The 57671-nt window shown below is 73.4% G+C and carries 41 protein-coding genes and 3 pseudogenes (2 of these 44 cut by a window edge); 13 read left to right on the top strand and 31 right to left on the bottom strand.

The genetic code is table 11. The annotated features are described in order from the left end of the window. From SACTE_RS34250 to SACTE_RS11050, 16 genes and pseudogenes are all read right to left on the bottom strand, one after another. Window positions 1-624, bottom strand: partial view of a hypothetical protein gene (locus tag SACTE_RS34250; protein ID WP_141708042.1) — the 5' portion only. It extends 126 nt beyond the left edge of the window; the window shows 624 of its 750 coding nt (coding positions 1-624); it begins with the start codon at window positions 622-624; the stop codon falls past the left edge of the window. Window positions 625-784: 160 nt separating this feature from the next. Beyond that, window positions 785-1168: a hypothetical protein gene (locus SACTE_RS11115; RefSeq protein ID WP_014046132.1), complete on the bottom strand. Its 384-nt coding sequence runs from the start codon at window positions 1166-1168 to the stop codon at window positions 785-787. Window positions 1169-1419: 251 nt separating this feature from the next. Then, window positions 1420-1812 (bottom strand): hypothetical protein, encoded by a 393-nt coding sequence (locus SACTE_RS34445; RefSeq protein WP_157839240.1) that lies wholly within the window; start codon window positions 1810-1812, stop codon window positions 1420-1422. 34 nt (window positions 1813-1846) lie between these two features. After that, window positions 1847-2161: pseudogene (locus SACTE_RS34970) on the bottom strand (DUF6507 family protein); the annotation flags it as partial. Window positions 2162-2317: 156 nt separating this feature from the next. Beyond that, a pseudogene (locus SACTE_RS11105) lies at window positions 2318-2481 on the bottom strand (RidA family protein); the annotation flags it as partial. Window positions 2482-2666: 185 nt separating this feature from the next. After that, the gene (locus SACTE_RS11100) at window positions 2667-3458 is read right to left on the bottom strand and encodes an immunity 49 family protein (RefSeq protein WP_019993980.1); all 792 of its coding nucleotides are present in this window, start codon (window positions 3456-3458) and stop codon (window positions 2667-2669) included. A gap of 72 nt (window positions 3459-3530) precedes the next feature. Beyond that, on the bottom strand, window positions 3531-6269 hold the full coding sequence (locus tag SACTE_RS11095; RefSeq protein ID WP_014046129.1) for a hypothetical protein: 2739 nt from the start codon (window positions 6267-6269) through the stop codon (window positions 3531-3533). Then, window positions 6266-6694, bottom strand: coding sequence for a DUF6507 family protein (locus SACTE_RS11090; RefSeq protein WP_014046128.1), 429 nt, complete (start codon window positions 6692-6694; stop codon window positions 6266-6268). The genes SACTE_RS11095 and SACTE_RS11090 overlap by 4 nt, the downstream gene beginning before the upstream one ends. A 92-nt stretch (window positions 6695-6786) precedes the next feature. Then, on the bottom strand, window positions 6787-7098 hold the full coding sequence (locus SACTE_RS11085; RefSeq protein ID WP_014046127.1) for a pore-forming ESAT-6 family protein: 312 nt from the start codon (window positions 7096-7098) through the stop codon (window positions 6787-6789). A 54-nt stretch (window positions 7099-7152) separates the two neighbouring features. After that, entirely contained in the window at window positions 7153-7488 is a 336-nt protein-coding gene (locus SACTE_RS11080) for a hypothetical protein (protein ID WP_014046126.1), read from the bottom strand. A 125-nt stretch (window positions 7489-7613) separates the two neighbouring features. Next, window positions 7614-9035 (bottom strand): DUF6177 family protein, encoded by a 1422-nt coding sequence (locus SACTE_RS11075; RefSeq protein WP_014046125.1) that lies wholly within the window; start codon window positions 9033-9035, stop codon window positions 7614-7616. Window positions 9036-9071: 36 nt separating this feature from the next. Further along, window positions 9072-13046: a type VII secretion protein EccC gene (locus SACTE_RS11070; RefSeq protein ID WP_014046124.1), complete on the bottom strand. Its 3975-nt coding sequence runs from the start codon at window positions 13044-13046 to the stop codon at window positions 9072-9074. Between the two features lie 87 nt (window positions 13047-13133). Next, window positions 13134-14270 (bottom strand): MinD/ParA family protein, encoded by a 1137-nt coding sequence (locus tag SACTE_RS11065; protein WP_014046123.1) that lies wholly within the window; start codon window positions 14268-14270, stop codon window positions 13134-13136. Window positions 14271-14321: 51 nt separating this feature from the next. After that, complete coding sequence (gene eccD, locus SACTE_RS11060) at window positions 14322-15662, bottom strand: type VII secretion integral membrane protein EccD (RefSeq protein WP_014046122.1); 1341 nt, start codon at window positions 15660-15662, stop codon at window positions 14322-14324. Window positions 15663-15809: 147 nt separating this feature from the next. Next, window positions 15810-16076, bottom strand: a complete 267-nt coding sequence (locus SACTE_RS11055; RefSeq protein ID WP_014046121.1) for a hypothetical protein — start codon at window positions 16074-16076, stop codon at window positions 15810-15812. A 57-nt stretch (window positions 16077-16133) separates the two neighbouring features. Continuing rightward, the gene (locus tag SACTE_RS11050) at window positions 16134-17459 is read right to left on the bottom strand and encodes an MFS transporter (RefSeq protein ID WP_014046120.1); all 1326 of its coding nucleotides are present in this window, start codon (window positions 17457-17459) and stop codon (window positions 16134-16136) included. A 45-nt stretch (window positions 17460-17504) separates the two neighbouring features. On the opposite strand from SACTE_RS11050, the gene SACTE_RS11045 reads away from it, so the two are divergent. The 3 genes from SACTE_RS11045 to SACTE_RS11035 all read left to right on the top strand — a co-directional run bounded on the left by SACTE_RS11045 (window position 17505) and on the right by SACTE_RS11035 (window position 21608). Continuing rightward, window positions 17505-18824, top strand: coding sequence for an aminotransferase class I/II-fold pyridoxal phosphate-dependent enzyme (locus SACTE_RS11045; RefSeq protein ID WP_014046119.1), 1320 nt, complete (start codon window positions 17505-17507; stop codon window positions 18822-18824). A 175-nt stretch (window positions 18825-18999) separates the two neighbouring features. Further along, a complete protein-coding gene (gene speB, locus SACTE_RS11040; protein WP_014046118.1) occupies window positions 19000-19968 on the top strand; it encodes an agmatinase in 969 nt (322 codons plus the stop codon). Then, window positions 19965-21608, top strand: coding sequence for a thiamine pyrophosphate-binding protein (locus SACTE_RS11035; protein WP_014046117.1), 1644 nt, complete (start codon window positions 19965-19967; stop codon window positions 21606-21608). The genes speB and SACTE_RS11035 overlap by 4 nt, the downstream gene beginning before the upstream one ends. A gap of 54 nt (window positions 21609-21662) precedes the next feature. Here SACTE_RS11035 and SACTE_RS11030 read toward each other — a convergent pair whose 3' ends face one another. Continuing rightward, on the bottom strand, window positions 21663-22025 hold the full coding sequence (locus SACTE_RS11030; RefSeq protein ID WP_014046116.1) for a hypothetical protein: 363 nt from the start codon (window positions 22023-22025) through the stop codon (window positions 21663-21665). A gap of 305 nt (window positions 22026-22330) precedes the next feature. Between SACTE_RS11030 and SACTE_RS11025 the strand changes: the two genes are divergently transcribed. The 3 genes from SACTE_RS11025 to SACTE_RS11015 all read left to right on the top strand — a co-directional run bounded on the left by SACTE_RS11025 (window position 22331) and on the right by SACTE_RS11015 (window position 28180). Further along, entirely contained in the window at window positions 22331-26089 is a 3759-nt protein-coding gene (locus tag SACTE_RS11025; RefSeq protein WP_014046115.1) for an ABC transporter ATP-binding protein, read from the top strand. 100 nt (window positions 26090-26189) lie between these two features. Further along, window positions 26190-26624 (top strand): hypothetical protein, encoded by a 435-nt coding sequence (locus SACTE_RS11020; RefSeq protein ID WP_014046114.1) that lies wholly within the window; start codon window positions 26190-26192, stop codon window positions 26622-26624. A gap of 77 nt (window positions 26625-26701) precedes the next feature. Beyond that, the gene (locus SACTE_RS11015; protein WP_014046113.1) at window positions 26702-28180 is read left to right on the top strand and encodes a S28 family serine protease; all 1479 of its coding nucleotides are present in this window, start codon (window positions 26702-26704) and stop codon (window positions 28178-28180) included. Between the two features lie 67 nt (window positions 28181-28247). Here the strand turns inward: SACTE_RS11015 and SACTE_RS11010 are convergent, their stop codons facing one another. Beyond that, window positions 28248-30074, bottom strand: coding sequence for a glycoside hydrolase family 3 protein (locus tag SACTE_RS11010; RefSeq protein WP_014046112.1), 1827 nt, complete (start codon window positions 30072-30074; stop codon window positions 28248-28250). A gap of 189 nt (window positions 30075-30263) precedes the next feature. Then, complete coding sequence (locus SACTE_RS11005) at window positions 30264-31172, bottom strand: LysR family transcriptional regulator (protein WP_014046111.1); 909 nt, start codon at window positions 31170-31172, stop codon at window positions 30264-30266. A 100-nt stretch (window positions 31173-31272) separates the two neighbouring features. On the opposite strand from SACTE_RS11005, the pseudogene SACTE_RS33110 reads away from it, so the two are divergent. After that, window positions 31273-32100 (top strand): annotated as a pseudogene (locus SACTE_RS33110) (EamA family transporter); the annotation flags it as partial. Window positions 32101-32176: 76 nt separating this feature from the next. Here the strand turns inward: SACTE_RS33110 and SACTE_RS10995 are convergent. The 7 genes from SACTE_RS10995 to SACTE_RS10965 all read right to left on the bottom strand — a co-directional run bounded on the left by SACTE_RS10995 (window position 32177) and on the right by SACTE_RS10965 (window position 39816). Next, entirely contained in the window at window positions 32177-32965 is a 789-nt protein-coding gene (locus tag SACTE_RS10995; RefSeq protein WP_014046109.1) for a sugar phosphate isomerase/epimerase family protein, read from the bottom strand. 77 nt (window positions 32966-33042) lie between these two features. Next, entirely contained in the window at window positions 33043-33621 is a 579-nt protein-coding gene (locus SACTE_RS10990; RefSeq protein WP_014046108.1) for a GAF domain-containing protein, read from the bottom strand. 1 nt (window position 33622) lies between these two features. Then, window positions 33623-34507, bottom strand: coding sequence for a S8 family serine peptidase (locus SACTE_RS10985; protein WP_014046107.1), 885 nt, complete (start codon window positions 34505-34507; stop codon window positions 33623-33625). Window positions 34508-34510: 3 nt separating this feature from the next. Further along, window positions 34511-37696, bottom strand: coding sequence for an adenylate/guanylate cyclase domain-containing protein (locus SACTE_RS10980; protein ID WP_014046106.1), 3186 nt, complete (start codon window positions 37694-37696; stop codon window positions 34511-34513). A gap of 76 nt (window positions 37697-37772) precedes the next feature. After that, window positions 37773-37994 (bottom strand): aroma-sacti cluster domain-containing protein, encoded by a 222-nt coding sequence (locus tag SACTE_RS10975; protein ID WP_014046105.1) that lies wholly within the window; start codon window positions 37992-37994, stop codon window positions 37773-37775. Next, window positions 37991-38725: an iron-containing redox enzyme family protein gene (locus SACTE_RS10970; protein ID WP_014046104.1), complete on the bottom strand. Its 735-nt coding sequence runs from the start codon at window positions 38723-38725 to the stop codon at window positions 37991-37993. The genes SACTE_RS10975 and SACTE_RS10970 overlap by 4 nt, the downstream gene beginning before the upstream one ends. Then, the gene (locus tag SACTE_RS10965; protein WP_014046103.1) at window positions 38722-39816 is read right to left on the bottom strand and encodes a radical SAM protein; all 1095 of its coding nucleotides are present in this window, start codon (window positions 39814-39816) and stop codon (window positions 38722-38724) included. Before SACTE_RS10965 ends, SACTE_RS10970 begins: the two co-directional genes overlap by 4 nt. 321 nt (window positions 39817-40137) lie before the next feature. Between SACTE_RS10965 and SACTE_RS34580 the strand changes: the two genes are divergently transcribed. The 3 genes from SACTE_RS34580 (at window position 40138) to lanKC (ending at window position 44470) form a co-directional block, all read left to right on the top strand. Beyond that, window positions 40138-40293, top strand: a complete 156-nt coding sequence (locus tag SACTE_RS34580; RefSeq protein ID WP_014046102.1) for a hypothetical protein — start codon at window positions 40138-40140, stop codon at window positions 40291-40293. A 231-nt stretch (window positions 40294-40524) separates the two neighbouring features. Beyond that, window positions 40525-41814 (top strand): MFS transporter, encoded by a 1290-nt coding sequence (locus tag SACTE_RS10960; RefSeq protein ID WP_014046101.1) that lies wholly within the window; start codon window positions 40525-40527, stop codon window positions 41812-41814. Between the two features lie 76 nt (window positions 41815-41890). Continuing rightward, window positions 41891-44470 carry a class III lanthionine synthetase LanKC gene (gene lanKC, locus SACTE_RS10955; RefSeq protein WP_014046100.1) on the top strand — a complete coding sequence of 860 codons (2580 nt, stop codon included), beginning with the start codon at window positions 41891-41893 and terminating at the stop codon, window positions 44468-44470. Here the strand turns inward: lanKC and SACTE_RS10950 are convergent. The 4 genes from SACTE_RS10950 to SACTE_RS10935 all read right to left on the bottom strand — a co-directional run bounded on the left by SACTE_RS10950 (window position 44457) and on the right by SACTE_RS10935 (window position 52986). After that, on the bottom strand, window positions 44457-46331 hold the full coding sequence (locus SACTE_RS10950) for a BTAD domain-containing putative transcriptional regulator (protein WP_014046099.1): 1875 nt from the start codon (window positions 46329-46331) through the stop codon (window positions 44457-44459). The genes lanKC and SACTE_RS10950 overlap by 14 nt on opposite strands. A 214-nt stretch (window positions 46332-46545) precedes the next feature. Then, window positions 46546-49464 (bottom strand): AAA family ATPase, encoded by a 2919-nt coding sequence (locus SACTE_RS10945; RefSeq protein WP_014046098.1) that lies wholly within the window; start codon window positions 49462-49464, stop codon window positions 46546-46548. 79 nt (window positions 49465-49543) lie between these two features. After that, window positions 49544-49741, bottom strand: a complete 198-nt coding sequence (locus tag SACTE_RS10940) for a hypothetical protein (RefSeq protein ID WP_014046097.1) — start codon at window positions 49739-49741, stop codon at window positions 49544-49546. Between the two features lie 11 nt (window positions 49742-49752). Then, a complete protein-coding gene (locus SACTE_RS10935; protein WP_078492615.1) occupies window positions 49753-52986 on the bottom strand; it encodes a type 2 lanthipeptide synthetase LanM family protein in 3234 nt (1077 codons plus the stop codon). Window positions 52987-53274: 288 nt separating this feature from the next. On the opposite strand from SACTE_RS10935, the gene SACTE_RS10930 reads away from it, so the two are divergent. After that, window positions 53275-53853: a snapalysin family zinc-dependent metalloprotease gene (locus tag SACTE_RS10930; RefSeq protein ID WP_014046095.1), complete on the top strand. Its 579-nt coding sequence runs from the start codon at window positions 53275-53277 to the stop codon at window positions 53851-53853. Between the two features lie 321 nt (window positions 53854-54174). On the opposite strand, the gene SACTE_RS10925 is transcribed toward SACTE_RS10930, so the two are convergent. Continuing rightward, window positions 54175-55239, bottom strand: a complete 1065-nt coding sequence (locus SACTE_RS10925) for a LacI family DNA-binding transcriptional regulator (RefSeq protein ID WP_014046094.1) — start codon at window positions 55237-55239, stop codon at window positions 54175-54177. A 111-nt stretch (window positions 55240-55350) separates the two neighbouring features. Between SACTE_RS10925 and SACTE_RS10920 the strand changes: the two genes are divergently transcribed. Both SACTE_RS10920 and SACTE_RS10915 read left to right on the top strand, forming a co-directional pair. Continuing rightward, window positions 55351-56502 carry a Gfo/Idh/MocA family oxidoreductase gene (locus SACTE_RS10920; RefSeq protein WP_014046093.1) on the top strand — a complete coding sequence of 384 codons (1152 nt, stop codon included), beginning with the start codon at window positions 55351-55353 and terminating at the stop codon, window positions 56500-56502. 37 nt (window positions 56503-56539) lie between these two features. Beyond that, window positions 56540-57671, top strand: partial view of a dihydrodipicolinate synthase family protein gene (locus tag SACTE_RS10915; protein ID WP_014046092.1) — the 5' portion only. Its footprint extends 11 nt past the window's final position; 1132 of the gene's 1143 nt are visible here — the first part of the coding sequence; the start codon lies at window positions 56540-56542; the stop codon falls past the right edge of the window.

Genomic DNA, 57671 nt, shown 5'->3' with positions numbered 1-57671 from the left:
CCGACTGAAGGCCTCGTTGTGCCGCTCGCCCTGCAGGACGCGCTGCCGCAACAAGGTGCTCCCCGAGTCAGTTGCCGCTGTGTAGTACGTGACGCGTCCCTTCGCGTCCACTGCATCAAGTACTGCGCTGTCAAGGGAGCGCAAGACGGGGGTGCCCAAGCTACCCTGCAGAGTTCCAGGACGCATGAGCGCGCCGGTCAGGCCGATGAACCCAGCGTTGTCGCGAAGGAACTCGCCGCCCCGTTCACAGAATAGGATGAGCGGCTCGTAAAGGTCGGGTAGGTCCGCACCAATCGCTGTACTCTGCGTTCGAAGTGCTGCCAGGTGTACCGCACCCGCGCAGGTTCGCTTGATGGCGTCATCCCCTGTCAGTCGGACTAGAAAATCGCGCGAATTCGCTTCAGTCCCTGGCGAAAGCGCGAGATCGGAGTTCAGGTACTCGGTGGCATCAAAGAAAGGCCACGCGGTGTCAGCCGAGCATGTGCGCGCCCACACTCCTGCCCGGCGGAGGTATTCACGCATCAGCACGCGGCGTGACATGACACGAGCAGCGGCATCTCCCCAGTCACCCGTCCACTCCACCGCACGCAGGCGCTCCAGCATGGCTGATGCCCGGTCAGTCACTTCGCAATCCCCTTTGCTCGCAGCTCCTGCAACGGGCTTCGGGCCTGTGGCTGGGGCGGCCCGCGACTGGTGGGGTTCCGTCGGCCAGGGCCAGGGCCAGGGTCCGGGTGACGTCGTTGACGTTCGCCGCTGTCGTGATTTCAACCCTGCCCGTTGCTTTTTACAGATGGGCCTGCACGTACTTAGCGATCTCTACAAGCCGAGATTCATTCTCAGCAGGCATCAAGTAGTCATCTCTTCGCACGCGTGCGAGGAAATCTTCCGGGAGTTGCACGTGATAGTTCCAGACGTAGAACCAGAGATCGCCCCGCCAGATCCACTCGTTGTCGCTGAAGATCGAGTCACCGCCAAGTACAGTCTTCTCGGAGCCCAGTACGTCCTTGGAGGACCCCATGACGCTGAAGATCTCATGCCCGGCCAGTAGGTATTCCGTGATCTTCTTGGCGTCCTCGTGCGGGGGTGGCGCAGTGAAGCTTCGTATGCTCCCAGTGGGTTTCCCGAATGACGGTGCCCAAAGCTCCTGAAAAAAACCAGCGATTTGCATGTATATCATCCTCTACTAGCGTGCCAGGGGCAGGAACGTTCGCCAGTATCCCCCAGCAAAGATAGTCGGGGTCTGGCCAAGTCCAATGCAGCATCACCCGGGTCACCGCTGTCGTCCGTGCCGTCGTCGCCCTCGAACTCGCCACCGGGGGGATAGGCTGGTTGGGGGCACTCTCGAACAAATAGGAATACATGCTCAAGAGGTATTGTTGAAGGGAATTGAAATCCGGGAATTCGATATTTGTTAGGCGTTCATATTTTGCTGTCCCGAAATTTTCGTCCCGGATGATCTCGGTGAACCCCTCGCGGATTACTTGGATGTATGATTCGTTGCACCCCATCAAAGTAGGCCGCAAGTATCCGCTGTTGTCGTATGCTTGCTCCTCGTCGAGGTATGTGTTCATGAAACCTGCAAATTCTTTGTCCATTTTTGCCCTCTCTAGGGGTGTCGAAACCGGGTGTGGGGTTGGCGAACATGGTGTGTAGTACGTATTTTCCGTCGTGGAGCTTGTACACAGGATTAATCGTACCGCCAGTGAAGTCGACCCGCTTGAATGTGCTGGGGTTGGCAGGATTGCGATAGAAGCCGCTGAACTGTTTCTCCGCGCCAGCTCCGAGAACCTGAGAAATGAAGACGGTGGTCACGACGTTGAGGGTGACGGCGCCGGCCGCGCGGGAAGGCCGCCCCGAGCACGGCCGCCTGGATGCGCTCCGCCATCGATTTCAGATCGCTCTGACGTGTCGAGAGGTACTGGCTCAGCGCCGCCGCCACCGGCCCCAGCGTGGGCTGCGACAACGGGGCCGCCCCGACCGGCACCGGTCCCTGCAGAGGCAGCGAGGCCTCCGTGCCCGGGACCGCCGTCCCCGCGGCCGTCGCCGCCTCCGACATCGTCGTGACCAGAGCCGTCAGTGCCTTCTCCAGGTCACCGGCATGTGTGCCCGTGACCTGCAACTGGCCCTGCACCCCCTGCGGCTTGATGTCCCACGCCGACATGAAGTCCCCCACCCCCGTACTGATCCGCTGCCCTACCGCCACCGCTGTCAACGCCAGGCAGGAACGTTCCTCCCGCCACGAGCGGCAGCGGTTCAGCCGATGTTGTCGACCGCCGCCTTGGCACGGGCAAGCGTCTGGTGCGCCGTGGCGTCGTTCTTCTCCAGCGTCGTCACCGGCGGCCGCCGTCGAGCCGTCCTCGTCCAACGGGCACGATCCGGCAGGAAGGTCAGCCGCGCTTCGGCGGGAGCGGTGGCGGCGTAGGCGTACTCGGCCACGTCGGACAGGGCGGCGGAACGGATGAGCGTGACGGCGCTGGGCATGCTGCCCAAGTCGCTTTGGGGCGGGCGCGAGTTCGTAGTCGTAGCACGTTGCCCTTACGGCTTCGCGCCAGAGCCGGCAGGCCTGACCATCAGCGGGCGACGCGAACCGGCCAGACGTGGGAGGGATGCAGCTGCGGGCGGTGTCCGACCTGGTCAGGGGCCGGGGCGGTTGAGGGCTTGATCGCTTACGTGGGGAATTCTCCGCACCAGTTGCGTCCGAGGAGGGTGGCGGGCAGGTACTCGGACTCGACTTCGATGGGGATGCCTGCGTCGTGGGCGATGCAGGCCATGGCGAGGGGGGCGAGGGCGACGAGGCCCGGGGCCTGGTACATGCGGCTTTCCTCGGTCCAGTACTCCTTGTGCCACTGGAGGGCGGTGGTGAGTGCCTGGGTGAAGCCGGCGTGGTCCTTGCGGACGAAGCGGTGGAACATCTCCATCGGTGGGTACATCAGCTTGCCCGCTGTCTCCGGATCGGAGGCGGTCTGGGGGTCGGTGCCGTCGACGGCGGCCACGAGTTTCCGGACGAGGTCGGGTCCGCCGAGCCAGTAGGTCTGGAGGGTGTCGATCCAGTCGTAGTGGTAAGCGTCGAAGCGTGAGCCGTTCTCCCGGAGCAGGGAGAGCGGTACGTGGCACAAGGCGGTGATCCGGTCCTTCTCGCGGCAGATCACTGCCAGGTAGAAGGCGGTCATCCATGAGCCGGGCGTTACGTACCACTGGGGGCCGGTGGCCTGGAGCGTACGGTCCTGGTGCGCGATGCGGCACTGGACGTGCTCTTCGGTCGTGGTCGCGGCGGCGAACACGGCGGAGCTGACCTGCATCGCGGTGACCCACGCATCCCACGTGGGGAAGATCGCTGCCCGCGGGTCCAGCAGGCAGCGGGACTGGGCCAGAGTGAGGGTGGTCTGCTGGGCGTCACCCACCCTGGTGGAGCGTTTCTCCAAGCCGTCGATCAGCCTCTGCGCACTCTCCTGGAGCACAGCGAGGCCTTCTTCCGCGTTCTCCGTGGGCAGGGTAGGGCGGGGGATGTTGAGGGCCAACGCGATTTCTCCCTAGAGAATCTTGAAATGCCTGAGCTCGGCTCCAGCATACTGACCAGTGTTCTCAGTGGCCTGCACGAGCACGTACCGCAAGGTTTCGTCCGCGATGGCGTCCTTGATCTCCGCCGCATACTTGGCATCTTTGGGCGAAAAGGTGGCTCTCTCCTCCATCTCGGCGACGATCGTTCGGACGTACTCAAGAGTTCCTTGCTTCACTGACGTGCGACTGTCCAGTTCGCCGTAGCCTTGACGCCAGAGGAGAACGCCCTTGGGACCCTTCGCCTCGACGATGACCAGGTTTCCATCCTTGTCGCGCCAAAGCTGGTCGAACCTTCGTGATCCGTTGGGGGTGTCGGGAAGGTCGGTTATCTCCCGTGCGCCTTCGAACTCCTTCAACTGGAGCATGTGTCTGCGCGCGGCCTCCTCGCCGAGTGCCTCGCCGAGCTTGCTGTTGTTCGAGACGCCAGGGCCGACCGTGTCGTCGAAGAGCTTCTGGGCATCGGCAAGCGCCTGAGCGGCCTCAGCGGTCGGGGTCTTGTCGAAGGACTTCTGCGCTGCAGTGAGTTCCATGCCCGCCTTGCGTTTGGCCGAGACCTCGTCAAGGTGTGCGAGCCCTTGCGGATCAACCGTGTCTCGGCCCCTCACGAGGTCCGTGAGATGGAATTCTTCCGCACTTGCGTAGGGCAGTTCTTCCGCGCTCATCCAACTGCCGTCCGACTTCTCGACGAGCTTCGGCAGGAGCTGATCGTCGACCAGCGCGTCAGCGTTGTTGCGTTTGCCGAGCCCCCACTTGTCGTAGTGCTGCGCTCGCCATACAGGGTCTTCGTTGGCTAGTCGGACGTGCTCGCGGGTGACGACGGCCCGTTCTTCGGGTGTACGACTGCTGGCCGGCTTCTCGCGAGCGGCCTCGTACTCCGCCCGGTGTGCTGCGGCGTCGGCGCCGCGAATCCCGCTGTCCCCGGCCGCACTGCCGGGCAGGTTGTGGCCGGGACCGCCTGTTGAGGGTGTGTCCGTGTGCCCAGAGCCGTTGCCGACGACGTCCGGAGAGTTGGACGGAGACGTGTCGCCTCCGTGCGTGGGTGAGGAACCGCCTCCCGACGTACCGTCACCCGGACGGCCTGTGCCCCCGTGGGTGTCCAGACTGTTGCTCGGCATGTTGTTGGCCACGCCGCCGGGGGAGCGGTCCGGTATCCCGCCTCCTGGCAGGTTGTCCCCGACCCGGCCGACGTCGCCCAGGCCGTCGCCCTCCCGGGCCCCCGCCCCCACCAGCACCGGCTGCCTGACCGGGGTTTCGAGGTGGGTGTGGTCCGGGGTGTTCGGGTCGGCTGTCTTGCCCTGTTCCTTGCGGGCGTTCGCTCCCTTTTCGACGAGGTTGCCGTGTTCGTCGTAGAGGTTGCCGTCGATGTCGGCGTAGGCGGAGCCCTCGTCGAAGGGGCTCTTGAGGGTGTTCGGGGGAAGCGCGATGGTGCCTTCCGGGAGCTTGACCGCGCCGTCGGGGAGTCTGGTGGCGCCCTCGGGGAGGGTGGCGCCTGCCGGGACGTCGAGGGTGCCGTCGGGGAGGCGGGTCCAGCCGTCGGGCAGGGTGAAGACGTTGTCCGGGAGGGGTGGTATCTCGATCTTGCCCAGGCCCTTGAGGCCGGCCATGACGTCGCCGATCTTCGACAGGCCGACGCCCGCGCCCTTGAAGACGTACGTCATCGGGTCGACGATCCGGCCCACCTTGCCCGCTGCGGACAGGGCCTTGGCGGCGAGCGCGGTCTTGCCGGCGCCGGAGGCGGCGGCGCCGGTGCCTCCGGTGAAGACGGTGGTCACGACGTTGAAGGTGACGGCGCCGGCCGCGCGGGATGGGTTGTCGCCCCATTGGTCCCAGGCCACCAGGGCCTTGCCGGTCTCCTTCACGGCGTTCCGCGAATCCCGCAGCCAGCCGGGCATGTCCTTCTCGTCCGCGGTCCAGAACTGCACGGCCGCGACGGGGCTGAGGCTGATCGCCACGCCCGTGGCGAGCTGGGCCAGGCCCTTCCAGGCCTGGCCGGCCGCGTCGAAGCCGTCGAAGCCGACCAGGGTGCCCAGGCCCTTGATCGTGCCCCACACCCCGTCGACGAAGAAGCCCTTGGTGAACTCCCAGGCGTGTTCCCACACCTGCCACCCCGGGATCGACTCGACGAGCGGGTCGCCCCAGGGGAGGCCTTCGGCGTGCTTGTAGGTCTCGGCGTCGAAGCCGTACTGGTGCGCGCTGTCGGAGCCGTCGCTCTTCTTCAGCGGGACGCCGCAGACCAGAGCGACGATCTTGTTGTGGCAGGTGATCTCCGCGTCCTGGAACGCGGCCAGGGTGTCGGCGATCTCGTCGCGGCGGTGGTTGTTCTCGTCGATCAGATCACCGTCCTCGCGCCACTTGTCGTCGGCGTTGATCTTCACGAGGAACGCCCCCGCGTCCCGCTTGATCTCCTTCAACTTCTCGACCAGCGGGTAGACCTCGTCCGAGTACGTGCTCAGCGCACGGGAGATGGTCGTGAGGTCCGACTTCATCTTCTGGCCGGTGTCCACGACCGGCTTCGTCGTGGCGAAGAGCTGCTCGGCCTCGGGCGCCTGGTAGAACGCCTGCAGGCCGCCGAAGCTGCTGTGGACGTCCCCGGTGGTCGTCGCGATGGTCTCCGCGGCCGAGGTCAACTCGGTGACCTTCGTGTCGAGCGTCGCCAGGTTCCCGGTGAAGACCGGGATGCCTTCCAGGGCTATCGGCTTGTCGTCGCTCACTTGTGACCCCCCGGCGCGTCCTTCAACAGGTCCAGGCGTACGGCCTTCGCCGCGTCCTGCGCGTGCTTCGCCGCGTCGAGGTCACCCGCCATGTACTCGTTGGTGGCCTTCGCCGCCCCGAGCACGGCCGCCTGGATGCGCTCCGCCATCGATTTCAGGTCGCTCTGACGTGTCGAGAGGTACTGGCTCAGCGCCGCCGCCACCGGCCCCAGCGTGGGCTGCGACAACGGGGCCGCCCCGACCGGCACCGGTCCCTGCAGAGGCAGCGAGGCCTCCGTGCCCGGGACCGCCGTCCCCGCGGCCGTCGCCGCCTCCGACATCGTCGTGACCAGAGCCGTCAGTGCCTTCTCCAGGTCACCGGCATGTGTGCCCGTGACCTGCAACTGGCCCTGCACCCCCTGCGGCTTGATGTCCCACGCCGACATGAAGTCCCCCACCCCCGTACTGATCCGCTGCCGTACCGCCACCGCTGTCAACGCCAGGCAGGAACGTTCCTCCCGCCACGAGCGGCAGCGGTTCAGCCGATGTTGTCGACCGCCGCCTTGGCACGGGCAAGCGTCTGGTGCGCCGTGGCGTCGTTCTTCTCCAGCGTCGTCTTCAGCAGCTGGATGATGTTGCGCACCTCCTGCGAGGTGCTGTTCCAGCGCAGTTCCTTGCCGTGGTACTCGTCGGCCACGCCATCGGCGGCGAAGTCCGCCATGGCCGCCTTCACCTGGGCGTCACGCGCCCGGATCACCTGCTCCAGACGGACGATCACCGACTGGATGTTGCCCTGCACCTCGCTCGACGCGCCGGTGTCGTACGAACGGCGGTCACTGTCCGCGGCCATGGTCACTTACTCCCCGTGAGATGAGATCGGAATGGGTCCTCGCGAGCTGAACGGTCAGCTACGGCCCGAGAAGCGGGCCGCGTCGAAGTTCGCCGACGCCATCAGGGACTTCGCGTTGTCGTCCTGCTCCTGGTCGCCCGTGCCGAACGCCGCGTCCATCCCGGACTGACCACCGAGCAGCGCGGCCAGCGAACCGTTCAGCGCCGCCGTGATCTCGTCCGAGCGCGCCTTGAACGAGTCGAACGCCACCCGGCCCGCACCGTTGAACTTGCCCTCCAGCGGCTGCGCCGCGGCGATGAGCTGGCGGATCAGATCGCCCAGGTCCGTACTCGACTCCTGCGAACGCGACATCAGGTTCGTCAGAGCCGATGCCCCCATGTCGAACTTCATCGGATTCCCCCACCCGTCACCAGTCTGAACAACCGTACGAAATCCATGTCTATCAACCCGGGCATCGCCCGTGCAATCGGCTATCCGGTCACTGTGACCGTCTTATGACGCAACGCCATGTGCGCTCAGGATCCGCCCTGGAGGTGGCGCATGAGCTGTTCGAAGTCGCGCCAGCCGGAGAGGTCCGACGGGTCGCCCGGCAGCGGGTAGTAGAGCCCGGGGCGGGCGCGCGGGCCCAGTTGGACCGGGCGGGCCGCCAACGGGGTGTGCCGGGCGCGGTCCCCGGGGATCTGGCGGACCTCCTCGGCGCCGAGTACGAAGGCCAGCGGCACACCCGGCCCCTCGAAGCGGGGCGGCACCGCGAGGTCGCGGCGGGCTTTGCGGAGTTGCACGAGCATCGACTGGAGCCGGTGGCGGGTGGCGAGGGCCTCGGCGGCCCGGGGCAGCGCCTCCAGCGGCGGTTCCTCGTCCGCCCCGTAGCCGAACGCCAGCGTCACCTCCTCCTCCACCCCGGCCGTCGTACGGGTGACACGCACCGTGGCGAGCCCCGGCCGGTCAGGGCTGCCGACGACCACGGCCCATGTCGGCTCGGGGGACCGCTCGAAGGCGACGTCCGTCAGGCGTTGCGGTGACCAGGGGAGGTTGGCGGGTTCCGCCGTCCCCCAGCCCGCCGGTGGCGCGCCGGTGAGCTCGCGCCACACCGACTCCAGGCCGCCGCCGAGCACCAGACGGTCGTCGGCGGGGTGGATCGAACGGAACGTCAGGGCCAGTTGGCGTTCGGCCGTCTCCGTCGTCTCCTGGTAGGAGGCCGCGACCAGGGCCTGCGGATCCTCGGTGGTGGACCCGGGCCCCGCGACCGGGGCGAACATGCCGTCCTGCCAGCGGAGTACGGCCCCGGACAACCCGTCGTAGTAGCCGTCCCTCTCGTCCTGGACGATCCAGCGGGACGGCCAGGTGCTCAGGACGGGGCGTGCGGCGGGGGAGAGCGTCGTCCCGGGCGGAGCGACGACCTGGAGACCCAGGCCGGCCTCGGCGGCGGCCCGGAAGGCGTCCGCGAGCCAGGCGGTCAGGGCGACCACCGGGCGGTCCTGGATGACGACGGCGACCTTCTCGGTGAGCACGTCGACCGCGGGTACCGCGGCGGCCGGGGCAGGGGCGACGCCCACTTCGCCGGTGGGCACCACGGCCAGCGAACGGGCCGCCTCCGGCGGCCAGGCCGAGCCGCCGGCCAGGTGGGCGAGCCGGGCGGCGAACGTGCCCGCGAGCCGTTCCGCCTCGGCGACACCCGTGGTGGCGCGTGCCTCCGTCCACCAGAACGGAAGCGGTGGCGCCGTGGCACCGAGCAGGCGTTCCGCTTCCCCGGCGACCTGGACGAGCAGCGGCGCCTCGACGGAGACCAGCGGGCGCCCCTGTGTGTCGCAGAGCTGGACGACGGCGCCGTCGCCGTGGGTGTCCACCAGCTTGTCGGGTCCCCCGGACAGCAGCCCCACGAGCACGGTCCACGGGTCGGGCATGCGGGTGGTGAGGGCGATGACGTCCTTGGTCATGCGTCGTCGGTTCCTTCTGCGTCAGGAGGTGGGCTGCTACGCGGGCGCGTACACGGTCTGGATCAGGCGGTTCGGCTGTCCCCTGCGGATGTACACGCCCCGGCCCGCGGGCTGCCGGCTCGCGTACACGCCGGGGAACAGCTGGCCCTCACCGCGGTCGCCCGTCATGACGAGGGCCGAGGCCCCCGACTCGCGCAGGCCCTGCACCAGCGGCTCGTACATGCCGCGTGAGGCACCCGCGACCCGCCGGGTCAGGACGAAGTGGAGGCCGATGTCGACCGCGGACGGGATGTACGGCAGGAAGGGGGCGAGCGGCGACTGACCCGCCGTGGTGAGGACGTCGTAGTCGTCGACGAGCACCACGATCCGGGGGCCGCTGCCCCAGCTGCCGGGCTCCAGGTCCTCGAGGCGGGCGCCTTCGTCGGGCAGCCGCTTCTCCAGTTCGGTGGCGATTCCGGCGGCCAGGGCCCCGCACAGCTTGGCGTTGTAGGCGTAGCCGCCGTTGAACTCCTCCGGGACCGCGCCGCGCAGGCTCCGCCGGGGGTCCATGACGGCGAAGACCAGCTCGTCCTCCCCGTAGCGGTCGATGAGCCCGTGGGCGACGGTCTTGAGGAGGTTCGTCTTTCCGCACTCGCTGTCCCCCATGACGAGCAGGTGCTGGTCGTGGTGGAACAGGTCGAGCAGGGCGGGGGCGAGCGCCGTCTGGTCCAGGCCGATCGGTACGCGCCGGGGTTCGGCGACCGGGCCCGGGAGCAGGTGCGGTCCCACGAGGTGCGGCAGGACCCGCACGGGCTGGGCCGTCTCGCCACTCCACGCGGCGCGGACGGACCGGGCCGTACGCTCCAGGACGGCGCCCAGGTCGGTGGCGTCGGACAGCCCGTCCGTGCGCGGCAGGGCGGCCTGGGCGAAGAGTTTGCCGTCGGTCAGGACCCGGCCGGGCTCGTCGGGTGCCAGGGTCTGGGCGAGCTTGCGGTCGACGCTGGACTCGCCCGGGTCGTTCAGGCGCAGCTCCACCCGGGTCCCGAAGGCCGACTGGACGGCGATGCGTACGTCGTTCCAGCGGAGCATCCCGGCGACGACGTGGATGCCGTAACCGCCACCGCGCTTGAGGATGTCGACGACCGCGTCGTCCAGGTCCTCGAAGTCGTCGCGGAGTGCGCCGAAGCCGTCGATGACGAGCACGATCTCGGCGGACGCCAGCTGCGGCAGCCGGCCCGCCCGGTGCAGGGTCCGCAGCTGCTCGACGGAGTCGATGCCGTGTTCGCGGAAGAGGTCCTCGCGCGCGGCGAGCATGCTCCGTACGACCTCGACCGTGCGGGCCGCGCGTTCGCGGTCGGCACGTCCCGCCACTCCGCCGACGTGCGGCAGGGGCGCGAGGGCCTGGAGACCGCCGCCGACCAGGTCGAGGCCGTACACGCCGACCTCCTGCGGGGTGTGGGTGAGCGCGAGGGACAGGACCAGGGTGCGCAGCAGGGTCGTCTTGCCGGACTGCGGGCCGCCGATCACGGCGGCATGGCCGCCCGCCACCGTGAGGTCCAGGTACCACTGCCCCTGCCACTGCTTCGTCGGGTCGTCGAGCAGGCCGAGCGGGATCTGGAGGGCGCCCCGGCGCCGTGAGAGCTGCATGCCGCGCGGACCGGCGTCCAGCGGACCGGCGGCCCGGTCCAGGGAGACGGCGCGGGGAAGCGGCGGCAGCCAGATGCTGCGGACCGGTGCGGCGGCGCCCTCCAGCTGGCCGACCACGACGCCCATCTCGGTCGGGCCCGTCTCGCGGCGCCGGGCCGCCGGTTCGCGCGTGTCCGGCGCGTCGGACGCCCCGGGGGAGTTGAAGGCCTCGTAGGCCAGCGCCAGAGGGCCGGTGTCCTCCTCGTCCGCACGTCTCGCGGGACCGCGGTAGGCGCCGGAGACGTAACTGGCCTTGAAACGCTCGTAGTGGCTGGTGTCGACCTTGAGGTAGCCGAAGCCGGGCAGCGGGGGCAGGTGGAAGGCGTCGGAGGTGTCGAGGACCGTCCGCGACTCGTCGGCGGAGAAGGTGCGCAGGCCGAGCCGGTAGGAGAGGTAGGTGTCCAGGCCCTTGAGCTTGCCGCCTTCGATGCGCTGGCTGGAGAGCAGGAGGTGGACGCCGATGGAGCGCCCGATGCGGCCGATGGACAGGAACAGGTCGATGAAGTCCGGCTTGGCGGTGAGTAGTTCACCGAACTCGTCGATGACGACGAACAGGTGCGGCAGCGGTTCCAGATCCGGCCGTTCGGCGGCGCGCAGCGCGGCGTAGTCCCCGATGTCGGCGATGTTGCCGGCGTCCTTGAGTGTCTGCTGGCGGCGTTTGACCTCCCCGGCGAGTGAGGCGTGCACCCGCTCGACGAGGCCCGCCTGGTTCTCCAGGTTGGTGATGACGCCGGAGACGTGCGGCAGCTTCGCGAAGGGGGCGAAGGTCGCGCCGCCCTTGTAGTCGACGAGGACCAGAGCCAGGTCCTGTGGCGGGTGCGTGGTCACGAGGGCGAGGACGAGGGACCGCAGGAGCTCCGACTTGCCGGAACCGGTGGCGCCGACGCACAGACCGTGCGGCCCCATGCCCAGCTCCGAGGACTCCTTGAGGTCCAGCAGCACCGGCTCACGGGCGTCGTTGACGCCTATCGGCACGCGGAGGAAGGCGCGTTCGGCGCGTGGGGCCCACAGGCGGGACAGGTCGAGGTGTGCCACGTCGTCGATGCCGAGCAGACCCGCGAAGTCGACGGGCCCCGACAGCGGGGCGTCCACCAGCGACTCGGCCGACAGCCGCAGCGGTGCCAGCATCCGGGCCAGGCCCTCGGCGAACGGGGCACTCACCTCGTCGACCGTGCCGTGGGCGCCGACGGGCTCCTCCTCGCGCAGGTCCTCGATGACGACCTGGTCGCCGTCGACGGTGATCCGGACGCCGACCTGCCCAGGTTCCTGGATCCGTTCCGCCAGGAGGTGCAGGACGGTGACGCCCATCTCGCGCAGCCCGACCGCGTCGTCGGGGCGCGGCAGTTCGACCGCGTCCTCGCCGTGGCCGTCCGCGACGACGACGAGCCGCGACGTCATGGTGAGGGCGTCCCGGCCGGCCAGGCCCCGGCGCACCTCGGCCGCGTAGGAGGCGCGGCGGCGGAGCTCCGGGCCGAGCTGCCGGGCGAGCTGCGGGGCGGACGGGGCGATACGGCGGGCGGCGACCGGGCCGTCGAGCTGCTCCGTGTCGAGAAGGTGGGGCAGCCATTTGGCCCATTCCCAGTCGGTGACCCGGTCGCCGGGAACGGCGAGCGCCAGCGCCACGTCGTCGGGGGCGTGGGCGGCGGCCGTCTGGACGAGCAGCGCGCGGGCCACCCGGAGGCAGTCCTCGCGGGGGCCGATGACACTGATGTCGCCCACCCGGTCGAGCGGGACGGTGAGGGGGAGCTCGGTGCCGGTCCGGAAGCGGTTCATCAGCGCCGAGGCCTCGTTGAGCATGAAGAGGTCGGGCGGTGTGAGCACCGACGAGCCCTGGTCGGCGATCCGCAGATCGCGTACGGGCATCTCCCCGGTCCCGATCCGCACCCGGAGGAAGTCGGAGTCGGCCCGACGGCGCTCCCACAGCCGGGCGGGGTCGCGCACGATGTCGTACAGGGCGTGTGGCGGCGGGTTGAGGACGTCCGCGCGCTCCCGGCGCGCACGTTCCTCCGCGGACAACTCCTCACGCAGGTCCTCGACATAGGCGAGATAGGCCTCCCGCTGGGCACGGCGGGTGCGCTGCGCCTTGCCGCGCTGGGAGAAGAGGAGTGCCACGGATCCGAGGACCGTGACGACGAGGATGATGGCGCCGAGACCCGCGAACTGGCTGTTGCGTACCACCGTCATCATGACGACGGACGACATGACTCCCGCCACGGGCAGCAGCGACATCGCGATGTTGCCGGCCTTCCCCTCGGGGAGGTTGGGCGGTGCCTCGATGGTGCGTGCCTCGGGAGCGGCCGGAGGCCTGGTGGTCCTGGCCGGGCGGTGTATCAGTCGGGTGCTCATCGTCGTCCGTCACTCATCGTCGTCCGTCACTCGTCGTCGTCTGTCACGGGTCGTCGTCCGGCGCTCACGGGCGGGCTCGGTGCCGGGTCAGCGGCGTTTCTGGGAGAGCTGGAAGACCTCCGCGGCAAGGCGGGTCGCGGCCCGCCGTGTCGGGTGGGCGAGCAGTTCGGTACGGATCGTGCCGCCGGCGGCCAGGTGCCCGTCGTACGGGAGGAGATGGACCGCCGCACCTGTGGTGGAGAGCTTCCGTGCCGCCTCGGTCAGGTCGACGCCGGGGCGCGGTACCTGTTCGGTGAGGACGACGACGGTGCCCTCGATGACGTACCGGGGCAGTCCGCGCATCCACTGGAGGACGTTGTACGTGCTGGTGAGGCCGTCCAGGGTGGCCGGTGCGGCCAGCACCCGGGCCTGGGAAGCGGTCAGGGCGACCCGGGCGACCTCGGCGGGCAGCGTCTCGCAGTCGACGACCGTCACACCGAAGTACCGGCGCAGGGACACCATCACCCGCTCGTAGGCCCTGGTGTCCAGCATCGCGCCGATCTGGCCCTGGCTGCCGGGGAGCAGCCAGGCGTTCTCCGGGAGTTGCACGAGGTAGCCGGTGATGTCGAGGAGCGACATCTGCGGTTCGACGATGTCGGCGATGTCGCCGGTGGTCCAGCGGAGGCTCTGGGCGCCGAGCCGCAGGGGCAGTGAGCCGAGCGCCGGGTCCGCCTCGACGAGGAGGACCGGGTCCTGCCGGTAGTGCGCGTAAGCGGTGCCCAGCAGGGCCGCGACCGTCGACTTCCCGGCGCCCCCGCGGATCGAGGTCACGGCGATCTGCCTGCCGGTCGTGACCGGCTGCTGGAGCAGTTCGGCGGTGCGGGTGAGTTCGGCGACCTCCTGTGCCGCTGATGAGGAAACGGTTCGCCGTACGGCGCGCACGGCGCGGGCGGCGACGTGTTCGCCGTGCCGCGCCTTGCGTACGACACCGGTCAGTTCCTCGTCCACCACGGCTCTGGAACCGGGAGTCGCGCGCGGCGGCCTCGCGGTCGGCACGCCGGACGCGGCCGGGGCCTGGCGGACGTGGGCCTGCTCGGTCGGCGGGGGATCGCCGACGAGGGTTCGGTCACCGGGCTCCGGTGCGGGGACGGCGGGCGCGGGAGCGTCGGGCGACGGCCCGGCGGGCCGGTCGGGGCCTCTCAGGTCACGCAGCACGTCGCCCTGCCAGTTGTCCGCGTTCGGCATGTCTGCCCTTCTCCTCCGCCGCGCCCGTGGCCGGGTCGGCCGCCCGTTGACTCAGAACTTGTTGAGCAGCTGTCCGAACACGCCGAACGCACCGACGGCGAGCGGGAACAGCGCCACCATGCCGAGGGACTCGACCAGGTCGGCCGTGCGCCGGAGCCGGACGCGCACATGCTCGGGCGGCTCCACCGCCAGGACCAGCAAGGGGAGGACCGCGGCCACGCACAGCACGGCGATGGCTCCGGCGCCTCCGGCGTGTTCCATCCACAGCATCATCAGGCGCACGAGGAGGACCGCGGCCGCGATGAAGAGCGCCGCCACCTCGGCCACCAGCGGGAAGGCCCGTGCGCGGGACAGCAGCACCACGGTCAGGACCGATGCCAGCAGCACGGTCCAGACCGTGGGCCGGCCGGCCGAGGCGATCAGCCAGCCGGCGGCGGCCGCCGAGGCCGCGGTGGCCAGGGTCGCCAGTGCCAGCCCGCGATGGGTGGCCGCCAAGGCGTTGCCCACCTCGTGACGGCTGACGGAGATGCCACCGGACCGGCGGTCGTCCAGGGCGGTGAGCCCGGACGCCATCAGCGCCAGCCGTGGCAGCACGCCGAGCAGGACCACGGAGAAGACCGCCATGACGGCACCGAGCCGGGCGGGATCCTCCTGAACGGCGGCGACGGCCTCCCACACGACCGTGATCGCGGCCGTCGACACGGCACCGATCAGCCCGCCGCGCCCGAGCGGCGAGAAGTAGCCGAGCAGGACCAGTGTCAGGACCAGTGCGCCCGCGACCGCGGCCAGTCGCACGGCCCCCGGCCAGGCGTACGCGTCGGCGGCCGTCCACGCCGCCAGGAGGCTCAGGCCGCCGGAGACGGACAGCAGGGCGGTCGCGAGCCCGCGGCTGCCCTGTCCGGCCTTCGCGACGACGGCGCCGACGGCGAACAGGACGAGCGTGACGGCGGTGAGCGCCCCCGCCAGGGCGGAGAGCGAGAACTCGCGTCGGGCGAGCAGTGCGGCGAGCACCGCGAAGGCGACGGTCGCCGCGCCCGCGCAGGCGCGCCGGGCCGCGGGCCGCCAGCGCCAGGTCCGCAGATCGAGGTCGTCGGCCACCTGGTCCGTGACGTCGTGGACGACGGGTGCCGGGGGAGCGGAGTGGCTTCTGACGAGCCGGAGTACGGCGCCGTCGGATATGCCGGACGACGCCAGTGTGCTGTCGTGCGGCAGGGCCGACCCGTCGGACGTGAGGAGTTGGCGGGTGAGAGGGCGTGAGGCGACCCGGTCGTCCAGCAACTGCAGGATGTCCGGGAGCAGTTGCCCGATCGGTGTGTCGGAGGGCAGGACGATGTCGGCCCGGCGCCGCTCGCCGACCAGGGTCACCCGGCTCAGCTCCGCCCGGGAAGTCATTGCTGTGCTCGCCACTTACGGGAACCTATCATCGCGACGTAGGGGGGCTCTGGGGTCGATGCGGCCCGGCCGAAGGGGTCGCACGGGGGCGGGAAGCACGCGTTACCCGCCGTTCGCCGACGGACGCGCGCACTTCCGGTCGGCCGGTCAATTCGCCGGCTGCTCGTACTGCTGGGTCTGACGCTGCTGCTTTTCCTGCTCGGCCTGCTGCTTCGCCAGCGTGTGCTGGAGGAAGGACCATCCGACGCATCCCGCGCACAGCACAGCGGCGACGGCGACTCCCGCGAAGGCCTTGCCGAGCCGTTCGTCGGCCGTGCGACGGGCGCGCTGGGCCCCGAACAGCAGCGCGTCCCGCATCCGTCGCCGGCGTACGCCCACCGACTCCAGCAGCTGACTGTCGTAGTCACGTGCCATTCCGCTCCCCCTAGCTCTGCCTTGGCAACATAAGCCATACGGCTTCGCCCGCGCCGGTCAGGGCGTACCGTCTCGGCCACTGCGCGGGGCGGTGAGGAGCACCGGCCCCGGCGCCCCCACCCGCTCCCTCGGCCGTACCAGGCGGCGCTGGAACAGGCAGGCCGCCACCAGGCTCGCGCCCAGGACCGGCCAGGCGAGGGGGCCCGCGCCGACGGCGGCGCCGACCACCACCGGGCCCAGGCTGCGCTGGGCGGACTGGGCCAGGCCGTGCACCCCGAGGTAGGCGCCCTGCGCGCCGCCCGGGGCCAGGGCGACGGAGAGTTCCCAGGACGCGAGGGAGTGCAGGATCTCCGCCAGGGTGAAGGCGGCGGCCGCGACCAGCACGGCCCCGGTGGCGAACCAGGGGCCCCCGGCCGCCGAGGCGGCGAGCGCCGCACCGCCCGTCAGGAACGCGACGGACAGCGGCAGGAGGAGCCGGCGTGCGGCGGCCGGGGTCTCCGCGAAACGGGACAGCGGGACCTGGAGCGCGACCACCAGCACGCTGTTGAGGACCAGGACCAGGGGTGCCAGCCCGACCGGGGCGGAGGTGCCGTGCACGATCCAGAGCGGGAAGGCGACCTGGAGCAGGCTGTCGTCCAGGAACAGCCAGACCTCCGTGCCGGTGAACGCGAGGTACCGCCGGTCCCGCCACGGCGACGACCCCGGGGCATGCCCGGCGGACGCGGCCGACCCGGGGCCGTCGGCGGGCACGTGCCGGCCGGCCACCACGCGGCTGGGGGAAGGCGGTTCGGCGCACCGGAGGGTCAGGGCCGCGATGACCAGGTACGAGGCGACGTTGGCCAGCAGCAGGACCTGGTAGGCGGACGCGGTGCCCACGGTGAGCACGGCGGCCGCACCGCCGCCGCCCACGGCCCACCCGATGTTGACCGCCGTGCGCTGGACGGCCTGGTACCGGGTGCGCTGCGGGCCCGCGACGCGCGCCGCGAACAGCTTCGTCAGCACGCTCGACGCCCGGTCGGGCAGCGCCCCCAGCGCCGAGTACAGCATCAGCGGCAGGAACTCATGGCTCGTCAGCAGCGCCAGCAGGGCGGCACCCCGGGCCAGTTGGGCGACGACCAGGAGACGGGTCACCGGGAAGCGGTCGGCGAGCCGCCCGGCGAGCGGGGGTCCGGCGACGCCCAGGACGCCGGACACCCCCATCAGCGTGCCGATCTGGGCCACCGACAGGTGGGCGACGTAGATGAAGTAGAGCGTCGACGCCCCGGCCCACAGACCGGTGCCGATCTTGTCGATGACGGCGACCACCAGCATCCGCCTGCCGTCCCGGCCGCCCGGTACGGCGAGGCGCCGGGCGAACGGGACGCGGCCGGCTTCCTTCTTCATCGGTCCCCCTTGACAGAGTCTTTGTATCGGTACAAACTCTTATCTGTGGCAGAACAATATGCGCTCTCCGGTGGGACGGCCAGAGAGATTTCCGCTTCCGTCGAAAGCCGCGTCGCCGACGGCACCCTGCGGCCCGGCGCCTCGCTGCCCCCGGTGCGCCGGCTCGCCGAGGAGCTGGGCGTGAGCGCCGGCACGGTCGCGGCGGCCTACAAGGAGCTGCGCGGGCGCGGAGTGGTGACGACCCGGGGGCGCGGGGGCACCGTGGTGGCGGCCGCCCCCTCCGTCACCTCGCGGCGTCCGCCCAAGGTGCCCACCGGGCTGCGCGACCTGGCGGGCGGGTACCCCGATCCCGCGTGCCTCCCGACGCTGCGTCCGCCGGAGCGGGTGGAGCCGGTGCCCGGGTCGCACCGGGCCTCGCCCCGGCTCGCCGCGCTCGAGGAGGCTGCCCGCGCCTGGTTCGACCGTGACGGTGTGCCCACCGGCTCGGTGACCTTCGCCCACGGCGCCCTGGACTGCGTCGCCCGGCTGCTGTCCACCGAGCTGAGGCCCGGCGACGCCGTGGCCGTGGAGGACCCCGGCTTCCACCACCTGCTCGACCTGGTCCCGGCGCTGGGGCTGCGTACGGTGCCGGTGGCCGTCGACGACGAGGGCATGCGGCCCGAGGCGCTGCGGGCCGCCCTGCGGGGCGGGGCCCGTGCGCTGGTGTGCAGCCCCCGTGGCCAGAGCCCGCTCGGTGCCCGGCTCACCCCCGGTCGCCGGGACGCGCTCCTGGCCGTCCTGGGCGGCCACCCGGACGTCCTGGTCGTGGAGGACGACCACAACGCGGACATCGCGGGGGCGGACGCGGTGACCCTCGCCTCCGGCGGGCTGCCCCGCTGGGCGCAGGTGCGCACCGTCTCCAAGCACCTGGGCATCGATCTGCGCTGGGCCGCCCTCGCCTGCGACCCCGCCACCCTCGCGCGTCACGACGGGCGGATGCTGCTGACCTCGGGCTGGGTCAGCCACATCCTCCAGTCGACCGTCGCCGGCCTGCTCGCCGATCCCGAGGTGAGCGCGCTGGTGACCCGGGCCGCCGACACGTACACGACCCGCCGCGAGGCCCTGCGCGACGCGCTCGCCGAGCACGGCATCGCCTCCCACGGGGAGAGCGGCCTCAACGTCTGGGTCCCGGTCCGCGACGAGTCAGCCGTCGTCAACGGGCTGCGCACCCGGGGCTGGTGGACGGCCGCGGGCACCCGCTTCCGTATCGCCACCCCGCCCGGGGTGCGCGTCACCACCGCCGCCCTCACCCCCGACGAGGCGCGCGGCCTCGCCCGGGACCTCGCCGACACCCTGGGGGAGTCGGAGCCGGTCTACGGCGGGTGAGGGCCCGGCCCGCAGCGTTTCCCAGGGGCCGTCGCGGGCCGTCCCGCGGGCGCCGAAACGTACACTTCGCAGCGTCGGCCCACCCGTCGGCCGACCGCCGTCCCGACACCCCGGGACGTCTCCGCAGCACCGCCCACAAGGCGCGCACCGCCCCCGGACGAAAGGCACCCGCCCCATGAGCAGCACCGACTCGCCGCGCGGCCCCGTCGACTCCTCCCGCATCCCGCGGTACGCCGGGCCCGCGACGTTCGCCCGGCTGCCCCGGCTGGACGAGGTCGGCTCCGCCGATGTCGCCGTCGTCGGCGTGCCCTTCGACAGCGGGGTCTCCTACCGTCCCGGCGCCCGCTTCGGGGGCAACGCGATCCGGGAGGCCTCCCGCCTCCTGCGGCCCTACAACCCGGCGCAGGACGCCTCTCCCTTCGCGCTGGCCCAGGTCGCCGACGCGGGGGACGTCGCCGCGAACCCGTTCGACATCCACGAGGCGGTCGAGACCGTCGAGGCCGCCGCCGACGACCTGCTCGCGACCGGCGCCCGCCTGATGACCCTGGGCGGCGACCACACCATCGCCCTGCCGCTGCTGCGCTCCGTCGCCAAGAAGCACGGCCCCGTCGCCCTGCTCCACTTCGACGCCCACCTCGACACCTGGGACACCTACTTCGGGGCCGAGTACACCCACGGCACCCCGTTCCGTCGGGCCGTCGAGGAGGGCGTCCTCGACACCGAGGCGCTCTCCCACGTCGGCACCCGCGGCCCGCTGTACGGCAAGAAGGACCTCACCGACGACGCCAAGATGGGCTTCGGCATCGTGACCTCCGCCGACGTCATGCGGCGCGGCGTCGACGAGATCGCCGACCAGCTGCGGCAGCGCATCGGCGACCGGCCGCTCTACATCTCCATCGACATCGACGTCCTGGACCCGGCGCACGCCCCCGGCACCGGCACCCCCGAGGCCGGCGGCCTCACCTCGCGCGAGCTCCTGGAGATTTTGCGCGGGCTCTCCTCCTGCCACCTGGTCTCCGCCGACCTGGTCGAGGTGGCACCGGCGTACGACCACGCCGAGATCACCTCCGTCGCCGCCTCGCACACGGCGTACGAGCTGACGACGATCATGGCCCGGCAGATCGCGGGGGGCCGTTCCGCGTGAGCCACGACCACGACGACCGGCCCCGGCTCACCGCCGCACAGGCCGAGGCCGCGCTGAACCCGCCGCCCGGACGGGTCGGCGGCGACCTGGTGACCGAGACCCTCCAGGGCCTCGGCGCCACCACCGTCTTCGGGGCCGTCGGCCGTCCCGCGCCCGGCCTGCCCGGCGCGCTGCGGCGCTCCGCGTCGCTCTCGTACGTGGAACTCGGCACCGAGAGCCACGCGGCTACCGCCGCCGACGCCTACGGCCGCATCACCGGTGAGGTGGCCGTCCTGCTGCTGAGCGCAGGGCCCGGCGCGCTGGCGGCACTTCCGGCGCTCCAGGAGGCCGCGGCGGCGTCCGCCCCCGTGCTGGCCGTCTGCGCGCAGGTCCCGGCCGCCGGGCTCGGCGGCGGGCGGCACGGCTACCCGGGCGAACTCCGCGACCAGCAGGCGTCCTTCCGTGACGTCGTGAAGTCCGTGCACCCCGTGCGCACGGCCTCGCAGATCCCGTCCGCGATCGCCGCCGCCTGGGAGTCGGCCCTGACCGCCCCGCACGGTCCGGTCTGGGTGGAGATCCCCGAGGACGTCCTGCGCGCCGGGACCGTCCTGCCCCCGGTCAGCGCGCTCGACGCCACGCCCCGCGAGCTGTACCCGCGCCCCGAACTCACCCTCGTCGCCGCCGAGCTGCTGGCGCGCGCCGAACGCCCGGCGATCATCGCGGGCGGCGGGACCGTACGGGCGGACGCGTCCGGCAAGCTGCGCCGGCTGGCGGAGCGGATCGCGGCCCCGGTCGCCACCACCTACGGCGGCAAGGGCGCCTTCCCCTGGGAGCACCCGCTCTCGCTGCGGTCCTGGCCCGGGGACCGGCACACCACCGCACTGCTGGAGGACGCGGACGTCCTGCTGGTCATCGGCTCCGGCCTCGGCGCGCTGTCCTCCGGCGGTCACACGTTCGCCCCGCGCGGCCGGATCATCCAGATCGAGGCCGACGCAGGGAAGCTGGAGTCCAACCACCCCGCGCTCGGTATCCACTCCGACGCCCGCGAAGCCCTCGACGACCTGCTGGACACCGTCGAGGACCGCGAGGACGCCTCGGCCGCCGACCGTGTCCGTACGGTCCTGGAGGCCGCCGCCCGGGACCGGGCCGGGGACCTGGCACCGGAACCGCGGGTGCTCGCCGCCGTCCGCGAGGCGCTGCCCGACGCCTCGCCCAGCTTCTGGGATCTCACGGCCCTCACCACCTGGGCCTGGTCCGCCTTCGACGCCCGCCGGCCGAACACCATGCACTCGGCCCAGGGCGCGGGCGGTCCCGGTTACGCCCTCCCGGCCGCGACCGGTGCGGCCTTCGCCGACCCGACGGCCCCCGTGCTGGCGGTCACCGGCCAGGACGGCGCCGTGCGGTCGGCCGCCGAGCTCGCCACCGCGCGGCGGTACGGCCTGCCGGTCACCTGGCTGATCGTCGAGGACACCGGCCGGGCCGGCGGCGGAGAGCCGGCCTGCCCCGACCTCGCGGCCCTCACCGGGGCGTTCGGCGTCCCGGCCGTCCGGTCGACACCGGACTCGCTCGCCGCGGACCTGGCCGGGGCGCTGGGCGGCCCGGGGCCGTCGGTGGTCGTGCTCGGGGCCGAGCCGAGGAGGCCGGCGCCGGAAGCCGGGTGACGGGCCGGGGCGGGTGAGCGGGCCCGGGGCCGCCGGACGGGGTGCGGGCCCCGGCTACAGCTCTTGCAGCGCTTTCGCGATCTCGGCCCGCTGTGCGGTGAGGCCCTCGTGGAACCGCTCACGCTCCTGCGGGGTCAGCGCGTGCGGGAGCTCCTGGCCCAGCGGAAGGACATCGGGGATCGAACGGAAGAGCACCGTCGCGCTCTCCCCTTTCCCGCGATTGCGCGCCGCGAGCAGATACGCGCCCACCTGCCACATATGCGGGTTCAGCACCTTCGACGGGGCTCGCAGAAGAGCCCGCAGCGTCCCCGGCAGGCCCAGCGAGTGGTGCTCGCCGACCGCCTGCTTCTGAAGCTCCGCCAGCACGGCGTACAGCCGGCCCGTGCGGAGGGCCTCCGAGGGCCCGTCGTGCGCCATGGCAGGTCCACCGTCCCCCGTCGTCCGCTTCCCCGGCAGGCCGGATCGCCCGGCGGGGGAACAAGCTACCCCGCGCCGTGCCGCACCGAACCCCCTCGCCCAGGCGTGAAGAAGCTCTTCCGCTGGCAGTCCCGCGCCGTGCCGCCTCCCCGGGCGCCGCCGTCCACCCCGTCGGTCCTGGGACCGTCCACCCCCGCCCTCCTACCATCGGCCGAGAATTGTTGCGGCGGGATGAAATCCGCAGTTGACCGCGTTGGCCACAGGCGGCAGGAACAGGCGGGCGGCGGACGGAACGGGAGGCACCGGTGGCGGGCGCGACAGAGCAGGGAGCGGAGCAGCAGGGGTGGGCCCGGAGACTGAGCGGCTACGCGTGGCGCTACCGGCGCAACGTGGTCCTGGCCCTCGGTTCGTCGCTCGTGGGCATGGGGGTGATGGCCCTCGTCCCGCTCATCACCAAGGTGATCATCGACGACGTGGTGGGCAGCCACACCCGTTCCCTCGGTGTCTGGACCGGTCTGCTCCTCGTGGCCGCCGTCCTCGTCTACGCCGCCACCTTCGTCCGCCGCTACTACGGCGGACGGCTCGCCCTGGACGTCCAGCACGACCTGCGGACCGAGATGTACGCGACCCTCACCCGCCTGGACGGGAAGCGGCAGGACGAACTCTCCACCGGGCAGGTCGTCGGGCGGGCCACCAGCGACCTCCAGCTCATCCAGAGCCTCCTCTTCATGCTCCCGATGACCATCGGGAACGTCCTGCTCTTCCTCATCTCCCTGGGGATCATGGCGTGGCTGTCGCTGCCGCTGACGCTCATCGCCCTCGCCGTCGCCCCGGCCCTCTGGTTCATCGCCCGCCGCTCCCGGGCCCGGCTCTTCCCCGCCACCTGGTACGCCCAGAGCCAGGCCGCGGCCGTCGCCGGAGTCGTCGACGGGGCCGTCTCCGGGGTCCGGGTCGTCAAGGGATTCGGCCAGGAGGAGCAGGAGACCGGCAAGCTCCGCGAGGTCAGCCGCAGGCTCTTCGCGGGCCGGCTGCGCACCGTCCGGCTGAACTCCCGCTACACCCCCGCACTCCAGGCCGTCCCCTCCCTCGGCCAGGTCGCGATGCTCGCCCTCGGCGGCTGGCTGGCCACCCGGGGCGAGATCACCCTCGGCACGTTCGTCGCGTTCTCCACCTATCTCGCCCAGCTCGTCGGCCCGGTCCGGATGCTGGCCATGGTGCTGACCGTCGGCCAGCAGGCCCGCGCCGGTGTGGAGCGCGTCCTGGAGCTCATCGACACCGAGCCGTCCATGGCGGACGGCACCAAGGAGTTCCCCGCCGACGCCCCGGCGAGCGTCGAGTTCGACGACGTCCGCTTCGGTTACGACGAGGAGCGCCCGGTACTCGACGGGTTCTCCCTCACCATCGAGCCCGGTGAGACGGTCGCCCTCGTCGGCGCGTCCGGCAGCGGGAAGTCGACGGTCTCGCTCCTGCTGCCCCGGTTCTACGACGTGACCCACGGTGCGGTCCTGGTCGGCGGCCACGACGTACGCGAGCTGACCCAGGACTCGCTGCGGGCCGCCGTCGGGCTGGTCCCCGAGGACAGCTTCCTCTTCTCCGAGTCGGTGGGCGAGAACATCGCCTACGGCCACCCGGAGGCCACGCGGGAACAGATCGAGCAGGCCGCACGCGCCGCCCAGGCGCACGGCTTCATCTCCCAGCTGCCCGACGGGTACGACACCAAGGTCGGCGAGCACGGGCTCACCCTCTCCGGCGGCCAGCGCCAGCGCGTCGCCCTGGCCCGCGCCATCCTCACCGACCCCCGGCTGCTTCTCCTGGACGACGCCACCTCCGCCGTCGATGCCCGGGTGGAACACGAGATCCACGAGGCCCTGGCCCAGGTCATGGCCGGGCGCACCACGCTGCTGATAGCGCACCGGCGCTCCACCCTGGGCCTCGCCGACCGCATCGCCGTCCTCGACCAGGGGCGGCTCGCCGACATCGGCACGCACGCCGAGCTGGAGGAGCGCTCCGCGCTCTACCGCCGCCTGCTCACCGACCCGGACGAGCTGGGCGGCACGTCCCCGGGCCACCGGCCGGCCCTCGCCGAGGCGCCGGAGGACGACGACCGCGCGCTCCAGGAGGAGCTGGACGCGGAGTTCGACGCCGAACGCGGCATCACCCCCGGGCTGTGGATCCGTGAGGAGGAGCCGCGCGACACGGTGGCGGGCGCCATGCCCGCCACCCCGGAACTGCTCGCCCAGGTCGACGCGCTGCCGCCCGCCACCGACCTTCCCGCCGTCGACGAGGCGGGTGCCGTGCGGCCCGAGGAGTCGTACGGTCTGCGCAGGCTGCTGCGCGGCTTCGGGCTGCCGCTGCTGGTCAGCCTGGGTCTGGTCGCCGTCGACGCGGGCATGGGCCTGCTCCTGCCCGTCCTGATCCGGCACGGCATCGACGACGGCGTCACGCGGATGGCGCTCGGCGCGGTCTGGGCGGCGGCGGGGCTGGGACTGCTCGCGGTCCTGGTCCAGTGGGCGGCGCAGATCGGTGAGACGCGGATGACGGGACGTACGGGCGAACGCGTCCTGTACTCCCTGCGGCTCAAGATCTTCGCCCAGCTCCAGCGGCTCGGCCTCGACTACTACGAGCGTGAGCTGACCGGCCGGATCATGACCCGGATGACCACGGACGTGGACGCGCTGTCGACGTTCCTCCAGACCGGGCTGGTCACCGCCTTCGTCTCCGTCGTCACCTTCCTCGGCATCATGGGCGTCCTGCTCGTCCTGGACGTCCAGCTGGCGCTGGTCGTCTTCGCGACGCTGCCGGTGCTGGTCGTCGGCACCTTCTTCTTCCGCCGCAAGAGCGTCAAGGCCTACGAGCTCGCCCGCGAACGCATCAGCGTCGTCAACGCCGACCTCCAGGAGTCCGTCGCCGGGCTGCGGATCGTGCAGGCGTTCCGGCGCGAGCGCGACGGTGCCGAGCGGTTCGCGGCGCGCAGCGACCACTACCGCCAGGCCAGGGTGCGCGGCCAGTGGCTCATCTCGGTCTACTTCCCGTTCGTCCAGCTGCTGGCCTCGGTGGCGGCCGCCACCGTGCTCGTCGTCGGGGCCGGCCGGGTCGACGACGGCACGCTGACGACGGGCGCGCTGGTCGCCTACCTCCTCTACATCGACCTGTTCTTCGCCCCCGTGCAGCAGCTCTCCCAGGTGTTCGACGGCTACCAGCAGGCCACGGTCTCCCTCGGCCGGATCCAGGAGCTGCTGCGCGAGCCCACCTCCACCGCCGACCACGCCGAGCCCCGCGCGGTGCCGTCGCTGCGCGGCGACATCGCGTTCGAGAACGTGTCGTTCGTGTACGGGGCGGCCGACGGCGAGGAGGAGGAAGCCCTCAGCGGCGTCGACCTGCGCATCCCGGCCGGTCAGACCGTCGCCTTCGTGGGGGAGACGGGCGCGGGCAAGTCCACGCTGGTCAAGCTCGTCGCACGGTTCTACGACCCGACGGAAGGCCGGGTCACGGCGGACGGCATCGACCTGCGCACCCTCGACCGCACCGCGTACCGGCACCGGCTGGGTGTCGTCCCGCAGGAGTCGTACCTCTTCGCCGGGACCGTCCGCGACGCCATCGCCTACGGGCTCCCCGCGGCCACCGACGCCCGGGTGGAGGCGGCGGCCAGGGCGGTCGGCGCGCACGACATGATCGCCACCCTGGAGGGCGGCTATCTGCACGAGGTCGCCGAGCGGGGCCGCAACCTCTCGGCCGGCCAGCGCCAGCTGATCGCGCTGGCCCGCGCCGAACTGGTCGATCCGGACGTCCTGCTCCTGGACGAGGCGACGGCCTCCCTCGACCTGGCCAGCGAGGCCCAGGTCAACCAGGCCACCGACCGGCTCGCCGGCCGCCGCACCACGCTCGTGGTGGCCCACCGGCTGACCACGGCGGCCCGCGCCGACCGGGTCGTGGTGATGGACCGGGGGCGCGTCGCCGAGGACGGCACGCACGAGGAACTGCTCGCCTTGGACGGCCGCTACGCCCGGCTGTGGCGCACCTTCATAGGAGAGGACCTGGGCGAGGGCGCCCCGGCGAACGTCTGACCCCCGGGCCCCGCCGCCGCCCGTCCACCGTCGTCCGGAACCTTTCGGCCCGTCCGTGGCGTCGTACGGAGATACGCACGCGTGTCGGGTGGGCCGTCATGTGTTCGAGGAGGTGGACGGGGTGGACGAGGTGAGCAGGACGGCGCGCCTTCCGAGGCACGCCCTGGGCGCGTGGCTGTTCGTCCTGCCGCTGCTCATGGCGGTCGGCCTGGTGCTCGGCCCCGCCCGGACGGGGAGCGCGCACGCCGCTGCCGCCTGCCCCGGTCGGCTGGTCAAGACCGTCCCGTTCGCCACCGGTTCACTGCGCCTCTACAAGAGCCGGGACTACGCCTGCGCCGTCGCCGTGGCCAAGAAACCGGGCGCGCGCCGGGAGATGAAGGTCTCGCTGCAACCGCGCGGGGGCCGGGCGGTCGTGGACGAGGGGAAGTTCACCACGCTGGCCGGGCCGGTCCGGGTCCACGCGCTGAACCGGTGCGTCAGGGCCTCGGGAACCGTCGCGGGGGCGACAGGTTCCACCGGGTGGATCCAGTGCTGACACACCACCGGGTCTGGCGTGAAAGGTGTCATCCCCACTAAGTTCACGGCGTCCGTCGTGAATCAAGGGGAGGGTGCATGCGCAAGACGCTCAGAGGGGTTCTCTCGCTCGCGGTGCTCATCGGCACGGTGAGTGCGACGGGAGCCTCGGCCGGTGCGGCCACCGCCGCGGAACCGGCCGCGACGCTCAGCGGCTCGACCAGCGGCAGCGAGAGCACCAAGGACATCAGGGACCGCATCCTCGCCATCCCGGGCATGAGCCTGGTCGAGGAGAAGCCCTACGCCGGCTACCGCTACTTCGTCCTCGAATACACCCAGCCGGTCGACCACAAGAGGCCGTCCAAGGGAACGTTCCAGCAGCGCATCACCCTGCTGCACAAGGACACCAGCCGCCCGACGGTCTTCTACACGAGCGGCTACGACGTCTCGACCAGCCCGAGCCGCAGCGAGCCGACGCAGATCGTCGACGGCAACCAGGTCTCCCTGGAGTACCGTTTCTTCACCCCGTCCCGTCCGCAGCCCGCCGACTGGTCGAAGCTCGACATCTGGCAGGCCGCCAGTGACCAGCACCGGGTCTACACGGCGCTGAAGAAGATCTACTCGAAGAACTGGCTGGCCACCGGCGGCTCCAAGGGCGGCATGACCGCCACCTACTTCGAGCGCTTCTACCCGAAGGACATGGACGGCGTTGTCGCCTACGTCGCGCCCAACGACGTGGTGAACGACGAGGATTCGGCCTACGACCGGTTCTTCGCGAAGGTCGGCACCAAGGAGTGCCGCACCCGGCTGAACGGCGTCCAGCGCGAGGCGCTGATCCGCCGGGCCCCGCTGGAGAAGAAGTTCGCCGCCTACGCCGCCGACAACGGCCTCACGTTCAGCACCGTCGGCACGCTCGACAAGGCGTACGAGGCCGTCGTCATGGACTACATCTGGGCGTTCTGGCAGTACAGCCTGCTCGCCGACTGCGAGTCGGTCCCGGCCGACGCGCGCAAGGCCACGGACCAGGAGATCTGGGACTCCGTCGACGGCATCTCCGGCTTCAGCGCCTACGCCGACCAGGGCCTGGAGCAGTACACGCCGTACTACTACCAGGCGGGTACCCAGCTCGGTTCGCCCGACATCAAGCAGCCCTGGCTCGGCAACCTCAGCCGCTACGGCTACCAGCCGCCGCGCTCCTTCGTGCCGCGCTCCATCCCGATGAAGTTCCAGGACTCGGCGATGCGGGACGTGGACCGCTGGGTGAGGAACAACGCCCGGCAGATGATGTACGTCTACGGCGAGAACGACCCGTGGGGCGCCGAGCCCTTCCACCTCGGCCGGGGCGCCCGGGACAGCTACGTCTACACCGTGCCCGGCGGCAACCACGGCTCCAAGGTCGACGGCCTCGTCCCCGCCGAGAAGGCGAAGGCCACCGCCGCGATCCTGCGCTGGGCGGGCGTCGCCCCGGCCGGTGTCCAGGCGGACCCGGCGCAGGCCAAGCCGCTGGCGAAGTTCGACGCGCGTCTGGACAAGCGGGACGCGGAGATCGAGCGGAACCGGGGCACCCTGCGCCCGTAGGGACCAGGACCGTGCGCACCGGGTGCCGGCGTCTCACCGCACCCGGTGCGCACAGCCCGCCGGTCCGTCAGTACGACAGGCCGTGGCCCACCGGGTACAGCGTCTGCGCGGGGACGTCCGCGCGCTGGACGGGGACCGGCAGCCGGCCCTTCGGCCTGGCCCGGCCCGCGATCACCCGGACGGCGGCCCGCAGTTCGACGTCGGTCCAGGAGTAGGCGGCCAGGCTCGCCGCGTACCCCGTGTCCGCCAGGTGGGCGATGTCGTACGGGTTGCGGATCGCCAGGGTGATCACCGGGACGCCCGTCGCCGCGAGCGCGCCGACCAGGGTGCGCTGGGAGCTCGACGCGGTGACGTTGTACGTCGCCACGACGACGGCGTCCCGGCCCGCGGCCGCGGCCACCGCCTGGTCGATCGTGGCCTGCGAGGGTGCCGTGCCCGTGGGCAGGGCGGTCGCCGTGAACCCCAGCTCGCGGAAGGCGTCGGCGAGCGTGGTGGTGGGCGGGCCCGTCGTGCCGGACGGGGAGGCGGGGTCGGCGCCGACCACCAGCACGTCGCGGTGCGTACGGCGGGAGAGCGGCAGCAGCCGCCCGGGGTGCGCCAGCAGGGTCGTGGTGCGCTCGGCGACACGGTCGGCGGCGGCCAGGTGCTCCCGGGTGCCGACGGTGCGGTCGACGCCCCGGTGGGTGACGTACGGGTCGCGGAAGAGGCCGAGCCTCGACTTCAGCCGCAGGATCCGCAGGATCGATTCCTCGATGCGGGCCTCGGTGATCTCGCCGCTCCTGACGGCTTCGAGCACGGCGTTCCAGGCGACGGAGAGGTCCGGCGGGTTCAGCAGCTGGTCGACACCGGCCTGGAGGGCGAGCACCGGCACGCGCTCGTCGCCGTACTTGGTGCGGACACCCTCCATGCCGAGGGAGTCGGTGACCACGACCCCGTCGTATCCCAGCTCCTCGCGGAGGATGCCGGTGAGGATGGGCCGGGAGAGGGTGGCGGGGTCCTCGGAGGGGTCCAGCGCCGGGACCACGATGTGCGCGGTCATGATCGAGTCGATGCCCGCGGCGACGGCCGCCCGGAACGGCGGGGCGTCCAGTTCGGCCCACTCCTGACGGGTGTGCAGGATGGACGGCAGGCCGGTGTGGCTGTCCGTGCTGGTGTCGCCGTGGCCGGGGAAGTGCTTGGCCGTGGAGGCGACCCCGGCGCCCTGGTAGCCCTTCACCTGCGCGGTGACCAGGCCCGCGACGGACTGCGGGTCCGAGCCGAAGGAGCGTACGCCGATGACCGGGTTGGCGGGGTTGACGTTGACGTCCGCGTCCGGGGCGTAGTTCTGGTTGATACCCAGGGCCGCCAGCTCCGCGCCCGCGATCCGGGCCGCCTCCCGGGTGTCGGAGCGCGAGCCGCCCGCGCCGAGGGCCATCGCGCCCGGCAGCAGCGTGGCGGGTTCGCCGACCCGGCAGACGATGCCGTGCTCCTGGTCCGTGGAGACGAGGAGGGGCACCGGGGTGGGCTGGGCGAGCCCGGCCCGCTGGATGCCGTTGGAGAGGTCGGCGATCTGGTGCGGGTCGCGGGTGTTGTGCGCCCAGGTGAAGTAGATGATGCCGCCGACGTGGTACGTGGAGATGAGCTCGGCGGCGGTCCGTACCCCGATCTCGTCGAGGTTGGCGTCGATGTCCGCCTGGTCGGGCGCGGTGGCGGAGTGCCCGTACACCCGCATCACGAAGAGCTGGCCGACCTTCTCCTCCAGGCTCATCCGGGCGATGAGCCGCTTGAGGCGGCTGTCCGTGGAGGTGCCGGAGGCCTGCGCGGCGCCGGGCACGGCGACGACGCCGGTGGCCGCCGCGACGGCGGTGGCCGCGGTGGCGGTGAGGAGGGTGCGTCTGGAGGTGCGGTGGTGCACGTGAGCCCCTTCCGGTACTGAAAGAAACTTCCAAGAAGGTACGGATATAGGGAAAGTAACTACCAGTCAAGGGGCCCGCCCGAGAAAGGGAGGGACACGCGGGACGACGGGGGGACATGCCCGGACATGGCGACCGCGCCGGTCCGCGGGGGCCGCCGCACCCCGGCGCTCACGCCGGACCCGCCGCGCTCAGAGCAGCCCCGCCCCCGCGCCGCCGTCCTGGAGCGCCGCCACCGCCGCCGTGATCGCGGGCCGCCGGGCCGCCTGGGTGCGCCACAGGGCGTACAGCCGCCGCACCGGCAGCGGGTCCAGCCGCACCGCCACCACCCCCCGCGGTAGCGTCCCCCGGCCCAGCCGGGGGATCATCGCCACCCCGAGACCGGCGGCGACGAGGGCGACCTGGGTGTGGTTCTCCTCCGCCTGGTGCCGGATGTCCGGCTCGTACCCCGCCGCCCGCAGCGTCCGTACGAGCCAGTCGTGGCAGACCGTGCCCGGCGGCTGGCACACCCACCGCTCCTTCGCCAGCTCCTCGCGCCGCACCGAGGACCGGCCGACGAGCCGGTGCCCCTTCGGCACCAGCAGGTCGCAGCGGTCGTCACCGATCACCGCCTGGGCCACCCCCTCCGGCGCGGGCAGCGGTGCGATGTCCCAGTCGTGCGCCACGGCCAGATCGATCACGCCCTTGGCCACCAGGTCCACCGAGAGGTGCGGGTCGACCTCCGTCAGCCGGGCGTCCAGCGCCGGATGGTCCCGCGCCAGCGAGGCCAGCACCCCCGGCAGCAGCCCGCGCGCCGCCGACGCGAACGCGCCGATCGACAGCCGCCCGGTGGGCAGCCCCCGGCGCTCCTCCAGGGCGGTCTCCGCCTGCTCCACGATCGCCAGCAACCGCTGTGCCGTGGCGGCGAGATGGACGGCCTCCTCGGTGAGGGCCACCCCGCGTCCGCGCCGCTCCAGCAGGGTCGTGCGGGTCTCCCGCTCCAGCTTGGTGATCTGCTGGGAGACGGCCGACGCGGTGTACCCGAGCGCGGTGGCGGCACCCGCCACCGACCCGTGGACCGAGACGGCGTGCAGAGCGCGCAGCCGGGACAGATCGAGCACCGGGACCTCCCGTGGGACGGGGACACATGAGCGGTGCTTAATCCAACCATGAACGAATCCGCGCTGGTGCTACACGGTCGGCGCCCCTGATCCTCGGTGCATGCGTCCCCTCCACATCGCCCTGGCCGCGCTCGTCGCCGCCCTCTGGGGCGTCAACTTCGTCGTCATCGAGATCGGCCTCGCCCACTTCCCGCCGCTGCTCTTCTCCGCCCTGCGCTTCCTCGTCGCCGCACTGCCCGCCGTGTTCCTCGTGGGACGGCCGAAGGTGGCCTGGAAGTGGGTCCTCGGCGTGGGACTGGCCCTCGGCATCGCCAAGTTCGGGCTGCTGTTCATCGGGATGGACCGGGGGATGCCCGCCGGGCTGTCCTCCCTCGTCCTCCAGGTGCAGGCCGTCTTCACCGCGCTGTTCGCGGCCCTGGCGCTCGGCGAACGGCCCGGCGGCCCGCGGGTCGTGGGGATGGGTGTGGCGCTCGCCGGCATCGGGGTGGCCGCCGTCGACGAGGGGGCGGGCGGGCCCGTCCTCGCCTTCGTCCTGGTCATCGCGGCGGCGGCCTGCTGGGGTGTGTCCAACGTCCTCACCCGCAAGGCGGCGCCCCCGGACCCCCTCAACTTCATGGTGTGGGTCTCGACCGTCCCCGTCCTGCCCCTGCTCGGCCTGTCCCTGCTCTTCGAGGGCTGGGACCGGGACGCGAAGGCCCTGGCCGCGCTCGACTGGAGCGGCGCCGGGACACTCCTCTACGTCGCCTGGGTCTCCACCGTCTTCGGCTTCGGGGCCTGGGGCTTCCTGCTCCGCCACCACCCGGCCTCGTCCGTCGCCCCGTTCACGCTGCTGGTGCCCGTCTTCGGGATGTCCTCGGCGGCCCTCGTCCTGGGCGAGCCGGTGAGCCTGCTGCGATGGTGCGCGGCGCTGCTGCTGGTCGGCGGGGTGGCCCTGACCTCCCTGGCCCGGCCGCGCCCCGCCGCCGCACCGCCGCTCCCCGTGGCCGAGGGGGCGCGGGGCCGCGCTACTGCTTCGGCGCGCCCAGCCGCAGCAGGTACTCCCGTCCCTCGGCCAGCAGCCCCGGCAGCTCCGCCGCCTCCGGGTACCAGCGCTTCTCGTACTCCCAGCAGACCCAGGCGTCGGGGTCCAGCCCGTCCAGACACGTCCGCAGCGGCAGCACCCCGGCTCCGAGGGCGAGCGGGGTGGTGTCCTCGACCGAGGCGATGTCCTTGACCTGGACGTAGCCCAGGTGCGGGGCGAGCACCGCGTGGCTGGCCGGTGCCTCCTCGCCGGCCAGCCAGGTGTGCATCACGTCCCAGATCGCCCCGATCGACCCGTGCCCCACCGTGCCCACCACCCGGGCCACGTCGGCCCCGGCGCGGTGCGAGTCATGGGTCTCCAGCAGGATCCGTACGCCCAGGTCGGCGGCGTGCGGAGCGGCCGCGCCCAGCCGCCGGGCGGCGGTCGCGTCCGCCTCGTCCGGGTCCAGGCCCCCGCCGCCGGGGAACACCCGGACGTACGGCGCGCCCAGGTCGCGGGCCAGCTCCACCAGCCCGGCGAGCTCGGCCAGCACCGGTTCGTCGTCGCCCTCGGCGGCGACCCTGGCGTATCCGGCGACGGTCAGGACCTCCACCCCGCCCCGCTTGAACTCCTCGGCCACCGAGCCCCGTTCGAGCGGGGTGAGGCCCGGGTGCACCGGCTCCTCGGGGTGGGCGCGCAGCTCCACCCCCTGGTATCCGTTCGCGGCGGCGAGGCGCACCACCTCGGTCACGGACATCCCCGGCACTCCGAGGGTCGAGAAAGCGAGCTTCACGGCGAGTCCTTCCGTCCTGCACGGGCCGGTGGGCGCGGGACGTCACTCCCGCGCGGCCCAGCGTACGTATCGTCTCCTCAGCCCGTGCCCCGCAACAGCCGTTCCAGACTGCCGAGCAGCTCCAGGGCGTCCTCCCGGCGGGCGCCGTCCAGGGTGCGCCCGGCTTCCGGCACCCCGGCCGGTGCCGGGGCGAGGACCCGCAGCGCGGCGGCCGCCTGCCGAGCGAACATCGCCAGCAGGTCCAGCTCGCGGACGCCCGACCGCGCCTGCGGCGACGGGTCCAGCACCTCCAGGACCCCCAGCACCCGGGAGTCGCTGATCAGCGGGGCCGCCATGATCGCGTCGGGGACGTACGCCGTGGACTCCGCCAGGGCGCGGTCGAAGGACGCGTCGCTGCTCAGGTCGTCCACCACCATCGGCTCGCCGGAGGTCACCACCCAGCCCGCGATGCCCCGCCCGGCCGGGAAGCGCCGTCCCACCAGGAACTCCTCGCCCTCCCCGGAGACCGCCTGGAAGACCAGCTCGTCCGCCTCCTCGTCGAGCAGGAAGACGGAGCTGGCCGCGGCCCCGAAGATCGCGCGGGCGACGTCGACGACCGACTGGAGCAGTTCGCGCCGGGCCGCGTCGCCCGGGGCGGGGGAGGGGGTGAGCGTCATGTCAGTTCTCGGAGTCGTCACGGATGTCTCCTGCCGCTGTGGAAGGACGCGGGCCCGCGTGCACGTTGGCCGCGGACAGATAGAGGGCGTTCTTGAGCTGAAAGGCCGTCATGCTGGGGTGCGCGGAGAGGACCCGGGCGCAGAGCCCGGCGACGTAGGGCGTGGCGAAGCTGTTGCCGGTCGTACGGATGGTCCGGCCGCCCAGCCACGGCACCGTCACGTTCTGGCCCGGCCCGAAGAACTCCACCGGGGGCTCGGGGTTGTACAGATGGAGCTCGGGGTCGTCCTCCTGGTGGCTGCCGACGGAGATCACCGAGGCGAACCTCCACGGGAAGCTCTCCACCGGGGTGTTGTGCGCGGAGGCGACGATCACCGTACGGGCGAAGTAGGCGCGGTCGGCCAGGTGGTGCAGCTCCGGGGCGAACCGGGTCCGGGTGGTCGACAGGCTGAGGTTCACCACGTCGAAGCGCTGCTCCACCGCCCAGCGCAGCCCCGCCATCAGCACGTCACCCGTGCCCGAGAAGCGCTCGCCGAGCACCCGGACGCTGTGGATCTCGCAGTCGGGGGCGGTACGGCGGATGATGCCCGCGCACGCCGTGCCGTGCCCGCAGGTGTCACCGGTCGTGGTCGGCTCCACGGTGATCGCACCGCTCTCCCCGTCCTTGACCACCACCCAGGAGCCGTCCACCGTGCCGACCAGCGGATGGTCGCGCTCCACGCCCGAATCGACCACGCACACCCGCACCCCGCGCCCCGTCGCCCGCCGCGCGGGCCGGCCGCCCGGCGGTCCCGGGTCGGCGGGCACCGGTACGTCCTCGGGGCCGCGCCCGCGCAGGCTCCAGGTCAGCCCCTGCCCCGCCGCCGTGCCCGTCGTGGTGACACCCATCGGTCAGCTCCTCTCCCTCGTGGTGAGCGCGTTCCCCTCCGGCACCGGCTCCTCCGGTACACAGCGGGCGGCCCGGCGGACCCCCGGCAGATGGCCCTTGGCCGCGAAGCGGGCCGCCGCGGTCCGTGCGGAGGCCCGCGCCTGTGCCCGCCGGCCCAGGGCGTCCAGGGTGCGGGCCCGGTCCAGCTCGGCCGTCGCCTGGACCAGGGGGGAGTCCGTGAGCAGCGAGGCCGCCACCGCCCGGTCCGCGTGGCCCACCGCCTCGAACGCGCGCCCTTCGGCGGCCGACAGCCGGCCCCGCATCCCGCGCAGGTCGACCGCGTCGGCGTGGCTCAGCTCCGTCCCGTCACCGATGCCCGCGAGCCGGGTGGCCGCCCGGCGCGTACGGCCCGAGTCGAGCTCGATCCGGGCCGCGTCCAGCGCGACGGCCGTCCGCATCCCGGCCGCGCCGGTGTGCCGGGCCGCCGCGTCGGCGCGGGCCAGCAGCTCCAGGGCGACCGGGCCGCGGCCGAGCAGCGACTCCACCGCCGCCCGGAACACCGGCAGGAACACCTCCGCCTCGGCGAACCGCAGCTTTTCGGCCAGCTCGTCGGCCTCCGCCAGGCAGCCGTGCGCCTCACGGGGCCGGTCCTGAAGGGCGTACAGCACCGCCAGCGGACAGTTCAGGGTGAGCCGGACCGTCGGGCGGCCCCCGCCGTGCGCCGCGAGCAGGGCACGGCAGCGTTCCACCGCATCGGGCGCCGGCACCGGGCCGCGCCACAGGGAGATGCCGATGGCCCCGAGCGCCCCGGCGCGCTCCGGTTCGGCCCCGGCCAGCACCGCCTGCTCCAGCGCCCGCGCCTGGTCGCGCTCCGCCTCCTCGTGCCGGCCCGCCTGCTGGAGCCGCTGGGCCAGCCGCAGATGTGCCCGGGCCCGGCCCACCGAGTCCCCGGCGGCCTCGAAGACCGGCAGCACCGCCCGGGCCGTCGCGGTGAGTCCGGGCCCCGGGCCGCCGGGGTCGAGCACCACGAGCGCCAGCCGGGCGTGCGCGGCCTCCACCGGCGCGGACTCCAGGTCCCGCACCCGGCGCAGCAGGGCCGTCCCCGCCTCGGTGTCCCCGAGGGCCACCCGCACCTCGCCCAGCCTGCGCACCGACGCCGCGTCGTCCGGGTCGAGGCCGACCGCCCGCTCCAGCAGGCTGTGCGCCCAGGGCAGGTCGGACCGGGCGGCGGCCTGGGCCCCGGCCCGGCCCAGCGCCCGGGCCGCCCGGCCGCGCAGCCGCCCGGTCGCCTCGTCCAGCAGCCCGAGCTCGGCGCGGTAGCGGTAGGCGCGCTCCAGATGTCCGCCGACGGCGCCGTCCCCGGCGCGCAGCACACTGGGCAGCTCCGCCGCCCAGGCGTGACGGTCGGCCTTGGCCCGCTTGGACAGCGAGCCGTACGTCACCTCGTGCACCAGCCCGCTGCTGAACCGGTACGCCGCGGTCTCCGGGTCCCCCGCCGGTGCCGGCTCCACCAGCCGGCGCCGGCCCAGCGCCGCGAGCACCTCCTCGACGCGCGCCAGCCGCCGCGCCCGTTCCCCGGACGGCACGGCCACCACGGCGGGCGGCGGTCGCTCCGCGAGCCGTGCGGACACCTCCAGCAGGACCAGCTCCGCCGCGGTGAACTCGCGGCCGATCACGGCGGCGAGATCGACCGTGGTCCGCTCCGCCCTGGCCAGCGCGCCGATTCGGGCGCCGAGCAGCGCCTGGAGCGTCGGCGGCAGACCGGCGTCCGGCCCCCCGGCTCCCACGCCGTCCGCCCGCCCGTCCACGAGCAGTTGCTCCAGGTAGAGCGGATTGCCCTCGGCACGGGCGAGGAGACGCTCGTCCACCGGCCCGTCCCGGCCGTCCAGCCGGGCCAGCAGCGCGGCGAGCCGTGCGGCTTCCTCGGGGGGCAGCCCGGTGACCGGGAGCCCGCCCGCGCCGTCGGCCGTACCGTCCGGGCGGCCCACACAGACCACCAGCACACCCGGGGGCCCCGCCCCCTCCGTCAGCCGGTCCAGCGTCCGAAGCAGCAGGGGCGCGGCCGCGTGCGCGTCGTCCAGGACCACCACGACCGGCCGGGCCCGGGCGGCCCGGGCCAGGACCGTCGTCAGCGCGGCGCACATGTCCTCGAACGGCGCGTTCGGGGTGCCGTCCCGCAGCAGGCCCGCCGACAGCAGGGCCGCCGCGTCGTCCTCGACCGCCGCCCCGGAGGCGTCCACCGCCCCGGAGGCGTCCACCGGCCCACCGGCGAGCGCCGGCAGGGCCCGCAGGGCGTCGGCGAGCGGAGTGAGCGTGCCCTGCTCCCCGTGGCTGCGGCACCGGCCCGCGCCGTAGGCGAGTTCCCCCGAGGCGGAACGCCGCGCCAGCCACTCCCGGACCAGCCGGGTCTTGCCGACGCCCGCCTCACCGGTGACCCGCAGCAGCCCCGCGCGGCCGCACCGCACGGTGTCCGCGAGCGCCGCGTCCAGGGCCTCCTGCTCGGCGCTCCTTCCCACGAAGGGGACGTCGAAGCGGCGCAGCTGGGCCGGGTCGTCGGTGCCCAGGGCGAGCAGCCGGTAGGCCTCCACACTGTCCTGCTTGCCCTTCAGCCGGAGCGGCCCGGTGGGCTCGGCGGACACCGTCGGGCCGGCCGCCAGCAGGGTGTCCGGGCCGATGAGGATCTCGCCGGCGGCGGCGTTCTGCTCCAGCCGGGCCGCGATGTTGACGGTCTCGCCCGACACCAGGGCCTGGCGGGCCGTCGCGTCGCCACCGGCCACCACCTGGCCGGTGTTGACGCCGATCCTGGTCGCCAGCCGGATGCCGAGCGCCGCGTGCAGCTCCTCGTTGAGCTCGGCCAGCGCGTCCCGCATCCCGAGCGCCGCGGCCAGCGCCCGCCGGGCGTCGTCCTCCCGGACCACGGGCACGCCGAACACCGCCATCACGGCGTCGCCGATGAACTTCTCCGGGGTGCCGCCCTCGGCCACGATCCGGTCGCTCATCGCCTCGAAGTACCGCAGCGTGACCGTACGCAGGGTCTCCGGGTCCAGTACGCCCGACAGCGCCGTCGAGCCCACGAGATCGCAGAAGAGGACCGTCACCGGTTTGCGTTCGTCGTCCCCGGGGGCGGGCGCGGTGGCGCACGGCGTTCCGCAGGACGAGCAGAACCGGGCGTCCGGCGGCAGGTCCTGACGGCACGAGGGGCAGGTCATGACGATTCCTTCTCTCCGAGGGGTCGGGCCCCCCCGCGCGCCCCGGGACAGGCGGGCCGGGGCGCGCGGACGCTGCTCAGAACAGCGCGCCGCCGGCGATCTCGCCGTGTGCCTGGACTTCCGGTTCCACCGCGTCCAGCCGGCTCTTGATGTCGAGCAGCACGCCCAGCTCCTGGGGTGTCAGCCGGCTGAGCACGAGACGCTGCTCGTGGCTGAGCAGGTCCACCGGCAGGCCGGCCTCGTACAACGCGTCGGGCAGCACCGGCTGTTCGTCGTCGCTCTCGGGTGGTCGGGTCATGGGGAGACTCCCATCGGTGAGGGGTGTCCGGCTCCCCGGGGCGGCGGTGCCGTCCCGGAGCGCCCGAGCCGGACGAACAGACGGGCGAGCGCGTCGAGGGAGTGCATGGCGCTGACGGTCACGTCCGCCTGCTGACCCTCGGTCAGCGGCAGCCGGTCCAGCAGCGCGTGGAGGTCGTCCAGATGGCCCGTGTCCAGCGCCGCGTGCTCCCGTACGGTCCGCAGGGCGGCGTCCGGCAGTCCGGTCGTCCTGGCGATGCGGGCGGTCAGGGTCGCGGCGGGCGCGTAGCCCTCCAGCACCGCGATGTAGCCGAGCAGCGCGACGGGGTGGTGGTGCTCGATCCAGTAGTACTGGGAGCCGGCGAGGGCGGCGACGACCGGCTCGGGCATCGGCCGCAGCGCGTCCCCGGGCGTGGCACCCGCGGCCAGCAGGTCGTCCAGCAACCAGGCGTCGTGGCCCTCCTCCTCCCGGATGTGCTCGGTCAGATAGGCCGCCAGCGGGCCCGCCACCGGATCACCGCAGGCGTCCAGCAGCCGGGCGCGCTCCCGGGCCCGCAGCATCAGCGGTACGGACGCCCGCACCACCGTGTGCATGGCGCACAGATAGGCGCGGTACCGCGGCAGCAGGTCCTCCGGGCGCCACAGGTGCTCCATCGCCGCCAGCAGCTCGCCGTCCAGCAGCCCCAAGGTGACCCGCAGCCGCGCCGAGGTGCTCGGCCGTGCGGCGCTCACCGGGACCCGCCCACGGCCCCGGCTCCGGGAGCCCCCGCGACGACGAGAGGGGCGTACGCCGCGCAGCCGTGGCGTCGTACGACCCCCTCCGGGCCCTGGGCGGCGCCCCGCCGGGCGGCGGCCAGGTCCAGCAGCGCGCCCGCCGCGCCGGCCGCCACCGCCCCGGCCGTGGCGGCCACCCGTGCGTCGCCGCCCAGGGCCCGGCATCCGTCGCAGTAGGTGCCGCCCCGGGGCGGCACGCCGGAGCGGTCCGCCAGATGGGCGGGGCCGACCGTACGGATCATGCGCAGCACCGGCGACTCCAGGGCGCGCCGGCGTACCGCCGCCCAGTCGTCGGTGGCGATGTGCCCGAGGTACAGATGGGCGGGGGCGGGCCGCAGGTCGACGGTGTCCTGGTTGCAGCAGGCCAGCACCGCGCCGTCGAAGGCGACCACCGGCCAGGCGGCCATGGAGCACGGGGAGGCCGCGCCCGCGTCCGGGGTGCCGCGCGCGGGCCCGGCCCAGGACGCCGCCCGCCCGAACGGCCGCACCTCGTTGACCAGCGACGGCACCTGGCCGCCGAACTCCTCCTCGACGTCCCGGGTGAGGTCCGCGAGATAGGGGTCCGAGGCTCCCGTCCCGGTCAGATGGAAGCTCACCGCCACCCCCGCCTCCCGGATGCGGTGCAGGGCACGGAAGACGTCGGCCCGCCCCACCTCCCGCTCGTGGTGGACGTCGAGACTGGCCGAGAAGTGGTCGACCCCGGTGATCGCCCGCAGGATCGGGGCCGGGATGTGCCGCGAGCGGGCGAAGAACATGCCGCTGAGCAGCGCGGTACGCGATCCGGCCCGGCGGGCGAGTGCGCTCAGCTCCTCGACGAGCCCCGGCAGCAGCAGCGGTTCACCGCCGGTCAGCATCACCACGTCGGGACGGTTCTCCGAGGTGAACGAGCCGACGAAACGCACGAGACGGCCGGCGTCCGGCGCCTCCCGCACGGTCGGGTCCGATCCGGTCGAGCAGTGGGCGCAGCTCAGGGGGCAGCGCCGGGTCAGTCCGAGCAGCAGGCCGGCGGCGGGGAACGGCCGCCGTCCGACGAGTTCGCCGAGTTCCATGCGGGGCCGCCTCCTTCGAGGGCCGGTGCGCGTCGGGTGCGTACCCAGGCTGGCGGGCGGCGGTTCGGAGGCGGTCCACGGCCGCTTCAGGGGCGGTATGGGCGCAGGTCACCCGGACCGGGCCGGACGGGGCCGGGCGGCCCGGGAGGCCGTACATCCCCGCCGAGCTGGCGCGATACCGGCGCCATACCGCCGCCGAAGCGTCCCGCAGGCGGGGCCTCCTAACTTTCTCGGCAACGGCGGGCAACGGCTCGCCCCACCGGAACCCGGCACCTCAGGGCCTCCCGGAACCAGCGCAGTCACGAGTGGACGGAGACCACCATGTCCGAGAACACCAAGCCCGCGGCCGACGACAACAACGAGACCCCCGAGGTCGAGGCGCACTCCGTGCTGGACCTCCAGGAGACGGCCGTCGACAAGGTCATCGCGCCGGGCAACTGCGTGAGCCTGGTCAGCGTCGTCGAGAACGCCAACTGATCGGACGAACCGGGTCGGCGCCGCGGTGGACCGAGGCATAGGCCTCCCCCGCGGTGCCCGGCCGGTCGGTGAGTGGGGCGGCTCCGTCGTGGACGGAGACCGCCCCGTCGCCGCTTCCGGACCGTCCCGCCCGGGCTCCGCGTTCCGCAGGACCACGGCACCCGGATTCCGGCCCGGCGGCCGTCCCGCCCGCACCACCTGCCACGATCCGATGACCACCGGGAGTTATCGATGACCACCCCGTTGCGCGACAACCGGGATTTCCGGCTGCTCTGGATGAGCGGCCTCTTCGCGGTCCTGGGAGGGCAGATGAGTGCCCTCGCCCTCCCCCTGTTGGTGCTCAAGGAGACCGGCTCCGCCGTGCAGGCCGGGTCCGTCGGCACCGTGTCCGTGGGTGCCGTGCTGATCGCGATGCTCCCCGGCGGTGTCATGGCGGACCGCGTCGAGCGCCGCCGGCTGATGCGGTTGTGCGACGTCGGCAGTCTGCTCGTCGTCACCGCACTCGCCACCGCGGTCTGGTTCGGGCACGCCCCCATGGCGCTCGTCCTGCTCGTCGCGGCAGCGGGCGCGGTGATCAGCAGCGTCTACGGACCGGCCGTCTTCGGCCTGATGCGGGCGGTCGTGCCGGCCGACCAGATGGGCACCGCCACCGCGCGGCTTCAGGCCCGCACCCAAACGGTCCGGCTGGTCGGGCCGCTCGTCGGTGGCGCTCTGTTCGGCCTCCACCCTGCTCTGCCGTTCGCGGCGGAGGCGCTGGGCCTTCTCCTGTCCACCGTCTGCGTGGCTCTCGTGCGTACCCGCTCCCGGGCCGAGACCGCGGCGGGTCCGGTGTTCAGCCGACGTGAACTCACCGCGGGGCTGAGCTTTTTGTGGACTATCCCCTATCTGCGTACGATCCTTCTGATCTTCGGCCTGGGCATGAACTTCGCGTTCGGTGCGCTCACCTTCACCGCGCTCTCGGTGTTCTCCGAAGGGGGCCGCTCCGGTGTCGGTGGCGGCTTCGTCATCACCTGCGTCTCCGCCGGAGCGCTGGCCGGAGCGCTGCTCGCACCACGGATCAACCCCGACCGGTACTCCCGGGCTCTGATCCTCGCCACCTGCTGGACGTGTGTGGCTGCCGCCGGGACGATGGCGTGGCTCCGCAACCCACTGGCCGCCGGGGCCATGTGCGCGCTCTGCATGTGCCTGTCGACGATCGCCAGCATCGGCTTCCTCTCGACGCTGCTGATCGTGACCCCCGAGGACCGGGTGGGCCGGGTGCAGAGCGGGGCGAGCTTCCTCTCCTCCCTCGTTCAGCCGTTCGGGCCGCTGGCCGGTGGTGCCCTGCTGACCGCCTTCGGCGCCCGCTGGGCCTTCACCCTGACCGGTTGCGTGCTGGCCGCGTCCGCCCTCGTGGTCACCTTCGCCCCGTCGGCGCGGGCGGAACCCTCCCCGCACGACGAGGCGGAGCCAGCCGACCCGCCGGAGCCCGGCCCCGGGAGCACCCCGGCCGGCGCGCGGCACGCCGTCCCCGGGGACTGACCCGCGCACCGGGACCCCCGCCGCCCCACCGTCACCGTCCGCACCCGTGGCGGGCCTCCAGAAGAGAGAGCCGAGCGTGCCAGGCACCCAGGAAACCCAGATGTACTGCCTCGCCGACCGTACGTACTTCGAGACCCCGGCCCGGCTGCCCGACGAGGAGTCCCGGTACCGGCTCGACACCGACCCGCCCCCGGCCGGCTGGCGCCGCGAGGCCGTCGGCCTGTGGACCTCGCTGGTGCCCGAGCACGCCGAACCGGCCGAACAGGGCTGGAAGATCCATGTGTCCACCGTCCCCGGCGAGGCCGAGGACACCCTGCGGGACACCGCGCGCATCTGCGTCCGCCACGGCGTGCCGTTCAAATTCCTGCGCAGTGGGCGGGCGTTGTCGGTGATGGCGGACAAGTACATGAACCGCAGCGGGGCGGGCAAGTTCATCGCGGTCTACCCGCCGGACGAGACCGTGTTCCTGACGCTCGCCGGGGAGCTGTCCCAGGCGCTGGCGGGGCGCAGCGGCCCCTACGTCCTCAGCGACCTGCGGATCGGCGACGCCCCGGTCTACACCCGCTACGGTGCCTTCGTCCCCCGCTGGTGCACCGATGCCGACGGCCGCCGGGTCCTCGCCCTGCGGGACCCCTCCGGGACGCTCGTACCGGACGAACGCGGGGTGGTCTTCCGGACACCCGCGTGGGTCGAGGTCCCCGAGGCCCTGCGCCCGCACCTCGCGGCGCGCGCCGCCGCCCGCGACGACACCTTCCCCTACACGGTCACCGAGGCCCTCCAGTTCTCCAACGCCGGCGGGATCTATCTGGCCGTGGACCGGGAGACGGGCCGCCGCGTGGTGCTGCGGGAGGCGCGCCCGCACTGCGGCCTCGACGGCGCGGGCGACGACGCCGTCACCCGTCTGCACCGCGAGCACCGGGCGCTGACGACGCTGGCCGGGCTGGACTGCGTCCCCGAGGTGTACGGGGTACGGACCGTCTGGGAGCACCACTTCCTGATCGAGGAACACATCGAGGGGAACACGCTGCTGGAGGAGATCGTCGCCCGCTTCTCCCTCGTACGCGGGGAGGGCTCCGCGGCCGAACTGGCCACCTACGTCGCGTGGACCGACTCGGTCGTGGGCGAGCTCACCCGGGCACTGGAGGAGATCCACGCGCGCGGCCTGCGCTTCGGCGACCTGCACCCCTCCAACGTCATCGTCCGGCCCGACGGGCGCATCGCCCTCGTCGACTTCGAGTACGCCACCGCGCTCGACGACGAGGACACCCCGCTGGCCGGTGCCCAAGGCCTCCAGGCGCCCCCCGGCACCCCCGGTGCGGAGGCCGACGCCTACGCGCTCTGGGCGACCTGGCTCGGCATGCTGATGCCGGTCATGGAGATGGCAGGACTCGAAAGGGCGAAGGCCCTCACCCTGGAACGCTGGGCCCGCCGGCGGTACGGTCTGCCGGCCGGGGCGGGACCACGCCGACCTGCGCTGCTGCGCGGGCTGGACGCCTCACGGCGACGCGAGGCCGAGGTGGCCGCCCTGTTCGAAGGGCCGGACGTGGACTGGGCGGGGGTCCGCGCCCGTCTGCTGGCCGGGATCCACGCCGGGGCCACACCCGGGCGGACGGACCGTCTCTTCCCGGGCGGCCCGGAGCTCTTCGCCAACGGCGGGACCGACCTCGCGCACGGCGCGGCCGGTGTCCTGTACGCCCTGCACCGGGTGGGCGCCCCCGTCCCCGAGGAGTGGACCGACTGGCTCGCCCGGGCGGCGCTGCGCAGGGACCCCGCCGGGGCGGGCGGCTTCTTCGACGGGCTGCCGGGCACCGCGGTGGTGCTCACGCTCCTGGGCCGCGCCGAGCAGGGGCGGGAGCTGTGGGACCGGGCGGCGTCCGCCGCACCGCCGACGGCGGCGGACCTGCTGACCGGGCGAGCGGGCATCGCGCTGGCCGCCCTGCGCATGGCCCGGGCCGGCGGCACGGACCTGGACGGCAAGCTGATCGACGAAGCCCTGCGCACCGCCCGCGACCTGGACCGGCTGGTGCGGGGCGAGGCGGTGGACGGGATGCGCCTCCCGGAGTCGGCGGGACTGCTGCGCGGGCTGAGCGGTGCGGCCCTGCTCGACCTGGAACTGCACACGCTGACCGGGGAGACCTGGCTCGTCCGGGCCGCGCGCACCGCCCTGGGGCGGGAGGCCGGACACATCGTGGGCATGCCGGACGGCACGCTCCAGGTGAGACACGGCCGACGCCACCTGCTCTACCTCGACCAGGGAAGCTCGGGCGTCGCGCTGGTGTCCCAGGCGTACGAGACCCGGCACAGGGCCCCCGCACTGAGCGCCCTGATCCCCGGTGTACGCAAGGGCTGCGTCATGGAGTTCGTCCGCGAACCGGGGCTGTTCACCGGGCGGACGGGGCTCGTCGCCGCAGCCGCCCAGCTCGGTCCGGGACCCCGGACCGGGGGCGGCGTCCTGGCCTCCGTACGCAACCTGCCCTGGCACCTGGTCGCCGACGGGGACCGGCTGCTCGTCCCGGGCAGGACGCTGCGGCGCTTCTCCGCCGACCTCGCCTCGGGGGCGGCCGGGGTGCTGCTCGGCCTGCACTTCCTGTCCGGGGGCGAGGGCGGGGCCGGTCAGGACCCCGCCGGTCTGCTGGAACTGCTCACCCTCGGCTGAGGAGCTGGAGCGCCGGCCCCCGGGATGCCCCGGGGGCATCGGCGTCCTCGTGACCCGCGGTCTCGCGGGCGTACAGGCAGAGCAGGCGCGGCACCTCGTACCAGGCGGCATGGGCGGTGACCTCACCGGCGGGCGAGGTCACCGCCCCGGTGCCGATGAGCGCCTCGACGGCGCGGATGGTCTCCCGCTCGTCGCGGCGCAGCGCCGCCATCGCCCGCTCCAGGGTGAAGCCGCAGTCCGACGAGAGCCCGGCGAGCCGGGCCAGTGCCGTGCGGTCACGGGCGCTCAGGTCCTGCCAGCCCGCGGCGATCCGCGACCGTACGGAGACGTCCCCGGCCACCAGTTCGTCCAGGGCCGCGCCCGGGTCCTCGACCCGCGCCGCGTACTCCGCCAGCGGCAGATGCCGCAGCACCGCCAGCCGCATACCGCTGACCGCGACCGCCAACGGCAGCGCCCCGCAGGCCCGTACGATCCGCAGGGCGGCGGCGGGATCCGTGCGCAGCCGGTCCGGCCCGATCAGCCGCTCCAGCAGGTCCAGGGCCTCCCCGTCCTCGGGCACGCACAGGGCGATCCGGTGCACCGGGGCGAGACCGGCCAGCTGCCCCCGTGCGGTCAGGACCACCGAGCTCCGTCCCGTCCGGGGCAGCAGCCCGCGTACCGACGCCTCGTCCACCACGTCGTCCAGGACGACCAGGGCCCGGTGCCGGGACAGCCAGTCCTGCCAGGTGTTCTCGGCCTCCGCCGCGTCCGGCCGGCCCGGCGTGTCCGCGCCGCACAGGCGTACCAGCTCCTCCAGCAGGTCGGTCCGGGTGCGGGCCGCGCCGTCCTGGCGGCGGGCCCGCACATGGATCCGCCCGTCGGGGAACCCCTCCCCGAGGAGGTGCGCCGCCCGCACGGCCAGCACCGACTTTCCCACCCCGGCGGGACCGGTCACGACGGCCACACCACCGTCCGGGGCACCCGCCACCGGCAGCAGCCGCGCCAGCTCGTCCTCGCGGCCGGTGAAGTCCCGGAGGTCCGCGGGCAGCGACACGTCGCACGCCGCCTTGCGGCCCGCGGACGGCCGGGGCGAGGCCCCGCGGCCGAGAACCCTCCCGTAGAGGGCGGCCAGCGCCGGACTGGGCTCCAGTCCCAGCTCCCTGGCCAGCAACTGCCGGTAGTCGTCGTACACCGCCAGCGCCTCGGACTGACGCCCTGACTGGTGCAGGGAGTTCATCCAGGCCGCCCGCAGCCGCTCCCGCAGCGGGTGGCGCTCCACCAGGTCCCGCAGCCCGTCCACCGCGACGGCCGCCCGGCCCGTCTCGATCTCGGCCTCAGCCCACTCCTCGTAGACCGTCAGGCAGCGGGCCTCCAGCCGCTCCGCCTCCTGGGCCACCACGTCGGAGTCGCGCAGATCGTGCAGCGGCGGCCGCTCGCCCCAGAGATCCAGTGCCTCCCGCAGGAGCCGCGCCGCGGTGCGCAGGTCCCCCCGCTCACCGGCCGCCCGGCCCGCCCGGGCCAGCGCGCGAAAGCGCAGGGTGTCCAGCTCGCCCTCCTCGATCCGCAGCCGGTAGCCGCCGCAGCCGTGCACCACCCGGTCCCGGTCGCCCCCGTCCACGGCCGCGAAGAGCGTGCGGGCGGCGCTGACGTAGACCTGGAGGTTCTTGCGGGCGGTCCGCGGCGGCGCGTCCGGCCACACCACGTCGGTCAGCACGTCGACCGGTACGGGGGTGTTGGGCCGGGACAGCAGGGTGGCCAGGACCAGCCGCTGCTTGCGGGGGCCGAGCGGCAGCGGCCTGCCGTCGACCACGGCGGTGAGCGGGCCGAGCAGCGAGAAGTACACCGCGCCGGCGGGGCCGGGACAGGCGGCAGGTCGGGACATCGGCGGGCCTCCAGGGAGGGGGACGGGGAACGGGCCGCCGCACCCCGGCCGACCGGACGGGGGACGGGCTTCCGTACACCGGCCGATCCTTCCGGTCCGCGTACCGGGGCACATCGGTGAGTGGCCCGCATCTTCCGGGCGGCGCACCCGACCTCCACCGCCCCGTGCCCCCATGTTGCCGGGGTGCGCCCCCACCAGGGCGGGGCCCGTGGCCTCAGGCGTGGTCGACGAGGCACTCCGCGGCGAACTCGCACAGTGCCGCCCGGTTCGCCCGGCCCGTCTTGCTGAGCAGGCTGGCCAGGTGCTTCTCCACCGTGCGGGGCGAGATGGACAGCCGGCGGGCTATCTGCTGGTTGCCCGGGCGCTCGGCCAGCAGGACGAACACCTCGTACTCCCGGGGGGTCACCCCGTGGGTGCGCAGCGGCGAAGGGATCCGGTCCCGGCCGTCGCGGTGCTGCGTCACGCTCACGCCGGCCTGCCGCAGGGCCGCCCGGCAGGCCGCCGCCACCGGCTGCACCCCGGCGTCGTAGAAGAACTCCTCGGCGCCGCGCAGCCACGACACCGGCTCCCCCCACCCGTCGGCGAGGGCCGCGTCCGCGACCAGTCGCAGACCGAGGTGGCGGGCCACCGGGAAGACCGCGGACCGGATGTCGAAGGCCGCCATCCGCCGTTCGGCAGCGGCCCCTTGGCCCTCCCGGCCCAGCAGCACCGCCTCCGCCAGGTCCAGGAACTGCCGGTTCCAGGCGAGCGCGGCCCCGGGGGCCGCCGCCACCGCCTCGTACTCCGCCCGGCCCGCCTCGCCCGCGAGTACCCGCAGCAGGGGGCGCAGCCCGTGCCGGCCGCTCAGGTAGTAGTAGCTCGGGTGAGCGCGTTCCCAGGCGAGCACGGCCTCCAGCTCCGCCCGCGCGCGGTCCCGGTCCTCCTCCAGCAGCGCCCCGATGGCCCCGCAGAAGCCCAGCCGCAGCGGCACCAGAGGCGACTGCTCGCCGCCCGCCCGGCGGAACGCGGTGAGCCACCGCTCGGCCTCCCGCCGGCGCCCCCGGTGGACGGCCGTGGTCGCCCCGGCCAGCAGGAGGTAGCGGTGCGCGGCCAGGTTGCCGATACGGGCGCTCACCTCCACCGACCGTTCGACGACCTCCGCCGCCTCCTCCCAGCGGGCACACATGACCGCGTTCATCGCGAGCAGGGCGTCGACCGTCTGGGCCAGCAGCAGCGAACCCAGCTCCGCAGCCGCCTCCCGCGCCGAACGCAACCGGGCGGCGTCGCCCGTCCGCATGAAGCCGTTGGCCCCCAGCCGCACCAGGGCCTCCACCCGCCACAGCGGCAGGCCGTGCTCGGTGGCCAGGGTCAGCATCCGCTCCAGGCACATGTCGGCCGCGTCGAACCCCTCCTCCCGGCGGAGCAGCGCCAACAACTGCCAGGCCTGACAGGCCACCACCGGCAGTCCCTCGGCCTCGGCGGTACGTGCCGCGTCGAGGGCCGCCCGCTCGACCGCCTTCCGATCGCCGCGCCCCTCCTCTCCCGGGAGCAACGAGAGATGGCCGTCGACCACCGCGAGCGACGCGCACCGCGCGGGGGAGGGCGACGGGCCGATCAGCTCGCGTGCGGCGCCGATCTGGCCAGCGGTGTCGGCGGCCCGCTCCGCCATCACCGCCACCCAGGCGATCTTGATGTGGGCGTCACCACGCCGGGCAGCGGCCTGTGACCGGGCGGGGACGGGCGGCAGCGCGCCGACCAGGGCCAGGGCGCCGTCCAGGTCCCCGCTCTCGGCCCTGGCCACCGCCAGCGACTCGGCGACCGCGGACCGGTCGGCGTCGGCGGCCAGTGAGTGGGCCCGCTCCAGCAGCACCACGGCCGAACCGTGCGACCCCGCTCCGAGCATCCGCCGTCCCGCCTCGGCGAACCGCACAGCCGCGCCCGCGCGGTTGCCCGCCGCGAGTTCCAGCGACGCCAGCAACTGGCGCCGGTCCTCCTCCAGCGGGACACCGGAGTTCTCGACGGCCGTGGCGGCGCGGCGGGCCAGTGCGGCGCGCTCGGCCGGCGCGACCGTGGAGATCAGGGCCTCCGCGGTGAGGGTGTGCCGGAACGTGTAGCGGTCGGGGGCCGCGCCGTCGGGTGCGATCACGCCCATCTCGACGGCGGACCGCAGATGGGTGAACAGGGCCCGGTCCTCCATACCGGTGACCGTCTGGAGCACCGGCACGGAGAACTGGCTGCCCAGGGTGGCCGCCGTCAGCAGCAGGTCCCGCACCGGTTCGTCCAGCCGGTCGAGCCTGCGGGCCCAGCCCCGAAGGACGCGGGAGGGGAGCCCGCCGTCCGGCAGATCGGCAGCCTCCCAGCCGTTCTCGGTGCGTCTGAGCCGGCCGGTGTCGAGCAGGTCGGCCAGCAGCACCTCGATCAGGTACGGGCTCCCCTCGGCCCTCTCCACCAGCCTTCGCAGGACCACCGGCGGTAACTGCTCGGGTGGCGCCTCCAGACAGGCGGCGACGAGCGCCCGCGCCTCGTCGTCCCCGAGCGCGCCCAACTCCCGTACCACCGCCGTGCGGCGCTGCTCGGCGGAGCGTGCGAGGTCCAGCGCGGTGACGGGGTCGGGGCGCAGGGTGCCGAGCAGCAGGACCGGCAGGTCCGCCAGGTTGTCCACGAGGTACTCGACGACCGCGAGGGTCTCCGTGTCGCAGTCGTGCAGATCCTCCAGGAGGAGCACGCATCCGGTCTCGCGGCCCAGCAGGGACAGCAGCCGCAGCAGAGCCTCGGCGAGCTCGACCACGGTCTCCGTCCAGCCGGACGCCGTACCGTTTCTCCACTCGGGCACCAGGCGGGACAACGCCGGGTGGTACGGGACCAGTTCGGGGTCGGTGGGGATCCCCGCCGCCCGGAAGTGCGAGGACAGGGCCTCCACCAGCGGGCGGAAGGGTACGACCAGCCCGGTCGACCCGGCCCGCCCGCGCAGCACCGGCATGCCCAACCCGTAGGCGCGGTAGGCGCATTCACCCACCAGCCGGGACTTGCCGATGCCCGCCTCGCCGAGGAGGAACAGCGCGCGCCCCGAACGCCGCCGCGCGGCGTCCAGGGCGCTGTCCAGCTGGCCGATCTCCTCGTCTCTGCCGATGGTGACCGGTGAAGTCGCTGCCATGGGCGCAGGCTACTGGAGCCGTGCCGGGCGCGGCAGTAGGCGTGGTCGCCACCGGACGGACGCGCTGTCGGGCCAGGGATCAGAACGGGCCCGTGAAGGTGGTCACCGGCAGTTCGGGTCCGTATCCGGCGTCGCCGTCCGCCATGCTCAGGAGGCGGCCGCGCTGCCCCAGCGCCCCGCCGGAGCGGAGCGTCACACGGCCCGCCGGGTGTTCGGCCGCTCCCTCGCCCGCCGCGGTGGAGTCCGTGTACCGGGCCGATTCGCTGATCTGCGTCATCTCTGCCTCACTTACTGGTCGGTGGTCGACAACTCAGGGGTGCGGTGGTCCGCACCGGGGGAGTGGCGCATGAGCAGGGCGGAGCCGATCCGGTCGGGAAAACCCGCCCGCAGCAGCCCGTGCCCGATTCCTGACAGGCCGGTGAGCAGCCCGGGGTGCGGTACGTGTCCGGGCGTCCCGCAGTGCGGCTGCGCCCGGTCGGCGGCGGCCAGCAGGGTGCCGGTCCGGCGCAGCCAGTGGGGGCGGGCCTGGGGCAGGGCGCCGTGGCCCAGCAGCTCCAGGACACCCAGTTCGCCGTGGCAGAGGCTGTCGTCGGCGAGCGGGCCGGTCTCGGCCAGCTCGCCGGTCCGGCCCGCCAGCCAGCCGGACAGCTCGGGATCGGCCAGGGCGTCGGGGCTGTCGGCGAGCGCGAGTGCGATGCCCGTCGTGCCCTCGCACCACGCCTGGCCCTCGTGGGCGCCGCGTACCGCGCGCCGCAGGGCGCTCAGCCCCGCCTCGCGGTAGCGCGGACCGCCGCCCGCGCCGGCGTACCGCAGGAGCGCCCAGCCGATGCCCGCCGCCCCGTCCGCGAAGCCTCCGGCCGCCGGCAGCGGTGCCGCGGCGATCCGCTCCGCACAGCGTTCGGCGCCCCGCCACGCCTCCGCCCGGCCGGTGGTCCGGTGCACCGCGAGCAGCGACACCAGCCCGCCCGCCGCCCCGCCGCGCACCCCGTACCCGTCCTCGGCCGAACTCGCCGCGCAGCTCAGCCTGGTGGCCGGTCCCGCCCAGTCCAGCACCTGCGGGTCGTCGAGCAGCGTCCCCGCCTCGGCCAGGGCGTACGCGATACCGCCGAGGCCCGCGAAGGCGCCGGAACCGAGCGGACCGAGGTCGTCCACCCGCTGGTGCAGGGCGTCCAGCAGTCCGGGCACCGGCGACAGGGCCGCACGGGCGGTGTCGGCGTACCGCGACTCCCCTGTCAGTGAAGCCAGTTGGGCGAGGAAGAGCGCAGGGCCGGTGTAGCCGCACGCCAGGTCCGCCGCCATCGGTGTGAGCCGCCAGTAGCGTTCGCCGAGCAGCTCCAGGCCGATCCAGTTGGTGCGGCCCGCGTCGTGGTAGGCGAGCGAGACGAGCTGGTCGCCCACCGACCGCGCGGCGGAGAGCAGCCGCTCCGGTTCGGGTGCGGCGGCCGCCACCCGGGCCCGGCCGCCGGTGACCGCGCGGTGCGGGGGCTCGGTGGACGTACTGGCCATGGCGGTCCGGATGATCCGTTCCTGGTCCTGCCGGTCGACCGTGTCCAGGGCCCGGACCTTGGCCTCGACCCGCTCCAGCCCGGTGGCTCCCGCGGGGCCCGGCACCGCGCGCCCGGTGCCGCTCCACAGGTCCGTGGTGTCCGGCCGGGTGGTGAACACGGGCACATCGCCCCGCCACAGCTCCGCGATCTCCTCGTCCTCCAGCCCCGGCAGCGCGGACGGGCCCAGGGCGCCGGTGCGCAGCAGTGCGAACACCCGCTGCCGTTCGGTGGCGTCCCGCATCAGGTCGGGGTGGGTCGACTCGTGCAGCAACGTGGCGTACGCCCAGGTCGGACGGGGTACGAAGCGGACCTCGTCCCGGGAGAAGAGCCGCAACAGGCCGTTTTCACCCAGCAGTTCGTCACGGGCGTCGCTGACGGCGGTGTACGCCGCGCGGAATCCCTCGCAGAGCGCGTCGGTGAACGCGGACGGGTCGGTCCGCACCCCGTCGAGCCGGGGCCGGTTGGCCGACTCGGTGAAGCGGCCCGCCGTACGCACCAGGTGCATGGTGTCGGTCCCGGCCGCCGCCCAGCCGGCGCCCTCGACGGGCGACGAGGCCGCCCGGCCCCCGCCGACGGCGGACACGTCCAGCGCGCTCGTGTCCCCGACCAGCAGCTGCGGCAGCAGCCCGACCCGGTGGACCGAGGCGTGCAGGGCGCGGGCGGCCGGGTCGGTGAACCCCGTCGGGGCCAGCGGCGGATGGAAGAGCGTCTCCACGTCCACCAGGACGGGGTGCGGCCCCCGGGCGATCAGGTTCTCGTGGTGCAGGTCGGTGCCGTCCAGGACGTGCAGCAGCGCCAGCAGCGCGCCCAGGCGCCGGTAGAAGAGGGCGGTCTCCTCCACCGAGCGGCAGGGCCCGTCCTCGACGAACTCGGCCCAGCCGTACGCCCCCCGGTCGAGCACCCGTGGCGTCAGCAGATCAGGGCTGCCGGCAAGGGAGTTGAACCAGTCGACCAGCGTGGTGTAGTGCCGGTGCGCGGCGAGCGGGCGCGGCTTGTAGACCAGGCGGGTACCGTCGGCGAACCGCAGCAGCATCACCGACCGGCCCCCGCGATGACTGTCACCGGCACCCGGAACGACACCGGTCAGGGCCTCGGGCCCGCAGCCGCCGGGCGTTCCCCCGCTGCCGAGCACTCCGGAGGAGGCCAACGGCTCCCGGTCGGCCGCGAGTCTGCCGAGCATCTCCGCGAAGGCGTCGGCGGCGTCCAGCGCGGTCTGGGCCAGCACCCTGGCGAGCACGGGGTACCGGGTGGCCAGCGAGCCGAGCCGGGACCGGCTCCCGGCGAGCCGCAGGAAGTCCCGGAACCGCTCCCGCGTCCCGTCCCCGGCCAGCCGTCCCCCGGTCCGCGCCTCGTGCAGCTCCAGGACGAGCGTCCGCGCCGCGAGCCGCGCCAGGCGCCCGGCCACGTCCTGCCGGAAGCCGTCCAGCACGGCGGCGGGGCAGGGTCCGGCGCCGCGTCCGGACGGCGCGTGCGCCACCCGCTCGGCGGCCCGGTCCGCGAACGGCGCCACGACCAGCTCGAAGCCGGTCAGCCCCGGGTAGTCCCGGTCCGCGACCGGGACGTCGGCGGGCGCGGCCGGTGCGGCGGCCACGGCCTCCCGGACGAACACGGCCCAGTCCGGCTCACGTACGGGCGGCTGCCCGACGACACCGGGCAGCCACCACGGCCCGCCGCGCTCACGGGCGGCGAGGAGGGACGCGGTGCCGAGCGCCCGGTCGTGGGTTTCGGCTCCGGCGTCGGGGCCGTACGCCGGCAAGGTGCCGGGATGCTCGTGCGCCGGGGCGCCGAGTGCGGGGCCGACGGCCGTACCGCCGGGGGCCGCGGAGGCGCGGGGCACGCCGGGCGGTGTCGTCCCGTCGATCGCATCGGTCTCCGCCACCGCATCCACCTCCCCGGCCACGAAAGGCCCCGGCGGCCTTCTCGGACCCCATCCTGCGGGGGAGGGGCGGGCGGCACATGGGGGAGTGGCCCCCATCTTTCCGGGGGCGGGCCGTGGGCGGTGGGGGTAGCGGGCCCGGAGGCGCCGTCAGGGTCGGCGAGCTTCCGGCCGTCGTGGGCTCGCGGGGTATCTCGTCCGACGGGTGCGGGGTCTGTTTCCGGCCTCATTTTATGTCAGGTGCATGATCAAGGCGGGATCGCGGCACAGATCCGTCCGGGAGGAGCGCAAACGGCCGTCGGAGTCCTTCGGGCCCCGCGAACCGCCGGCCCTCTCCCTCGTTCGGCTCCGCGCGGAGCCGAGCCTCCCGTGGACGAAAGGACAGCGATGCTGGATTCCAGATGGTTCAAGGCGGCCGGTGTCACCGCGGCGATGACCCTGGCCACGGTCACGGCGGCGCACGCCGTTCCCGCGCCGGAACCGGCGGCGGAGAGCTCGGCAGCCGCGGTGACGCTCCGCTACGACGACAGCCGCGCCGTCGGCTGGGAGGCGGCGATCGCCGCCGGGGTCGCCTCGTGGAACGCGAACGTCAGCAACGTCAAGCTCGTCGAGGCCGCGCCCGGTACCCGCGCCGAGATACAGATCGTCGCCACCAGCGGCTGGCCGCAGGCCACACTCGGCCCGGTCCGTCCCGGCGGGCAGGCGAGGGTGGAACTGGGCAGCCAGGCGGTCGCAGAGGGCCACGACAAGACGCGTATCGCCGCCCATGAGCTCGGCCACAGTCTGGGCCTGCCGGACACCAAGCCCGGCCCGTGCTCCCAGTTGATGTCGGGATCCAGTGCGGGGACCAGCTGCACGAACGCGGTGCCGAACGCGGCCGAGCGCTCCCGCGTCCAGTCCGCCTACGCGGGCGGCCTCGTGTCCCGCGCCCCGGCCGACGGACGTGTGCTGGTGGACGCGCCGTAACCGGTCGCGCGACGAGAGGGGGGCACCGGGCGCCGAGGAGTCCGCGACGTGCCGGGTGGTACCGGGCGGTCGACACGCCTCGGCCCCGCCGGCCGGTCACCGTGGTGGGCCTTCGTCGCTGCGGCCCGCGACGAAGGTCGGTCGCGGGCCGCAGGGCGGTGCGGCGGCGCCGAGGGTGCCGCCGCGCCTACAGTGCCGGGCAGGGGGACACGAGGATCGGGATGCGGTCCACGCCCTGACCGGGCGGTACGCCCTCGATGCCCCGGCAGGCCGGGCGCCTGGCCCGATCGGGGCAGCCGCCACGCTTCTCCGCCCGTCCCGTCAGCCCCGCGGGGCCGCCGTCGACCCGCGTGCCATCAGCTCCGCGTCGATCGTCGCGATGCCCCCGGCCGGCGCCTTCTCCTTGCCCACCGCCAGCCGGCCCGCCCGCGCCCCCGCCTCCGCCAGCGGCAGCCGTACGGTCGTCAGGGCCGGCATCGCGTCCACCGAGAACGGCAGGTCGTCGAAGCCCGCCACCGAGACGTCCTCGGGGATACGGAGTCCGTGGTCCCGGACCGCCGCGCAGGCTCCCAGGGCCACCGTGTCGTTCGCGGCGACCACCGCCGTCACCTCGCCCTCGCGGGCCAGGAGTTCGCGCGTGGCGTCGTATCCGGAGCGCCGGTCGTAGGGGCCGTGGACGGTGAGGCTCTCCTCGTCGCCGTGCAGCCCCGCCGCCTTCATCGCCTCGCGGTGGCCTTCCAGACGGTGCCGGGTCGTGGTGCGTTCCAGCGGGCCCGCGACGTAGCCGATGTGCCGGTGGCCCAGTTCCAGCAGGTGTTCCGTGAGCCGGCGGGCGCCGCCCCGGTTGTCGAAGGCCAGTGAGGCGGTGACGGCGTCCGAGTCGGGCAGCGGGGGCCGCCCGCAGAAGACGATCCGGGTGCCCGCGTCCGCGAGCTTCGCCAGCTTCACGGCCATGGCCGCCTGGTGGGAGGGGTCCTCCAGCGCGCCGCCGGTGAGGACCACCGCGGCGGCACGCTGGCGCTGGAGCAGGGTGAGATAGGTCAGTTCACGCTCCGGGGAGCCGCCGGTGTTGCAGACGACGGCCAGCTTCTCGCCGCCCGCGCGGCCCGATCCGTCGCCCGGCCCGCCGATCTGGCTCTGCGCCGCGCCCGCCATGATCCCGAAGAACGGGTCGGCGATGTCGTTGACCAGGATCCCGACCAGGTCGGACGTCGCGGCCGCCAACGAGCTGGCCGGACCGTTGAGTACGTAGTCCAGCTCGTCCACCGCGCGCAGCACCCGGTCCCGGGTGGACGTGGCCACCGGGTAGTTGCCGTTCAGTACGCGGGACACGGTGGCCGGGGAGACCCGGGCGCGGGCCGCCACGTCCGCAAGCGTGACTGTCATCGCTCTCCTCCGGGGGAGTCGTGGAGCGGCCCCTCTTGTCCGGGTCGCTGTCGCAGGCTAGCGTCATACCGCATAGAAAGCGCTTGCTACCGCTGTATGGAGGGAACTTTCGTGACACGCAGGACAGTGCGCATCGCCATGAACGGCGTCACGGGACGCATGGGATACCGGCAGCACCTGGTGCGCTCGATCCTCGCGATCAGGGAGCAGGGCGGCCTCGACCTCGGTGACGGCGAGGTGCTGTGGCCGGAGCCCGTGCTCGTCGGCCGCCGTGCGCACGCGCTCCGGGCCCTCGCCGAGCAGCACGGCCTGACCGAGTGGTCCACCGACCTGGACGCGGTCCTCGCCGACGAGTCGATCGACATCTACTTCGACGCCCAGGTCACCTCGGCCCGCGTCGAGGCGATCAAGAAGGCGATCGCGGCCGGCAAGCACGTCTACACCGAGAAGCCCACCGCCACCGACGTCGAGGGCGCCCTCGAACTGGCCCGGCTGGCCCGCGACGCCGGGATCAAGCACGGCGTCGTCCAGGACAAGATCTTCCTGCCGGGCCTGCTGAAGCTGAAGCGCCTCATCGACGGCGGCTTCTTCGGCGAGATCCTCTCCGTACGCGGCGAGTTCGGCTACTGGGTCTTCGAGGGCGACTGGCAGGAGGCCCAGCGGCCGTCCTGGAACTACCGCGCGGAGGACGGCGGCGGCATCGTCGTCGACATGTTCCCGCACTGGGAGTACGTCCTGCACGAGCTGTTCGGCAAGGTCACCACCGTCTCGGCGCACGTCCGGACGCACATCCCGCAGCGCTGGGACGAGCACGGCAAGCCCTACGCCGCCACCGCCGACGACGCCGCCTACGGCACCTTCCAGCTGGCCGGCGGCGCCGTCGCCCAGATCAACTCCTCCTGGGCGGTCCGCGTCAACCGCGACGAGCTCGTCGAGTTCCAGGTCGACGGCACCCACGGCTCCGCCGTCGCGGGCCTGCGCAACTGCCGGGTCCAGCACCGCTCCGCCACCCCCAAGCCGGTCTGGAACCCCGATCTGCCGGTCACCGAGTCCTTCCGCGACCAGTGGCAGGAGGTCCCCGACAACGCCGTCTTCGACAACGGCTTCAAGGCCCAGTGGGAGCTGTTCCTGCGCCACGTCGTCCTCGACGAGCCCTACACCTGGGACCTGATGGCGGGCGCCCGTGGTGTCCAGCTCGCCGAGCTCGGCCTGAGGTCCGCCGCCGAGGGCCGCCGCTTCGACGTCCCGGAGCTGTCCCTGTGACCGGCCGGACCACCCCCGGAGCGACGGAGCCGACCCCATGACCATCCACCTCCCGCAGGGCCCGTACGAGCCGCGCACCACCCCGCTCGACCTCGCCCCGAACGGTGCCGCGCTCGCCTCCCGCACCGTCTTCTCGGCCGCCCACGTCGTCGCCGACCCGTACGCCGACGCCGGACCCGACGACCCGGCCGCCGTCGACTGGGACGCCACCCTCGCCTTCCGCCGCCACCTCTGGTCGCACGGGCTGGGCGTCGCCGAGGCCATGGACACCGCGCAGCGCGGCATGGGCCTGGACTGGGCCGGTGCCGCCGAGCTGATCCGCCGCTCCGCCGCCGAGGCGAAGGCGGTCGGCGGCCGGATCGCCTGCGGCGTCGGCACCGACCAGCTCACCGGCCCCGCGACGCTCGCCGAGGTGCGCGCGGCCTACGAGGAGCAGCTCGCCGTCGTCGAGGAGAGCGGCGCCCAGGCCATCCTGATGGCCTCCCGCGCGCTGGCCGCCGCGGCCGACGGCCCCGAGGACTACCTGGAGACCTACGCCCACCTCCTGCGCCAGGCCACCGAACCCGTCGTCCTGCACTGGCTCGGGCCGATGTTCGACCCCGCGCTGGAGGGCTACTGGGGCTCCGCCGACCTGGACGCCGCCACCGACACCTTCCTCGAGGTCATCGCGGAACACCCGGACAAGGTCGACGGCATCAAGATGTCGCTCCTGGACGCCGCCCGCGAGATCGATGTCCGCCGCCGCCTCCCGAGCGGGGTCCGCTGCTACACCGGCGACGACTTCAACTACCCCGAGCTGATCGCCGGCGACGACCGGGGCTTCAGCCACGCCCTGCTGGGCATCTTCGACCCGCTGGGCCCGCTGGCCGCCCACGCCGTACGCGTCCTGGACACCGGGGACACCGAGGGCTTCCGCGCCCTGCTCGACCCCACGGTCGAGCTGTCCCGGCACCTCTTCCGGGCGCCGACCCGCTACTACAAGACGGGCGTGGTCCTCCTCGCCTGGCTGGCGGGCCACCAGGACCACTTCACGATGGTCGGCGGCCTCCAGTCCGCCCGCCCGCTGCCCCACCTGGCCAAGGCGTACGAACTGGCCGACCGGCTCGGCCTGTTCCCCGACCCCGAGCTGGCCGAGGCCCGGATGCGCGCGCTGCTGTCCGTCCATGGAG

Source organism: Streptomyces sp. SirexAA-E, from assembly GCF_000177195.2.
Classification (GTDB): domain Bacteria; phylum Actinomycetota; class Actinomycetes; order Streptomycetales; family Streptomycetaceae; genus Streptomyces; species Streptomyces flavovirens.
The sequence above is the reverse complement of the archived record's forward strand: the minus strand, read 5'-3'. Positions and strand labels throughout refer to the sequence as shown.

What these genes read in the sequence shown, in the direction of transcription:
- SACTE_RS11085 (WP_014046127.1), bottom strand. Translation starts at nt 7,098, where the DNA reads ATGGCCGCGGACAGTGACCGCCGTTCGTACGACACCGGCGCGTCGAGC.
- SACTE_RS10940 (WP_014046097.1), bottom strand. Translation starts at nt 49,741, where the DNA reads ATGACGCAGATCAGCGAATCGGCCCGGTACACGGACTCCACCGCGGCG.
- SACTE_RS11015 (WP_014046113.1), top strand. Translation starts at nt 26,702, where the DNA reads ATGCGCAAGACGCTCAGAGGGGTTCTCTCGCTCGCGGTGCTCATCGGC.
- SACTE_RS10935 (WP_078492615.1), bottom strand. Translation starts at nt 52,986, where the DNA reads ATGGGGGCCACTCCCCCATGTGCCGCCCGCCCCTCCCCCGCAGGATGG.
- SACTE_RS11055 (WP_014046121.1), bottom strand. Translation starts at nt 16,076, where the DNA reads ATGGCACGTGACTACGACAGTCAGCTGCTGGAGTCGGTGGGCGTACGC.
- SACTE_RS10930 (WP_014046095.1), top strand. Translation starts at nt 53,275, where the DNA reads ATGCTGGATTCCAGATGGTTCAAGGCGGCCGGTGTCACCGCGGCGATG.
- SACTE_RS10980 (WP_014046106.1), bottom strand. Translation starts at nt 37,696, where the DNA reads ATGACCTGCCCCTCGTGCCGTCAGGACCTGCCGCCGGACGCCCGGTTC.
- SACTE_RS34580 (WP_014046102.1), top strand. Translation starts at nt 40,138, where the DNA reads ATGTCCGAGAACACCAAGCCCGCGGCCGACGACAACAACGAGACCCCC.
- SACTE_RS11115 (WP_014046132.1), bottom strand. Translation starts at nt 1,168, where the DNA reads ATGCAAATCGCTGGTTTTTTTCAGGAGCTTTGGGCACCGTCATTCGGG.
- SACTE_RS10960 (WP_014046101.1), top strand. Translation starts at nt 40,525, where the DNA reads ATGACCACCCCGTTGCGCGACAACCGGGATTTCCGGCTGCTCTGGATG.
- SACTE_RS11070 (WP_014046124.1), bottom strand. Translation starts at nt 13,046, where the DNA reads ATGAGCACCCGACTGATACACCGCCCGGCCAGGACCACCAGGCCTCCG.
- SACTE_RS11050 (WP_014046120.1), bottom strand. Translation starts at nt 17,459, where the DNA reads ATGAAGAAGGAAGCCGGCCGCGTCCCGTTCGCCCGGCGCCTCGCCGTA.
- SACTE_RS10990 (WP_014046108.1), bottom strand. Translation starts at nt 33,621, where the DNA reads ATGACGCTCACCCCCTCCCCCGCCCCGGGCGACGCGGCCCGGCGCGAA.
- SACTE_RS11080 (WP_014046126.1), bottom strand. Translation starts at nt 7,488, where the DNA reads ATGAAGTTCGACATGGGGGCATCGGCTCTGACGAACCTGATGTCGCGT.
- SACTE_RS10985 (WP_014046107.1), bottom strand. Translation starts at nt 34,507, where the DNA reads ATGGGTGTCACCACGACGGGCACGGCGGCGGGGCAGGGGCTGACCTGG.
- SACTE_RS11065 (WP_014046123.1), bottom strand. Translation starts at nt 14,270, where the DNA reads ATGCCGAACGCGGACAACTGGCAGGGCGACGTGCTGCGTGACCTGAGA.
- SACTE_RS11030 (WP_014046116.1), bottom strand. Translation starts at nt 22,025, where the DNA reads ATGGCGCACGACGGGCCCTCGGAGGCCCTCCGCACGGGCCGGCTGTAC.
- SACTE_RS10945 (WP_014046098.1), bottom strand. Translation starts at nt 49,464, where the DNA reads ATGGCAGCGACTTCACCGGTCACCATCGGCAGAGACGAGGAGATCGGC.
- SACTE_RS11075 (WP_014046125.1), bottom strand. Translation starts at nt 9,035, where the DNA reads ATGACCAAGGACGTCATCGCCCTCACCACCCGCATGCCCGACCCGTGG.
- SACTE_RS10950 (WP_014046099.1), bottom strand. Translation starts at nt 46,331, where the DNA reads ATGTCCCGACCTGCCGCCTGTCCCGGCCCCGCCGGCGCGGTGTACTTC.
- speB (WP_014046118.1), top strand. Translation starts at nt 19,000, where the DNA reads ATGAGCAGCACCGACTCGCCGCGCGGCCCCGTCGACTCCTCCCGCATC.
- SACTE_RS10965 (WP_014046103.1), bottom strand. Translation starts at nt 39,816, where the DNA reads ATGGAACTCGGCGAACTCGTCGGACGGCGGCCGTTCCCCGCCGCCGGC.
- SACTE_RS10925 (WP_014046094.1), bottom strand. Translation starts at nt 55,239, where the DNA reads ATGACAGTCACGCTTGCGGACGTGGCGGCCCGCGCCCGGGTCTCCCCG.
- SACTE_RS10975 (WP_014046105.1), bottom strand. Translation starts at nt 37,994, where the DNA reads ATGACCCGACCACCCGAGAGCGACGACGAACAGCCGGTGCTGCCCGAC.
- eccD (WP_014046122.1), bottom strand. Translation starts at nt 15,662, where the DNA reads ATGACTTCCCGGGCGGAGCTGAGCCGGGTGACCCTGGTCGGCGAGCGG.
- SACTE_RS11090 (WP_014046128.1), bottom strand. Translation starts at nt 6,694, where the DNA reads ATGTCGGCGTGGGACATCAAGCCGCAGGGGGTGCAGGGCCAGTTGCAG.